This window comes from Pseudomonas sp. ZY71 (genome assembly GCF_036542145.1).
Taxonomy (GTDB): domain Bacteria; phylum Pseudomonadota; class Gammaproteobacteria; order Pseudomonadales; family Pseudomonadaceae; genus Aquipseudomonas; species Aquipseudomonas koreensis_A.
This window is the reverse complement of the sequence record NZ_CP144274.1, coordinates 1,718,569-1,776,239: the sequence shown is the minus strand read 5'-3', so window position 1 is coordinate 1,776,239 and position 57,671 is coordinate 1,718,569. Positions and strand designations below refer to the sequence as shown.

Annotated in this window: 53 protein-coding genes (2 of these 53 only partly in view); 23 read left to right on the top strand and 30 right to left on the bottom strand. The window is 59.4% G+C overall.

Translation table 11 applies throughout. The annotated features are described in order from the left end of the window. From VY732_RS07845 to VY732_RS07765, 17 genes are all read right to left on the bottom strand, one after another. Window positions 1-2,922, bottom strand: the 5' portion of a protein-coding gene (locus VY732_RS07845) for a glycosyltransferase family 2 protein (RefSeq protein ID WP_331695139.1). It extends 3 nt beyond the left edge of the window; only the first 2,922 of its 2,925 coding nucleotides appear in the window; the start codon lies at window positions 2,920-2,922; the stop codon falls past the left edge of the window. 50 nt (window positions 2,923-2,972) lie between these two features. Next, window positions 2,973-3,701, bottom strand: coding sequence for a cephalosporin hydroxylase family protein (locus VY732_RS07840; protein WP_077571639.1), 729 nt, complete (start codon window positions 3,699-3,701; stop codon window positions 2,973-2,975). Between the two features lie 29 nt (window positions 3,702-3,730). Beyond that, window positions 3,731-4,396, bottom strand: coding sequence for an acetyltransferase (locus VY732_RS07835; RefSeq protein ID WP_077571638.1), 666 nt, complete (start codon window positions 4,394-4,396; stop codon window positions 3,731-3,733). Beyond that, window positions 4,393-5,514: a DegT/DnrJ/EryC1/StrS family aminotransferase gene (locus VY732_RS07830; protein WP_331695138.1), complete on the bottom strand. Its 1,122-nt coding sequence runs from the start codon at window positions 5,512-5,514 to the stop codon at window positions 4,393-4,395. Before VY732_RS07830 ends, VY732_RS07835 begins: the two co-directional genes overlap by 4 nt. Next, a complete protein-coding gene (locus VY732_RS07825; protein ID WP_077571636.1) occupies window positions 5,511-6,737 on the bottom strand; it encodes a class I SAM-dependent methyltransferase in 1,227 nt (408 codons plus the stop codon). The genes VY732_RS07830 and VY732_RS07825 overlap by 4 nt, the downstream gene beginning before the upstream one ends. Further along, complete coding sequence (locus VY732_RS07820) at window positions 6,734-7,294, bottom strand: dTDP-4-dehydrorhamnose 3,5-epimerase family protein (RefSeq protein ID WP_116033117.1); 561 nt, start codon at window positions 7,292-7,294, stop codon at window positions 6,734-6,736. The genes VY732_RS07825 and VY732_RS07820 overlap by 4 nt, the downstream gene beginning before the upstream one ends. Further along, entirely contained in the window at window positions 7,291-8,373 is a 1,083-nt protein-coding gene (rfbG, locus tag VY732_RS07815) for a CDP-glucose 4,6-dehydratase (RefSeq protein ID WP_331695137.1), read from the bottom strand. Before rfbG ends, VY732_RS07820 begins: the two co-directional genes overlap by 4 nt. After that, entirely contained in the window at window positions 8,355-9,128 is a 774-nt protein-coding gene (rfbF, locus tag VY732_RS07810) for a glucose-1-phosphate cytidylyltransferase (RefSeq protein ID WP_077571633.1), read from the bottom strand. The genes rfbG and rfbF overlap by 19 nt, the downstream gene beginning before the upstream one ends. A 254-nt stretch (window positions 9,129-9,382) precedes the next feature. Beyond that, window positions 9,383-12,976 (bottom strand): glycosyltransferase, encoded by a 3,594-nt coding sequence (locus tag VY732_RS07805; protein ID WP_331695136.1) that lies wholly within the window; start codon window positions 12,974-12,976, stop codon window positions 9,383-9,385. A 108-nt stretch (window positions 12,977-13,084) separates the two neighbouring features. Then, window positions 13,085-14,653: a flagellar hook-associated protein 3 gene (locus VY732_RS07800; RefSeq protein WP_331695135.1), complete on the bottom strand. Its 1,569-nt coding sequence runs from the start codon at window positions 14,651-14,653 to the stop codon at window positions 13,085-13,087. Between the two features lie 13 nt (window positions 14,654-14,666). Further along, window positions 14,667-16,712 carry a flagellar hook-associated protein FlgK gene (gene flgK / locus VY732_RS07795; protein WP_331695134.1) on the bottom strand — a complete coding sequence of 682 codons (2,046 nt, stop codon included), beginning with the start codon at window positions 16,710-16,712 and terminating at the stop codon, window positions 14,667-14,669. Between the two features lie 24 nt (window positions 16,713-16,736). Next, complete coding sequence (gene flgJ / locus VY732_RS07790; protein ID WP_077571629.1) at window positions 16,737-18,029, bottom strand: flagellar assembly peptidoglycan hydrolase FlgJ; 1,293 nt, start codon at window positions 18,027-18,029, stop codon at window positions 16,737-16,739. A gap of 11 nt (window positions 18,030-18,040) precedes the next feature. Next, window positions 18,041-19,129, bottom strand: coding sequence for a flagellar basal body P-ring protein FlgI (locus VY732_RS07785; RefSeq protein ID WP_161986589.1), 1,089 nt, complete (start codon window positions 19,127-19,129; stop codon window positions 18,041-18,043). A 27-nt stretch (window positions 19,130-19,156) separates the two neighbouring features. Beyond that, window positions 19,157-19,852, bottom strand: a complete 696-nt coding sequence (gene flgH, locus VY732_RS07780) for a flagellar basal body L-ring protein FlgH (protein ID WP_034153262.1) — start codon at window positions 19,850-19,852, stop codon at window positions 19,157-19,159. Window positions 19,853-19,904: 52 nt separating this feature from the next. Beyond that, window positions 19,905-20,690, bottom strand: coding sequence for a flagellar basal-body rod protein FlgG (flgG, locus tag VY732_RS07775; protein WP_007920118.1), 786 nt, complete (start codon window positions 20,688-20,690; stop codon window positions 19,905-19,907). A 45-nt stretch (window positions 20,691-20,735) separates the two neighbouring features. After that, window positions 20,736-21,476, bottom strand: a complete 741-nt coding sequence (locus tag VY732_RS07770) for a flagellar basal body rod protein FlgF (protein WP_007920119.1) — start codon at window positions 21,474-21,476, stop codon at window positions 20,736-20,738. Between the two features lie 311 nt (window positions 21,477-21,787). Beyond that, window positions 21,788-23,347, bottom strand: coding sequence for a sigma-54-dependent transcriptional regulator (locus VY732_RS07765; RefSeq protein ID WP_077571627.1), 1,560 nt, complete (start codon window positions 23,345-23,347; stop codon window positions 21,788-21,790). Between the two features lie 374 nt (window positions 23,348-23,721). Here VY732_RS07765 and phhA point away from each other — a divergent pair, with 374 nt between their 5' ends. The 6 genes from phhA to VY732_RS07735 all read left to right on the top strand — a co-directional run bounded on the left by phhA (window position 23,722) and on the right by VY732_RS07735 (window position 28,139). Beyond that, complete coding sequence (gene phhA / locus VY732_RS07760; RefSeq protein WP_007920123.1) at window positions 23,722-24,513, top strand: phenylalanine 4-monooxygenase; 792 nt, start codon at window positions 23,722-23,724, stop codon at window positions 24,511-24,513. 117 nt (window positions 24,514-24,630) lie between these two features. Continuing rightward, window positions 24,631-24,987 (top strand): 4a-hydroxytetrahydrobiopterin dehydratase, encoded by a 357-nt coding sequence (locus VY732_RS07755; protein WP_003222798.1) that lies wholly within the window; start codon window positions 24,631-24,633, stop codon window positions 24,985-24,987. After that, on the top strand, window positions 24,987-26,180 hold the full coding sequence (locus tag VY732_RS07750) for an amino acid aminotransferase (RefSeq protein ID WP_331695133.1): 1,194 nt from the start codon (window positions 24,987-24,989) through the stop codon (window positions 26,178-26,180). The genes VY732_RS07755 and VY732_RS07750 overlap by 1 nt, the downstream gene beginning before the upstream one ends. A gap of 272 nt (window positions 26,181-26,452) precedes the next feature. Then, a complete protein-coding gene (locus VY732_RS07745) occupies window positions 26,453-26,584 on the top strand; it encodes a hypothetical protein (protein ID WP_016987951.1) in 132 nt (43 codons plus the stop codon). Window positions 26,585-26,654: 70 nt separating this feature from the next. Further along, window positions 26,655-26,837, top strand: coding sequence for a hypothetical protein (locus tag VY732_RS07740; RefSeq protein ID WP_025113527.1), 183 nt, complete (start codon window positions 26,655-26,657; stop codon window positions 26,835-26,837). Window positions 26,838-26,951: 114 nt separating this feature from the next. Further along, entirely contained in the window at window positions 26,952-28,139 is a 1,188-nt protein-coding gene (locus tag VY732_RS07735; protein WP_331695845.1) for an MFS transporter, read from the top strand. On the opposite strand, the gene arfB is transcribed toward VY732_RS07735, so the two are convergent. After that, window positions 28,136-28,549 (bottom strand): alternative ribosome rescue aminoacyl-tRNA hydrolase ArfB, encoded by a 414-nt coding sequence (gene arfB / locus VY732_RS07730; RefSeq protein WP_007920134.1) that lies wholly within the window; start codon window positions 28,547-28,549, stop codon window positions 28,136-28,138. The genes VY732_RS07735 and arfB overlap by 4 nt on opposite strands. 456 nt (window positions 28,550-29,005) lie before the next feature. Here arfB and VY732_RS07725 point away from each other — a divergent pair, with 456 nt between their 5' ends. From VY732_RS07725 to queC, 5 genes are all read left to right on the top strand, one after another. After that, a complete protein-coding gene (locus tag VY732_RS07725) occupies window positions 29,006-29,269 on the top strand; it encodes a PAAR domain-containing protein (protein ID WP_007918680.1) in 264 nt (87 codons plus the stop codon). Between the two features lie 115 nt (window positions 29,270-29,384). After that, window positions 29,385-33,962 (top strand): RHS repeat-associated core domain-containing protein, encoded by a 4,578-nt coding sequence (locus VY732_RS07720; RefSeq protein WP_331695132.1) that lies wholly within the window; start codon window positions 29,385-29,387, stop codon window positions 33,960-33,962. Continuing rightward, on the top strand, window positions 33,963-34,514 hold the full coding sequence (locus tag VY732_RS07715) for an Imm15 family immunity protein (RefSeq protein WP_331695131.1): 552 nt from the start codon (window positions 33,963-33,965) through the stop codon (window positions 34,512-34,514). It abuts the gene before it with no gap. A gap of 200 nt (window positions 34,515-34,714) precedes the next feature. Beyond that, entirely contained in the window at window positions 34,715-35,182 is a 468-nt protein-coding gene (locus VY732_RS07710) for an SUKH-3 domain-containing protein (protein WP_331695130.1), read from the top strand. A gap of 198 nt (window positions 35,183-35,380) precedes the next feature. Further along, on the top strand, window positions 35,381-36,079 hold the full coding sequence (gene queC / locus VY732_RS07705) for a 7-cyano-7-deazaguanine synthase QueC (protein WP_077571617.1): 699 nt from the start codon (window positions 35,381-35,383) through the stop codon (window positions 36,077-36,079). A gap of 53 nt (window positions 36,080-36,132) precedes the next feature. Here queC and VY732_RS07700 read toward each other — a convergent pair whose 3' ends face one another. Continuing rightward, window positions 36,133-37,011, bottom strand: coding sequence for a queuosine precursor transporter (locus VY732_RS07700; RefSeq protein WP_007919658.1), 879 nt, complete (start codon window positions 37,009-37,011; stop codon window positions 36,133-36,135). Further along, window positions 36,995-37,600 (bottom strand): helix-turn-helix transcriptional regulator, encoded by a 606-nt coding sequence (locus tag VY732_RS07695; RefSeq protein ID WP_077571669.1) that lies wholly within the window; start codon window positions 37,598-37,600, stop codon window positions 36,995-36,997. The genes VY732_RS07700 and VY732_RS07695 overlap by 17 nt, the downstream gene beginning before the upstream one ends. 532 nt (window positions 37,601-38,132) lie before the next feature. Here VY732_RS07695 and glyA point away from each other — a divergent pair. After that, window positions 38,133-39,482: a serine hydroxymethyltransferase gene (gene glyA, locus VY732_RS07690; RefSeq protein WP_331695129.1), complete on the top strand. Its 1,350-nt coding sequence runs from the start codon at window positions 38,133-38,135 to the stop codon at window positions 39,480-39,482. Window positions 39,483-39,550: 68 nt separating this feature from the next. Here the strand turns inward: glyA and VY732_RS07685 are convergent, their stop codons facing one another. Further along, window positions 39,551-40,969 carry an amino acid permease gene (locus tag VY732_RS07685; RefSeq protein WP_331695128.1) on the bottom strand — a complete coding sequence of 473 codons (1,419 nt, stop codon included), beginning with the start codon at window positions 40,967-40,969 and terminating at the stop codon, window positions 39,551-39,553. An 893-nt stretch (window positions 40,970-41,862) separates the two neighbouring features. On the opposite strand from VY732_RS07685, the gene VY732_RS07680 reads away from it, so the two are divergent. Continuing rightward, window positions 41,863-42,000: a hypothetical protein gene (locus VY732_RS07680; RefSeq protein WP_003222780.1), complete on the top strand. Its 138-nt coding sequence runs from the start codon at window positions 41,863-41,865 to the stop codon at window positions 41,998-42,000. Window positions 42,001-42,070: 70 nt separating this feature from the next. Next, window positions 42,071-43,036 carry a leucyl aminopeptidase gene (locus tag VY732_RS07675; protein ID WP_331695127.1) on the top strand — a complete coding sequence of 322 codons (966 nt, stop codon included), beginning with the start codon at window positions 42,071-42,073 and terminating at the stop codon, window positions 43,034-43,036. A gap of 206 nt (window positions 43,037-43,242) precedes the next feature. Here VY732_RS07675 and rluB read toward each other — a convergent pair whose 3' ends face one another. The 6 genes from rluB to VY732_RS07645 form a co-directional block, all read right to left on the bottom strand. Continuing rightward, window positions 43,243-44,460, bottom strand: a complete 1,218-nt coding sequence (gene rluB, locus VY732_RS07670) for a 23S rRNA pseudouridine(2605) synthase RluB (protein ID WP_077571613.1) — start codon at window positions 44,458-44,460, stop codon at window positions 43,243-43,245. 143 nt (window positions 44,461-44,603) lie between these two features. Next, complete coding sequence (locus VY732_RS07665) at window positions 44,604-44,795, bottom strand: DUF1289 domain-containing protein (RefSeq protein WP_095122762.1); 192 nt, start codon at window positions 44,793-44,795, stop codon at window positions 44,604-44,606. 143 nt (window positions 44,796-44,938) lie between these two features. Further along, a complete protein-coding gene (scpB, locus tag VY732_RS07660; protein WP_331695126.1) occupies window positions 44,939-45,934 on the bottom strand; it encodes an SMC-Scp complex subunit ScpB in 996 nt (331 codons plus the stop codon). Between the two features lie 11 nt (window positions 45,935-45,945). Beyond that, the gene (locus VY732_RS07655; RefSeq protein ID WP_172828192.1) at window positions 45,946-46,644 is read right to left on the bottom strand and encodes a segregation and condensation protein A; all 699 of its coding nucleotides are present in this window, start codon (window positions 46,642-46,644) and stop codon (window positions 45,946-45,948) included. A gap of 123 nt (window positions 46,645-46,767) precedes the next feature. Further along, entirely contained in the window at window positions 46,768-47,397 is a 630-nt protein-coding gene (locus tag VY732_RS07650) for an L-threonylcarbamoyladenylate synthase (RefSeq protein WP_034153313.1), read from the bottom strand. A 13-nt stretch (window positions 47,398-47,410) separates the two neighbouring features. Then, on the bottom strand, window positions 47,411-48,274 hold the full coding sequence (locus tag VY732_RS07645) for a PHP domain-containing protein (protein WP_116028922.1): 864 nt from the start codon (window positions 48,272-48,274) through the stop codon (window positions 47,411-47,413). Window positions 48,275-48,361: 87 nt separating this feature from the next. On the opposite strand from VY732_RS07645, the gene VY732_RS07640 reads away from it, so the two are divergent. The 6 genes from VY732_RS07640 to VY732_RS07615 all read left to right on the top strand — a co-directional run bounded on the left by VY732_RS07640 (window position 48,362) and on the right by VY732_RS07615 (window position 52,663). Beyond that, window positions 48,362-48,961, top strand: a complete 600-nt coding sequence (locus VY732_RS07640) for a septation protein A (RefSeq protein ID WP_007919675.1) — start codon at window positions 48,362-48,364, stop codon at window positions 48,959-48,961. 1 nt (window position 48,962) lies between these two features. Next, window positions 48,963-49,262 (top strand): YciI family protein, encoded by a 300-nt coding sequence (locus VY732_RS07635; protein WP_123594728.1) that lies wholly within the window; start codon window positions 48,963-48,965, stop codon window positions 49,260-49,262. A gap of 110 nt (window positions 49,263-49,372) precedes the next feature. Next, complete coding sequence (locus VY732_RS07630) at window positions 49,373-49,783, top strand: translation initiation factor 2 (protein ID WP_038363742.1); 411 nt, start codon at window positions 49,373-49,375, stop codon at window positions 49,781-49,783. A 7-nt stretch (window positions 49,784-49,790) separates the two neighbouring features. After that, window positions 49,791-50,468 carry a response regulator transcription factor gene (locus VY732_RS07625; protein ID WP_016987937.1) on the top strand — a complete coding sequence of 226 codons (678 nt, stop codon included), beginning with the start codon at window positions 49,791-49,793 and terminating at the stop codon, window positions 50,466-50,468. 229 nt (window positions 50,469-50,697) lie between these two features. After that, the gene (locus tag VY732_RS07620) at window positions 50,698-51,147 is read left to right on the top strand and encodes a Spy/CpxP family protein refolding chaperone (protein ID WP_016987938.1); all 450 of its coding nucleotides are present in this window, start codon (window positions 50,698-50,700) and stop codon (window positions 51,145-51,147) included. 175 nt (window positions 51,148-51,322) lie between these two features. Continuing rightward, on the top strand, window positions 51,323-52,663 hold the full coding sequence (locus tag VY732_RS07615; RefSeq protein WP_331695125.1) for a sensor histidine kinase: 1,341 nt from the start codon (window positions 51,323-51,325) through the stop codon (window positions 52,661-52,663). A 472-nt stretch (window positions 52,664-53,135) separates the two neighbouring features. Here the strand turns inward: VY732_RS07615 and VY732_RS07610 are convergent, their stop codons facing one another. Further along, window positions 53,136-53,702 (bottom strand): nitroreductase family protein, encoded by a 567-nt coding sequence (locus tag VY732_RS07610; protein WP_331695124.1) that lies wholly within the window; start codon window positions 53,700-53,702, stop codon window positions 53,136-53,138. A 121-nt stretch (window positions 53,703-53,823) separates the two neighbouring features. Here VY732_RS07610 and VY732_RS07605 point away from each other — a divergent pair, with 121 nt between their 5' ends. Next, window positions 53,824-55,278: a TrkH family potassium uptake protein gene (locus VY732_RS07605; protein WP_016984216.1), complete on the top strand. Its 1,455-nt coding sequence runs from the start codon at window positions 53,824-53,826 to the stop codon at window positions 55,276-55,278. Here VY732_RS07605 and VY732_RS07600 read toward each other — a convergent pair. Continuing rightward, complete coding sequence (locus tag VY732_RS07600; protein ID WP_331695123.1) at window positions 55,235-56,296, bottom strand: AraC family transcriptional regulator; 1,062 nt, start codon at window positions 56,294-56,296, stop codon at window positions 55,235-55,237. The two genes, VY732_RS07605 and VY732_RS07600, sit on opposite strands and share 44 nt — an antisense overlap. A 164-nt stretch (window positions 56,297-56,460) precedes the next feature. Here VY732_RS07600 and VY732_RS07595 point away from each other — a divergent pair, with 164 nt between their 5' ends. After that, window positions 56,461-56,772: a DUF962 domain-containing protein gene (locus tag VY732_RS07595; protein WP_331695122.1), complete on the top strand. Its 312-nt coding sequence runs from the start codon at window positions 56,461-56,463 to the stop codon at window positions 56,770-56,772. Between the two features lie 14 nt (window positions 56,773-56,786). Then, on the top strand, window positions 56,787-57,377 hold the full coding sequence (locus VY732_RS07590) for an HD domain-containing protein (RefSeq protein WP_116028918.1): 591 nt from the start codon (window positions 56,787-56,789) through the stop codon (window positions 57,375-57,377). 116 nt (window positions 57,378-57,493) lie between these two features. Here VY732_RS07590 and VY732_RS07585 read toward each other — a convergent pair whose 3' ends face one another. Beyond that, a protein-coding gene (locus VY732_RS07585; protein WP_025110572.1) for a UDP-2,3-diacylglucosamine diphosphatase crosses the window boundary here: on the bottom strand, window positions 57,494-57,671 show its 3' portion. Its footprint extends 638 nt past the window's final position; only the last 178 of its 816 coding nucleotides appear in the window; the start codon falls outside the window, past its right edge; its stop codon occupies window positions 57,494-57,496.

The window sequence follows — 57,671 nt, the reverse complement described above, 5'->3', positions numbered from 1 at the left end:
GCCGAGCAATTGCGCCCAATTGATCGGGGCACTTTCGCCCAGGGTAAAACCTTTGCCGGTCAGCGCCAGGTTGGCGTTGTACGCCGGATCCTGGGCAAAAGCCGCGCTCCACTTCTCACGCAATGCAGCCAATGCTTCAGGGGTTTGCGGCAACTCGCCGGTGTGCAACACCTGCACCAGCGGCGTCCACACGGTGAGGTAACCGGCCTGCCCGGCCTTGAGACACAGATCAACGTCACTGAAGCCGTCGGCGAAGGTCACTTCGTCCAGGCCACCCAGTGCGTTGAACAATTCTTTGCGCACCATCAGGCACACCCTCGACACCGCCGAATAGTTCTGCTCGACCGTCAGGCGCTGCATGTAACCCGCGTTAGTGTGTTTCTCGCCGATGAAGGCCGAAGCCACACCGTCGTTCAGCCCGAGAATCAAACCTGCCTGGGCGATCTTACCGTCGCGGTCCACCAGTTTGGCACCAACGATGCCGACCTCAGGACGCTGCGCGTGATTGAGCAACGACTCGATCCAGTTCGGGTTGACCACTTCACTGTCGGTGGCCAGCAGCACCAGATATTCGCCCTGCGCCTCTTGGCTGGCCGCGTTGTACAGCGCCACGGGGTCAAGCGGACGATCAGCATGCAGCACCCGCACTTTGGCGTTATGCAGCGTTCCCAGCCAGTCATTGATCTCGGCCGACTGATTCGGGTTGACCGCCACCAGCAACTCATAGCGGGTGTAACGGGTTCTGAGCAGCACGCCATCCAGGCAACGTTGCAATGCGCCAAGATCGTCGCCAGCGGGCACGATCACCGAGACCAGCGGCCGCTCGACATGGCGATAGTCGATCTGCCAGGTGCCAGGCTGCGTCGAGGTGACTTGAGCCTTGTAACCACGATTGCCCAAGTGCCGCAGCAGCGCCTGACGCTCGTGAGGATTTTCTGCCAGCTCCGGCGCCCGGGTAATCAGCAATGGTTCATCGAGATGGGCGAGGCCATCGAGGCCGCTCTGCTCGATGATGCGCAGCAGCACATCCAGTTCCAGCGCCTTGCTGAAATCGGCCTGATAACCGCCGAGCCCCGTCAGCACTTCACGACGAATCAACCAGTGCCGGGCCATCAGTGACGGAACGCTCTGCAGCAGATCGAGATTGAAGCCCGGGCGGAACATATCCACCAGCGCACCATTTTCCTGGCGCTGGATCTCATCCGTGGCAACCGCACGCACACCCGGCGCAGCCATCAGTTCGAGACTGGCCCGCAGCAGGCCGGCAGCCGTGAATTCTTCACCCGCCTCAGCCAGCAGCAACCAGTCGCTGGTCGACTGATTAACGCTCTGGTTGAGCTTGTCGACGAAGTTGCTTTGGGTCACGCGCACAAAGTGCAGGGTATTTTGTGCAGTGGTTGCCGCCGGCGGTTCGCCCGTGGTGAAGACCACAACCTTGAAGGCTTTGCTGTGACCTTCGAGCAAGCTGTCCAGGGTGATCTGCAACTTGTCGATGTCGTTATCCAGATCGAGCAGGAAAATGCCGAACTGCGGACCACCGGCATTGTCTGCCAGGTGACCGGCAATCGCCGCGGCCTGCTCGGTATCCGGCTCACGTGCAGCGAGCCACTCGAGCAGTCGGCCGGTGAGCATCCTGGCGAATGTCGGCTGATGACCTTCGAGCAACACCGTGTCCAGACGCGCGACCCAGTCGCGCAGGACGGGCACGTCGTCTTCCTCGTCCAGCGGTTGCAATTGCGCGATCAGTTGCTTGATCACCGCGCGATTGAACACGTTGGCGTCGTGTGCCTGCCACAAGCGGTCGAGCACGCTTTGCGGGGTGTCATTGTTGCGTGCCAGCATCAGGCTCTGCTGGCGAGCCCAGATACCTTCCAGTTCCTGGAGCTGAACGCGTCCGGCAGGCATCGCGTGCAACAGAAACTCGAATTGCGTCAGTTGATCGAAAAACACCTGATTGTAGAACGGCATTTCCACGTATTGCTTCGGACCGAACCGACGCTGCGGGTCCGTCGCGATATCGACCCAGGTCGACTCGAAAATCAACTCGGCGGTGAGTGCCCGATAGTTCTTCAGGCTGTCGGCCAGCGTGGCAAAACTCTTCAGAGCAAACTGTTTGCCCTGCTGTGGATCCTGATGCTGGAGCTGGGTCGGCAACCCTGCGAGGAATTCGGCAAACGCTTCACGTCCGGCCACGCTCTTGGCGTCCATATAGGCCAGCGTGTGATAAATCTCGGTGTTGTGATCGGACTGGCCATAGTTGATTTCGCGCACGACATAAGGAATCGGCAGAATCCGCACCTTGCCCCGGGCCAGCATGTAAAAGGTGTGACCGACTTCCTGCCACTGGAAGATCGTGTCTTGCGGCATGGCTGCGTACCAGTCGCGCAAGATCGCCGTACGCTGCACGGCATAGAACGGCGGCAGGTACTGATGCATGTAATCGAGCAGACGCTCCTCGGCCTGATCGGCGGAGTAGTCTTCGCAGACTTTCTTGTCCCGCCGGAAGTAATTGACGCTGTTGGCGAATGCCAGATACATCAGGCTGTAGCCGTGGCACAGGCTGTAATCGGGGTTGGCCTCCATGAATGCCACGGCTTCGTGCAGGGCATCATGCACCAGGAAGTCGTCGTCGGCGGCAAACACCATGTAAGGCGTTTGCAGCTGCTCGACACCGTAAGCCAGCTTGGCGCGAATCCCCCAGTAGCCGAACTGCGGCAAGTGCTGATAATCCACGTGGGTGAATTCGGCAGGGATGCCCGTCAGCGCCACCGCCGACGAATCCAGCACCAGAATCCTGCACGGCAAACTGCTGTAGAAGCGAATGGCTCTACGCAAAAACGCCGGGCGTTCGTGGGAGATCAGCACGACGGTCAACTGTTCGTTGAGTGCCAGATCGGTTCCTGAAGTGTTCTTGCCTTGCATATATTCCCCACAAACGGCGCGTCGCCGAAAACTCATCGTTGTTGTGTCGATTAACGCACGCGACGCAGATAACCATCCGGCGCGACTGTGATCAGCAATTTGCTGTGAATCGCCTGATCGATCTCGAAATCGCGATTCTCTTCCAGGTAAGCCCACACCGCGGTTTTCGGGTTGTCACCCTTGCCCCACGGACGATCCGGGAACGCATCGGCCGGCATGTCTTCGACCACGGTGTCCATGACCACGCAATAGCTGTCCACCGAAACCAAAGGTGCATACAGACGCAGTTCTTCGAGGACATGCTCGTGGGTGTGGTTGGAGTCCAGCACCACCAGCACTTTTTTGCCCTGCACGCGCTCGCGCACCTGATCGACGATGGCGTTATCGATGCTCGAACCCTGGATCATGCTGATGCGTTTGAACATCGGGTGCGCTTCGATGGCTTCGCGGTTGTGCTCGCGAATATCGATGTCGATGCCCAGTACTTCGCCATGCCCGATCAGTTCCAGGATCGAGGCGTAGAACACCAGCGAACCGCCGTGCGCGATACCCGTCTCGACGATCACGTCCGGACGCAGGTTCCAGATGATTTCCTGCATCGCGACCATGTCCTGCGGGAACTGAATGATCGGCCGGCCCATCCAGCTGAAGTTGTAGGTGTACTTGTGCTTGGCCGTGGTGCCGACCCAGTCCAGAGACTCGGTCTGCAAGGCCTTGTCTTTCTGCAGGCCTTCGATGTTGGCTTTTACTTCTTCGCGAAACTGTTCATGCGGATTCATTGCAACTCTCCAAAAATTCGGGAAACGGCCTACCTGAACACCCTGGCATCCGGGTAAGGCACTGCATTGGTCTTGATGATCCTGGCGGGATTGCCCACCACGACCGAAAAATCCGGAACATCTTTGGTCACTACCGCACCGGCACCGATGGTTACCCAGCGACCGATGCGCAGGCGCGGCAGGATCGTGGCGTTGGTGCCGATAAAGGTCCCGTCGCCGATTTCCACGCAACCGGCGATACACACACCCGGCGCCATGAACACCGAGTGGCCGATCCGCCCTTCATGCCCCACGACACTGCCGGCGCTGATGCTGGTGTTGTCGCCCAGTGTCACTTCAGCCTGCATCAGCACGCCTTCCTGCAGATAACTGCCCTGCCCCATGCGGATCATGCTCAGGTCGATACCCGGATGAACGAACTGACCAAGGCACGCACCGGCATCCACCAACTGACAGGTGGTTTCGTAGCGTAACCGGGTACTGCCAGTGATCAGATTGACGAAGCGCACGTCCTCGCCATTGAGCTCGCCGACAAGTTCGCAACCACCAAGCACCGGCACCCCATGAAACAGCGTGCCGTGCTTGCGCGGATCGTTGTCGAGGAAGGCGAATTCGACGTTCGGCGAGCTGCGCTTGACGGCGTGCAGCATGCGCACCGCTTCCGGGTTGGCGGCCCCCAGCAGATACAGCTTCACACTGTGTGCCCGCGAGCCAGCAGATCCAGCACCACTTGCACCACACGCTGCTGATCGGCGTCGGTCATGTCGTGATAGCTCGGCAGGTTGAAGGCACGCTCCGGCAAGGCAAACGCCAGCGGCGTGTCGACCGCGTATGCGCTGAGCATCGGCAGCGACGACAGCGGCCAGAAAAACACCCGCGCGTCGATGTCGGCGGCCTGGAAGGCGGCGATCATTTGCTCGCGATGGATACCGGTATCGGCATCGAACACCACGGTCGGCATCCAGTAGCCATTGCGGCCATGGGCCGGTTCGGGATTGAGCGACACACCCGCTACGCCTTCGAGCGCTCGCGCGTAGTGGGCAAAAATCGCCCGTTTGCGCTCGATCAACTCGTCGATTCGCTCGACCTGGGCACAACCGACCGCAGCCTGCAGGTTGCTCATCTTGTATTTGAAACCGACAAACTCCGGCCAGAACTGTTTGCTGCAACCCGCCACACGCCCATGGTTGGACAGGGTCAGAACCCGCTCATACAAGGCCTTGTCCGAGGTGACGAACATGCCGCCCTCACCGGTGGTCATGGTCTTGGTGCCATGAAACGAAAAAGCGCCAAAAGCCCCCAGCGAACCGGCAGCCTTGCCGCGCCATTGCGAGCCGATGGCTTCCGCCGCGTCTTCGATCACCGGGATGCCGAACTCGCGACCGATGGCGAGCAGCGCGTCCATGTCACACAGATTGCCGTACAGATGCACCGCAAGAATCGCCTTGGTGCGCGGAGTGATCGCCTTTCTGACAAGCTGCGGATCCAGGCACCAGCTGTCCGCCAGTACATCGACAAACACCGGCGTGGCGCCCAGGTAAGTGATCGGTGCCGCCGAGGCAATCCAGTTGGTGTTGGCCAGGATCACTTCGTCGCCAGCGCCGACACCCAGCGCGGCCATGCCCATGTGCAGCGCACCGGTGCAACTGGAAGTGGCGATGGCGTAGGTGGCGCCCAGATGCTCGGCAAAGCCGTGCTCGAAACGTGTCAGGTATTCGTAGCAACGTGCGCCCCAACCGTTCTGCACGGCGTCCAGGACGTACTGCGCTTCGAGTTCGCCAACGCTGGGTTTGGTGTAATGAATTCTGCTCATTGAATGCTCAACTCCGGAACGGCGACGACAAAACGTGCGCCCCATGCCTTGGCCGCAGACAGTTGCTGCGTCACTTCGCTCAACAGGTTCCACGGCAACACCAGAATGTAGTCCGGCTGCTCCTGGGCAATCCGCTCAGGCGCAACAATCGGGATGCGGCTGCCCGGCAGGAACTTGCCCTGCTTGTGCGGGTTGGCATCGGCCACCCAGGCCAGCAAATCCGCTTTGACCCCAGCGTAATTGAGCAAGGTGTTGCCCTTCGCGGCAGCGCCATAACCGACCACACGCTTGCCTTCAGCCTTGGCCTGTAACAGAAAGCGCAGCAATTGATGCTTGATGCTTTCTGCCGCAGGGGCGAGCGAGGCGTAGTACTCAGCGGTTTTCACCCCGGCAGCGAGTTCGGCCTGCAGTTGCTGCTGCACCGCCGCTTGCACCGGGCGACGCTGGCCGTCCTTGCGCTGCACGAACACCCGCAGCGAGCCGCCGTGCGTCGGTAGCTGGCTGACGTCGAACACTTCCAGACCATTGCGCTCGCACAGGGTCTGCACGGCCGTCAACGACAGGTAGGAATAGTGCTCGTGATAGAGCGTGTCGAACTGCGCGCCCGCCATCAGCGTCAGCAGTTGCGGGAATTCGAACGTGGCCACGCCGGTCGGCTTGAGCAGCGTCGCGAAACCGCCGAGGAAATCGTTGATGTCCGGCACATGCGCGAGCACGTTGTTGGCTGCCATCAGATCAGCGCCCCAGCCCTCGCTTTGCAACTGCGCGGCGGTGTCGCGACCGAAGAACAGCTCACGAATCTGCAGACCTTTTTCCCGCGCTGCCTGTGCGGTGCTGCGGGTCGGCTCGACACCCAGGCACGGGATGCCACGCGCGGCGACGTATTGCAGCAGGTAGCCGTCGTTGGCAGCGACTTCCACCACGCGGCTGTCGGCGCTCAGGCCGAAGCGCTCGACCATCTCGGCGACATAGCGCTCGGCATGGGCCAGCCACGTGCTGGAGAACGAACTGAAGTAAGCGTACTCGGCGTCGAACAGGCTGTCGGCGCGGGTGTAATCCTCGGTCTGTACCAGCCAGCATTGCTGGCACACCGCGACTTTCAGCGGCACCCACTGCTCGGCCTGCTCCAGGCGATCAGCGTGGACGTAGGCGTTGGACGGCGGCGAGGTGCCGAGGTCGATCAGCGGCAGACTCAGCGGTGCGGCGCACCCACGGCAGTTCATAGACGCACTCCAGCAAAGTGTTGATCAAGCGCGGGATGGCTGGAGTCACGCGCTGACAAATTATTGACAGGCAACGGCCAGGCAATCGCCAGCCGTGGATCATTCACCGACAGACCGCCCTCGTGCTCGGGTGCGTAATCGGCGCTGTGCAGGTAAAGCAATTCGGCATCTTCGGTGAGGGTCTGGAAACCGTGGGCGAACCCGGCCGGGATCAACAGGCTGCGACCATCGCCGGCCTTCAGGTGCTCGGCGTGCCAGTGCAAAAAGGTTTCGGAATCCGGACGCAAATCCACCGCCACGTCCCACACTTCACCGCGCAGGCAGGTGATCAGTTTCGCTTCCGGGGCGTTGCCATTCTGATAATGCAGGCCACGCACACTGCCCTTCTCGCGGGTGCAGGAATGGTTGATCTGGCGGATATGAAATTCACTGCCGAACGCACTCAGACTGCCCTCGCAGAACAGCCGGGCGAAGTGCCCGCGCTGATCTTCGAAGCGTTTGTGCTGAACGCTGAACAGTCCGGCCAGCGGCAACGCCTTCAGGGAAAACTCGCTCACAGCGCGCCTCGGTACAGGTTCAATTGGCCGAGGGTGACCTTGCGCATGTCATCGCCGTTCTGCCACGCCAGGTGCCAGTCGAGGGTTTGGGTCAGACAGGCCTGCAAGGTCCAGCGTGGCTGCCAGCCAAGCACTTGCCGCGCGCGACTGCTGTCCAGACGCAACAGGCCCGCTTCGTGCAGTTCGCTTTTCTCGATGCGCAGACCGCGCGCCTGCGGCCAGCGGCTGGCAAGCAGTTCGACCACTTCGCCAACGCTGCACATGTCCGCCTCGCCTGGGCCGAAGTTCCACGCCCCGGCGTACTCCGGGCCCTCTTCATAGAGGCCGGCGGCCAGTTGCAGATAACCGGCCAGCGGCTCCAGCGCGTGCTGCCACGGGCGCACGGCTTGCGGGTAGCGCAGGGTCACCGGCTCGTCGGCGGTCCAGGCTTTGAGCACGTCGGGAATCAGTCGCTCAGGGGCAAAATCGCCGCCGCCGAGGACGTTGCCGGCACGCGCGGTGGCCAGGGCCAGACCGTGTTCGGCGTACTTGTCCGCTGGGAAAAACGACGCGGCATAGGATTGTGCGAGCAGTTCACAGCAGGCCTTGCTGCTGCTGTAAGGATCGTGTCCACCGAGGGCTTCGTCTTCGCGGTACGGCCACAGCCATTCCTTGTTGGCGTAGACCTTGTCGGTAGTCACCAGCACGCAGGCGCGCACGCAACCGACCTGACGAATCGCTTCGAGCAGGTTCAGCGTGCCCATGACGTTGCTGGAGTAAGTGCCGAGCGGATCGCGATAGCCTTCGCGCACCAACGGCTGCGCGGCCAGGTGCAGAACGATCTCCGGCTCGGTGTCGGCGATGATTTCCAGCAAGGCGCCGAGATCTCGCAGATCGCCACGCTGATCGTTGATGCCTTCGTGCACGCGCGCCAGTTCGAACAGGCTCGGCTCGGTCGACGGATCCAGGGAAAAGCCGCTGACTTGCGCGCCGAGGCTTTGCAGCCACAGGGTCAGCCAGCTGCCTTTGAAACCGGTATGCCCGGTGACGAGAACGCGTTTGCCGCGCCAGAAATCCGCACTCAGTCCCATTGCTTCCATGGGGCCTCCCCGCTCTGCCACAGGGCTTCGAGGTGGTTCTTGTCGCGCAGGGTGTCCATGGGTTGCCAGAAACCGTCGTGCTGAAACGCCATCAGCTCACCGCGGGCGGCCAGGCCGTCCAGCGGACCGGATTCCCAAGAGGTCGAATCGCCTTCGATCAGTGGCAGGACCTTGGGCGACAGCACGAAAAAGCCGCCGTTGATCCAGCCTCCGTCGCCGCGTGGCTTCTCGGTGAAACCCAGCACCCGGTCGCCTTCGCGATCCAGCGCGCCGTAGCGACCCGGCGGTTGTACCGCGGTGACGGTGGCCAGTTTACCGTGAGTCAGGTGGAAGTCGACCAACGCGCTGATGTTCAAATCGGAAACGCCGTCGCCATAGGTGAAGCAGAAGGCTTCCTCATCTTCCAGATAGCGCGCGGCTCGCCCCAGGCGGCCACCGGTCATGGTTTCTTCACCGGTATCGATCAGCGTCACACGCCATGGCTCGCTGTAATTCTGATGAACGTCCATGCGGTTTTCGCGCATGTCGAAGGTCACATCGGAGGTGTGCAGGAAGTAGTTGGCGAAGAAATCCTTGATCGCGTACCCCTTGTAGCCCAGGCAAATCACGAAGTCGTGAATCCCGTGGGCGGAGTACTGCTTCATGATGTGCCAGAGAATTGGCTTGCCGCCAATCTCGATCATCGGCTTGGGCTTGAGGTGCGACTCTTCACTGATGCGCGTGCCCAGACCACCCGCCAAAATAACTGCCTTCATCCTCTCCCCTCTCGTTCGTCACAGCGCTGCGCGTCGCTTTCTTGAGCGTGCGGCCTTCTGGCTAAACCTTTCTGCCGTTTCGGGCGCAGGGGCAATGACCGCGAGCGCTCGTTTTATGGCGATTTGAGGGGGACTTGCAGGAAACGCGCCAGCTCGGTGCGCTACGTGTCGCAGGACGTGCAGCCATGAAAAAAGGGATGAATCCGTCACCGGACTCATCCCTTTCATCGAGCTGTTTCAACGATTGGAACCGGTCAGTCCGCCAGCCAGCCATTTTCCCAATAGCGCAGGTTATCGCCACGCAGCACGTAATCGCGCAACACCACCTCACGCAACTCGTCGCCCATGCGATAGCTGGCATCCGGATCGGCCAGGTGCATGCGGATCGCCTGCAGCCACTCATCGGTGGTGTTGGTCTTGACCCGCGTACACGGCAGGTAGCCGCGATAGGCTTCGGTGTCAGTGCAGATCACCGGGTAGCCGCAAGCGCCGTACTCCAGCAGCCGCAGGTTGCTCTTGCAGTCGTTGAAGATGTGGAACTCCAGCGGTGCGAGGGCCAGATCGAGGTTGAGGCTGGCCAGTTTCGCCGGATACACGTCAAGCGGGATCACCCCGTGGAATTCATGCATGTACGGACGCAGGTCATCCGGGCACATGCCGAAGAACACCCAGTCGACTTCATTGGCCAGTTCGCGAACCACCTCGGCGATCACGGCCAGGTCGCCGTGGTGGCTGGTGCCACCGCCCCAACCGACCCGTGGCTTTTTCGACGTACGCCGCTGGCTGCGCAGGTTGCTCCAGAGGTCTTTGGCGAGCATGTTCGGCACCACACGAATGTCGTGGTGCATGTCCGACAGCGCATTGGCCAGTGGCTGCGTCGACACCACCACCCGATCGCAGAGGCCGATCGCTCGACGCACCATGCGCTCCATGTCCTGCTTGTTCGGCATGTTGCGGATGTGGGCATTGCGATGAGGAACGTCGATGACATAGTCATCCAGTTCGAAAATACGCCGGGCGCTGAAATACTTCTTCAGGGGCGGGATTTCATCGATGGCGTGCTCCGAGTAGCGCCCCTGCAGCACAATCACGTCGGGCGCCTGACGCTCGATGTCGACGATCGACGGCAAGCCGTAGCAGATGCGCCCCTCGACCCGGTTGGCCGCCTCCAGCTCGATCATCGGCTGACTCATGCGGTAATGGCCGATGGCAGAAGCGTTGATCGGTACCACGAGCACGTTGGGCAGACTCGACTTGGAAAACGCACGCCAGCCGCTCAGCAGACCCGGTTCGAGACTGAAGTTGGTGGCCCCGATTCCCTGTAGCGCAAGGTTGACGTTGTAGGCCGGATCGCGCGCAATCAGCGGCAACCAGCGCTGGTAAAAAGTATCCTGCTCGCGCTCGTGCTGTTGTTGCTCTTCGCTCGTTGCCACGGCGCTCGGGCGTGTGCCCAGCGCCAGCCTGGCATGCGGATTCCACACCACCAGGTAACCTTCGCGGCCGATACGCAGGCACAGATCCACGACGTTGTACGCGATCTTCAAGTCCTGTTCGTCGAGCCCCGCGACCTCCTCGAAGACCGACTTGCGAACCATCAGGCAGTCACCGCCGACGGCGCTCAGATCCTGCACCGCCTGCAGTCGGAACATATAGCCCTCCGACTGCATCGGTTGCCCCAGGAACGGCAGCCCGGCCGGCCCCTGCAAACCGAGAATCAGGCCGGCATGCAAGATCCCGCCGTCCGGATCGAACAACTTGGCGCCGACCACTCCGACTTCCGGGCGCTGCGCATGATTGAGCAATTCGTCGAGCCAATCGGCTTGAGTGATCACCGCAAAAGCGTTGAGCAGCAACACATACTCGCCACGCGCCTGGCTCACGGCAAAGTTGTGAATGGCGGCAGGGTTGTTCTTTTGCAGGCAGCGCAACACACGAATCCGCTCACCGCCCAACTGTCCCATGCCGTCGAGCCAGGCCCGCGCCTCGGCGGTTTCGCTACCGCTATCGACGAGGAGAATTTCGTACTCGGTGTAAGCGGTTTTTTCCAGCAGCGTTTCGACACAACGCTGCAAGGCTGCCGTCTGATCCTGAGCGACGATGATCACCGAGACCAACGGGCGGCGGGCGTGACGATAGTCGACCCGATTGAGCAGCTCACGGCCCTCACGCCGGGTCGCATAGGCAATCCCCAAACGCTGCAGATGCGCATCGAGCAGCCGTGGATTCTGTTCCAGCACACCTGCATCGGTGAGCCATTGGGACAGATCGAATTTCGATTCGAGCAACACTTCGGCGATATGCCCGACCACCTGAGTGCCGTCGTTCTCGACCATCCGCCAGAGCAGGTCGTGAGGCGCCAGTTGGGCAAAGTCAGACGCCAGCCCTCCCAACTCCAGAACCCGCTCGCGCTTGAACGCCAGCGCCCGCCCGACGTAGGGGTAGCTGCGCATGAGGTCGAGGTTGAAATCCGGCTTGAACGCAGGCTCTGCCGACTCGCCATTGCGCAGACTGCCTTCGTCGCTGTACAGGCACGTGAAAGTCCGCGAATGCGCGATCCGATCAGCCATGATCAGCAACGCCGTAGCCACCGGGCGATCACCGGGTTGCAGCAGGTAGAACCAGTCGGCGCCTTCCAGTTGCGGCAGCAAGGTGTTGAGCTGCTCCAGCCCGTCGTCTTGCAACGGCAGTCGAAACACACGGCCATCCAGCTCCGCTTCGGAACAGGACGCGGACAGTACCAGCACCAGTTCCGCCGGGTAATCCTGATTGGCGAGGGCCTCCAGCGTACGCTCCACACCGGCGCGACTGCCTTTGTCGTCGATGATGACCGGCACGATTCGCGGCTGGTGCGACCAACCGGCGATGGTTTCCGGCAGCATCTTGCGCTGCCCTTCGGTCAGCACCCGGCACTCCAGCCATTGCGCATAGAGTTCGCCGAAACTCAGGCTATCCACCCCGACGCCACACTCCTGGCGGCTCTGCCGGGAACCCAGGGTGCGACTCAACGGCAGCTCATCCCAAACCCTTGGCGACTCATCAGCCTTTGCCAGCGGGATGTAACGCACCCAGCCTGGCGCCGGCGCCAACTCACCGTTGCGGACTTTGAGCATTTGCGAGAGCCACTCGCGCTCGACGTCCATCGCGTCCTTCATCGGTTGCTGCGCACTCAGCCGCTCCGGATAAAGGCGCTCGGCGCTCAGTACATTGTTCGACACCGCCAGGTTGCCGCGGCGCAGCAGGCAGATATACAAGGCGAAATCCAGGCTGGCGACGAAACAGCCGCCCTCCTCGGTCAATGCCGGCAGCAGCTCGGCGACGTCCGCGCGGCGAAACAGCGCGTTGCTGAATCCGCCGAGAACGTTGACCGGGAATTTTTCGAATATCGCCAGTAGATCGTCACCCTTGAACAGGCCACTGACCGGCGACAGCGAAGTGTTTTCCAGACGCGCAGGCAGGATGATGTCGTTCGCGTCCCAGAGCAGTCGCTGGGCCAGCACCAGACTGACCTCGGCACGGCGCATCTCGTGCGCCTGCTGCTCGATACAGGCGGAATAGAGCAGATCATCGTCACACAGAAACTTGATGAATTCGCCCTGCGCCTGATCCAGGCAGGCTTTCAGGTTGCCGACCAGTCCCAACGTGCGCGGGTTGCGTACATAACGCACGGCGACGCCGGTCTCCTCGCCGACATTCGAGACGATGGTTTCAATCTCGATGCCACGACTGTCATCGCAAACGATGATTTCCAGATGGCCATAGCCTTGGCCGACGGCGCTGCGCAACGCACGCTCGAAAAAGCGTGGATTGAAGGCGGGAATGACAAGGCTGACGAGAGGGAGTGAATTCACGGCGGGCTCACAGGCGGTACGAGCCCGCTCGGTAAAGCGAGCCCTTGAAACCGCAAAAAACATTACTTGAGGGATAGAGCAAACGGGCGCTCACACGCCCGTTAACCGTCAGATCTTGTTGAACAGACCCAACTGGCTGATCTTGCTGAACGCCAACTGCGCGGCTTGCAACATGGTCTGCTGCAGGGTCAGGCGGGTCATGACTTCGGCGGGATCCGAATCACGGATCGAGCCTTGGGTCGTGGTGTTCGCCGTGCTCAGGCTCTGGTTGGTCGCGGTTTGCATCTCCAGCGCCTGGCCACGGGCACCAATGGTGGTGACAGAAGCGCCAATCTGGTTGGTGGCGGCGTCGATGTTGCCGAGACCCGACTCCATGACCCCCTGAAACTTCTGCTTGGCAACATCATCACCGTCGATCGGCATATTCAACGCCGTAATCATCTGGCCCAGGGTGTCGAGCACGTTCTGGGTCTGGTGATTGTTCGGCTGGATCGAGAACTGATCGCCAGCGGCCGGCGTGTTGCCCAGCGCGAAAGTCACGCCCGCAGCGGTCGCGTTGCCGCCAGCCACGGTGCCGGACGACACGGGTTTGCTGTCCGCAGTGACTGGCGCCGCATACAGATCGAACGCCGTGGCGCTGGTGAACTTGAGCACCGCGCCGCCTTGCGGGAAGGCGTTTGTATAGGCCGACTGGTCGGTGATGGTCGAACCGGTAATCACCGCAGTAGACGGGTTACCCGGGCTGCGCGCGGTGGTGAACGAATCCGGCTGGGTCGACAACTGGAAGCTGTGTCCGGCAATGACCGCGTCCGGGTTGGTGTCACCCGCTTTCAGGTTGATGTTCAGCTTCAGGTCGACACCACGGAAACTGACCGTCTGGTTGGTGCCGGTGGTGTTGACGATCGCGCCATTCTGGCTGGCTTCGGCCGTCACGTCGTTACCCAGCGCGTCGGTAATTTGCAGCTGGGTGCTGCTGACGAAGCTGACGGTGTACGGCTGACCACCGGAGAACTTGGAGTTGTACGTGGCCACATTGCCAACGGTACCGCTGGACAGCACGACACGGCCGTCATCCACTGCCGGAGCCGTCATGTTGGTGCTGGTGCGGCCGGTGTTGATGGTCTGCTGAAAGGCATCCCAACCGGTGGTGTTCGTGCCGACCGTCATACCGTCGCCGATGCCCAGGTTGATGGTGGTCTGGTCACCGTTGTAGGTGTAAGTGCCGTCGGTATTCTGTGAGTACGGCGCGGTATCGGTCTTCGAACCGGAGAACATGTAGTTGCCGTTGGCATCCTTGGAGTTCATCAGGCCCAGCACTTGTTGCTGGATCTGACTCAGTTCCGCAGCGTAAGCCTGGCGATCCTTGTCGGTGCGCGTGCCGGTGTTGGCGGCCAGGGCGAGTTCCTTGGCGCGAGCCAGTGCGGTGGTGATGGAATCCAGCGTGGACTCCTGCACATTCAACGAATTTGTGGTGGTGTCGACGTTGGTCTTGTACTGATCCAGCATCGCCGCCTGTTGGCCCAGTTGCAGCAACCGACCGGCGCCGATCGGATCATCGGAGGCGTTGGTGATGCGCTGCAGACTGCTCGCCTCGCTGGCGGTAGCCACAGCCTTGTTGAAGTTACGTTGATAGTCCGACGCTTGCGTGCCGTAATACTGGGCGGTGGAAATGCGCATGAATTACGACTCCTTAAAGGCTGTTGATCAGCGTGGCGAAAGTTTCCTGCGCAGCTTTGATGATCTGCGAGGACGCTGTGTAGTACTGCTGGTATTTGACCAGGTTGCCGGTTTCTTCATCCAGGTTGACCCCGGACAGCGAGTCGCGCGCGCCTTTGGCGTTATCCAGAATCGCGGTGGTCGCGGTGCTGTCAGACTTGCCTTGAGCGGTCTTGGTGCCGACGTTGGTCACCAGCTTGTTGTAGGCGTCGGTCAGGCTGATGCCCTTGCTCGCCGAACCGGTATCGACGGTCTGCGCAGTTTGCAGGCCAACCAGCGCTTGCGCGTTGCGGTTGTCCGAAGACGCCGCACCGGTCAGGTTCATGGTGAAGGTTTCGCCCGGCTTCGGCGTGCCGCCAACGGTGGTCTGCACCGAGAAGGTTTTCTGCACGTTCGGCGTGACGCTGGTGTCGAGTACCGGGTTGCCGCTGGCATCGACGATGCCGACTTTCAGGTCCAGCGTGTTCGATTGACCGGGAACGATGGTGCCGCTGCTGATGAGGCCGCCCTTGGCATCCACAAAAGTGTAAGACTGGCTGCCCCCGGAGACCGCACCGAACACCAGTTTGACCGGCGTCGAGTTTTTCAGCGCCGCCTGCATGTCAGCCTGGGCAGTCGGGTTGTAGATATCGATTTTGGAGCTGAGTGTCGGCTGGGTGTAAGTCCCCAGGCCGGCAGCACTGGCGACACCGGTCAGCGGCGCGGCTGCAGCGATTTTCTTCGGATCGGTGAGCACCGTCTGGATGCTCGCGGCCGCATTGCGGGTCGGCGTCACTTTGAAGCTGTCACCGGCACTCAACGCCCCACCCTTGAGCGCAAGGGTGAAACCGTCGATCACTGGCGGCGGATTGGTGGTGGTGCTGAAGGTGCCCAGATCGGTACCATCGGAGCGCTTGACCGAGTAGTCGGTGGCGCTGGTGAACGTGACCTGATAATCGCTGGTGGTCAGCTTGCCGCTGTCCTTGATGGTCACATCGAGGTTGCCCGAACCTGCGCTGTTGCCATCCTTCGCGATGCTGCGCTGGCTGATCAGCGCGGCACTGTTGATGTTGTTGAAAATCGCGGCGCCGAAGTCACCGTTCTTGTCGATGCCCTGGGCTTGCTGGCTGTTGACCTGATCAGCGATCACCAGGGCCACACGGCCCAGCTCATTGAGCGATGGATCGAGAACTTCTTTGCGATAAGTCAGCAGACCACCGATTTCGCCACCGCTGATCACCGAGGTGATGTCGATGGTGCTCGAGCCGCGATCCATCTGGATGCCCATGCGCGATGGATCATCCTTGAGCGGCACAGTGCTCAGGGAGTTGGCGGAGTTGCCAATGACCAGTGGCTGGCCGCTGCCGACGTAGATGTCGAAGCTGGTGCCGCGCTCGACGACCTGTGCGCCGGTCAGCTCGGACAACTGGCGTACCGCTTCATTACGGCTGTCGAGCAAATCGTTCGGCGCACCACCGCTGGTGGAGATCTCACCGATCTTCTGGTTCAGGTTGGCAATCGAGGTGGCCAGCTTGTTCACCTGGGCCGTCATGTCGCCAAGGCTACCGTTGATGGTGGTGTTCTGGTCGTTGAGCTGTTTGGCGATGGAGTTGAAGCGGCTGGTCAGCGCTTGCGCACCGGTCAGCACCGATTGACGCGAGGTGTCATCGGTCGCAGACGTCGACACGCCCTGCATCGTCGTGAAGAACTTTTGCAGCACACCGGTCAGGCCGGTGTTGGTGTCGGACAACGTGGAGTCCAGCGGCGTCGCCTGCGCGAGGTACGACGCTGCTTCGCTGTTGAGCGAAGTTGCCGTGTGCAGCTGGGATTCCAGGTAAGAGTTGTAGACCCGGCGAACGTCAGCCAGGGTCGTGCCGGTGCCGATAAACACGGTGCCGTACTGCTGCGAGGATTTGGTGCCCTGCACGGTTTGCTGGCGTGAATAACCGGCGGTGTCGACGTTGGCAATGTTGTTGCCTGTCGTAGCCAAAGAGGACTGGCTGGCCGTCAGTCCCGACATCCCGATATTGAGCAAACTCATGGTTCAGACCTTATACCTTGTGCCTTATAAAGGCGTGGTGGAGACACCCGCCGCAGCGTAGTTTTGGAAACTGTTCATCTGCTTGGCAATCTGCGAAATCTTGCTTGCGTAGTTCGGGTCGGTTGCGTAACCGGCCTTTTGCAACTCGCGTACAAACTGTTCTGGGTTATCGGCAGACTTCACGACATCTTGATAGCGATTATTGGACTGCAGCAAAGTCACCAGATCGTGGAAGCTGTCCTTGTACGAGGCGTAGGAACGGAACTCGGCCGTCTCCTTGACCATCTCGCCATTGCGGAACTCGCTGGTGATCGCCCGGGCCGAATCGCCCTTCCAGTTGCTGCTCGCCTTGATGCCGAACAGGTTGTGGCTGCTACTGCCATCCTGGGCACGCATGACCGACTTGCCCCAACCGGTTTCCAGCGCCGCTTGCGCCACCAGATAACGCGGATCGACGCCGATACGGTCGGCCGCTTCCTTGGCCATCGGCAGCATGGTGTTGACGAATTCGTCGGCAGAACTGAAGGCTTTTTTCGCCGGTGCCAGCGGAATCTGCGCCATGGCGCGACCGTAGACCTGCATCTGTGCGCCAGAGGCTTTTTCGCCCTCGGCGCGCGCCAGCCAGTCGCCGTTGTACAACGGGCCGGCGCCGGTGGTGGCGGCGGTGGTCGCGCGCGGCGGCAACTGCGTGGCGGCTGCCGGCGTAGCTGAGGGCACCAGCCCGGCAAGCAAACGATCGGCCAGTTTCGGTGGCAAGGCCAGACGACGCTGGTTGATCATTTCCATGTCATTGCGATGAGCGAGTTGCGTGTTCGGCGCGTTCACCGAACGCGATGCCCACAACGGGCGCTCGCCATTGAGACGCGACAACGGGCCGTTGGTAGCAACGGTGCCAGCGGCAACCGGTGTGACCACGGCCGCAGCTTTCGCCTTGGCCTCTTCCTGCTTGGCAGCGGACGCGGCCGCAGCCTCACCCGGTGCCAGCGGTTTGTTCTTCGACATCTGCCGCATCAGCACGTCGGCCAGACCGATACCACCGCCCTCGCGGGACATGGAAACGGCCAGTTGCTGGTCGTACATTTCCTGGTACTGCTTGGCTGCCGGCGTGTTGAGCGGGTTGTCCTGGCCCAGCGCTTCGGTGGCGGAACGCATCGACTTGAGCATCTCGCCGAGGAACAGCGATTCGAATTCCTGCGCCACTTTGCGCAGGTTCGCATCGCTGTTCTTGTCGCCGACCTTGAGTTGGTTCAGGCGATTGAGGTCCGAGTAGGAACCCGAATCGCTGCTGCTGACCAGACCACTTTTGCGCATGTCCATAAGGGTCGGCCTCAGATCACGATCAGGTCGGCTTGCAACGCGCCGGCCTGCTTCAGAGCTTCAAGGATCGCCATCAAGTCACCCGGTGCCGCGCCGACCTGATTCACCGCACGGACGATCTCGTCGAGGGTGGTACCCGGGCCAAACTTGAACATCGGTTTGGCTTCCTGCTCGGCATTCACCCGCGAGCGCGGCACGACAGCCGTCTGACCATTGGACAGAGGGCCGGGCTGGCTGACGATCGGGTCTTCGGTGATGGTCACGGTCAGGCTGCCGTGGGTCACGGCGGCTGGCGACACTTTCACGTTCTGGCCGATGACGATGGTGCCGGTACGCGAGTTGATGATGACTTTCGCCACTGCCTGACCCGGATCGACTTCAAGGTTTTCCAGGATCGACAAGTAGTCGACGCGCTGGCTCGGATCGAGCGGCGCGGTAACGCGGATCGAACCGCCGTCGATGGCTTGCGCAACGCCAGGGCCGAGCATGTCGTTGATCTTGTCGACGATACGTTTGGCCGTGGTGAAGTCGGAACGGTTGAGGTTCAGCGTCAGGCTGTTGCCCTGATTGAAACCGCTCGGCACCGAACGCTCCACCGAAGCACCGCCAGGGATGCGACCGGCCGACGGAACGTTGACGGTGATCTTCGAACCGTCACGGCCCTCGGCGTCGAAACCGCCAACCACGAGGTTGCCCTGAGCGACCGCGTAGACGTTGCCGTCGATACCCTTGAGCGGGGTCAGCAGCAGTGTGCCGCCGCGCAGGCTCTTGGAGTTACCGATCGAGGACACCGTGATGTCGACCTGCTGACCAGGCTTGGCGAACGCCGGCAAGTCAGCACTGATCGACACTGCCGCGACGTTTTTCAACTGCACGTTGCCCGATCCCGGCGGCACCTTGATGCCGAACTGCGAGAGCATGTTGTTGAAGGTCTGCAGGGTGAACGGGGTTTGCGTCGTCTGGTCACCGGTGCCGTTAAGCCCGACCACCAGGCCGTAACCGATCAACTGGTTGGAACGCACGCCGGAAATGCTGGCGATATCTTTCAGCCGCTCGGCGTGGGCAGCAAAGGCTGCGGACATCAGCGCCGCAGCCAGCATGAGGCTCTTGAAATTCAAAGTCGCCACCTAGAAAGGGAACAGCGGGCTGAGGAAGAAACGGTCGAACCAGCCTGGCTGACTCGCATCGGCAAACGAACCGGTGCCCGAGTAGGTGATGCGCGCATCGGCGACACGAGTCGACGACACGGTGTTGTCAGTGGCGATGTCATCGGCACGCACTAAACCTGCAATCCGCACCAGCTCATCACCGGTGTTGAGAGTCATCCACTTCTCGCCGCGCACAGCAATGATGCCGTTGGGCAAGACGTCGGCCACAGTCACGGTGACCGAACCGGTCAGGGTGTTGCCCTGCGCGGCCTTGCTGTCGCCTTTGGTGGCGCGGTCGCCGCTGTAGCCCACATCAAGACTCAGGTCGTTGCCGCCCAACGGGTTGTTGGTGGTGCCACTACCGCCGAACAACGACGTCAGGCCGATACCGGTCTTGCTGTTCTTGGCCACTTGCGAGTTGGCGTTCTTGCTCGCCTGCGTTTTCTCGTTCAGGGTGATGGTGATGATGTCACCGACCCGGAACGCCTTGCGGTCGCTGTACAGGTTCTGCTCGAAGCCGGCCTGGTAGATCGAGCCGTTATTGGCCGCAGCCGGCAGCGGCGTGCGCGGCAACACCGGGGCGTAGTAAGGGTCATTGGGCTTGGGCGTCGGGGCGACGCAGCCCGCGAGCGAGACGACCCCACTCAATGCCAGAACAGATACAAAGCGATTCATGACCCTACCTCACGGTGTTGCAGGCGACCTCATGGCCGCCTCATAGACTTGATTACAGATTCTGCGTTACGAACGAGAGCATCTGGTCAGCGGTGGAGATCACCTTGGAGTTCATCTCGTAAGCGCGCTGAGTGGTGATCATGTTGACCATCTCTTCAACAGTGCTGACGTTGGAGGTTTCCAGGGTGTTCTGCAGGGTGGTACCGAAACCGGCCAGACCCGGGGTGCCGACTTGCGGCGCGCCGGAAGCGGCGGTTTCCAGGAACAGGTTGTTGCCCACGGCTTGCAGACCGGCCGGGTTGATGAAGTCGGCGGTTTGCAGGTTGCCGATCACCTGCGACGCGGCGTTGCCAGCGACAGTGATGGACACCGTGCCGTCACGGCCGACAGTGAAGGTCTGGGCATCGTTCGGAATGACGATGGCCGGTTCCAGAGCGAAACCGCTGGCGTTAACGATCTGGCCGTTGGAATCGAGGTGGAAGGTACCGTCACGGGTGTAGGACGTGGTGCCGTCCGGCTGCAGAATCTGGAAGAAACCGCGACCGTCGATGGCCATATCCAGCGGCTGCTCGGTGGTTTGCAGGCTGCCGGCGGTGAAGTTTTTCTGAGTGCCGACGATGCGCACACCAGTACCCAGTTGCAGACCCGACGGCAGTTCGCTGTCCTGGGTCGACTGAGCGCCTGGCTGACGCTTGATCTGATAGAGCAAGTCCTGGAACTCGGCGCGATCACGTTTGAAACCCGTGGTCGACACGTTTGCCAGGTTGTTGGAAATGGTGGTCAGGTTGGTGTCCTGGGCGGACAGACCGGTTTTGGCAACCCATAGAGCCGGAAGCATTCGATTCTCCTCGTGCGCCTGTTTTTCGGCGCGACGTTCTGATAATTAGCTGATCTGCAAGACCCGAGCCATGGCCTGGTCGTCGTCTTTGGCGGTGTTCATCATCTTGACGTGCAACTCGAACTGCTTGGCCAAGGCCAGCACCGAAGTCATCTCTTCGACGGCGTTGACGTTGCTCGACTCAAGGAAACCCGACACCAGTTTGACGTTGGCATCGGCCGGCGCCGGCTGGCCGTCCTTGGTGTAGATCGAGCCGTCGAGGCCCTTGTTCATGTTCTTGATGTCCGGGTTGACCAGTTTGATCCGGTCGACTTCCGCCATGACGCGCGGGCCTTCGCCCATCGCACGAATACTGATGGTGCCGTCTTCACCGACTTCGATCTGCTGCTCGGGCGGCACGGCGATCGGACCGCCATTGCCGATCACCGGCATGCCGTTGCCGGCGCGCAGAACGCCGAGGGCGTCAACGTTGAGGCTGCCGGTGCGCACGTAGCTTTCGCCGCCGTTCGGGTTCTGCACGGCAATGAAACCGTTGCCGGTTACCGCGACGTCGAGGTCACGACCGGTCTGCACCAGCGAGCCCGGGGTGAAGTCGGTGGCGGGCCGTTCGCTCATGGCAAACGCGCGCGCCGGAAAGCTGTCACCGAACACCGGCATCGAACGCGCCTGCTCCAGGTCGCGCTGAAAACCGTTGGTGGAGATGTTCGCCAGGTTGTTGGCATGAGCCTTCTGCGCCAGTGCGTTCTGGCTGGCGCCGGTCATTGCCACATAAAGGTACTTGTCCACACTCTTTCCTCTGCATGCCGGACGTTTGCCGCCCACCGCTGTACTGCTGAGCCATAAGCAATTTGCAGACCAACTTTTTTCTGGCGCACAAAGACCCGGTAAACAAAGGACTTGGAGGATGTTGCGGGGGAATTGGAAATGTATCGAAGTCGAAAAACCGGCGGTGTTATGCCGGTAGGTGGCAAAGTCTGGCGCTGGTGTTGCCTGGACTATCGCTTTCGCGAGCAGGCTCGCTCCCACAGGGGAATGCCTTTCAAATGTGGGAGCGAGCCTGCTCGCGAAGAGGCCATCACTACCCACACATGTTTGGGCTACGACTCGGTTTTGCCGACTTCATATTCACGCAGCTTGTTGGCAATGGTGGTGTGCGAAACCCCAAGTCGCTTACCCAACTGCCGACTGCTCGGATGCTCGGAATACAACCGCTCCAGCACCGCTTTCTCGAAGCGCCCGACAATTTCGTCCAAGCCACCTTCCAGCGAAAAATCGCCAAGCGGCTGACGCACGCCGTAATCCGGCAGCCGAATATGCTCAGCCTTCACCGTGCCGCCATCGCACAGGGAAACCGCCTGGAACAGCACGTTCTCCAGTTGCCGCACGTTGCCCGGCCAGTGGTAATGACTGAGCCGATCCATCGCTGCCGGTGCCAGTTTCGGCAGCGAGCAACCGATCTGCCGACTGGCCTGATCGAGAAAGTGCTCGACCAGCGGCGTCAGTCCGTCGAGGCATTCGCGCAACGGCGGGATATGCAGGGAGAGCACGTTCAAGCGGTGATACAAATCCTGGCGAAACTCGCCGCGTGCGCACAGTTCGGACAAGTCCACCTGGGTGGCGCAGATCACCCGCACATCCAGGTAAACCTCTTCATCACTGCCGACGCGACGGAAGCAACCGTCCTGTAGAAAGCGCAGCAACTTCACCTGCAAGCGCGGGCTCATTTCGCCAACACCATCGAGAAACAGCGTGCCGCCCGCCGTCAGCTCCAGCAGCCCGAGCTTGCCTTCAGCCCGCGCCCCTTCAAAAGCGCCGGGGCCGTAGCCGAACAGCTCGGTCTCGGCCATCGACTCAGGCAGGCCTGCGCAGTTGAGCGCCATCAGCGGCGACTGCCCGCGCGGGCTGGCGAGGTGGCAAGCACGCGCGAGCAATTCCTTGCCGGTGCCGGTTTCGCCTTCAATCAACAGCGGTGCATCGAGCGGGGCCATACGCCGCGCTTCACGAACCACGGCGGCCATGACTTTGGAGCTCTGGAAGATGCTGTCGAAGCCACGCAGCTCCTGCTTGCGCACGTTGTAGATGCGCTCGCCTACGCGGTCGGCGCGGTGCAAGGTCAATACCGCGCCGGCCATCGCTTCACTGTCGTCGTGCTCCGATTGCAGTGGCGCGATGTCAGCCAGAAAGATGTCGCCCTTGACCTTGACCCGCATGCCGTTGATTCGCGATTTGTTGGCGCGCACCAGCTCTGGCAAATCGAAATCTTCGGCGTAACGCGACAGCGGAATCCCCGGCACTTCATCGACCCGTACACCGAGCAACTGCGCCGCCGCGCGGTTGGCAGCGACGATCGAGCCGCCCATGTCGATCGACAGCACCGGAAACTCCAGCGCGCCGAGCAAGGCGTTCAGCTCCATGTGCCGTCGTTCGCTGGGCATCAGCCCTACCCGCTTGACGCCGAACACCCCAGCGATCGCCTCGAATTTCGGTCGCAGCGCCTGGAACTGGATATTGATCAGGTTCGGGCAGTGCAGGTAGATCGCATTGCCGTGCTCGCCACCGACCTCACCGCGCGCGACGTTGATGCCGTACGCCACCAACAGATTGAGGATGTCGCGCAGGATGCCGATGCGGTTCTGGCAGTGGACTTTGATGCGCATATAAATCGCCCGAATAAACGATGAGAAACCTGTAGGAGTGAGCCTGCTCGCGATGGCTTTGGGTCAGTTGATATTGATGCTGACTGATACACCGCTATCGCGAGCAGGCTCACTCCTACAGGGGGACCGCGCCAGACTTTTCTGTGGCGGCACGCAGATAATTGTCAAGATTATGTGACAGCCAACCGCCTTTTCAAACCCATGAATCACTGCAAACGCGAGATATCCGCCAAACCGTAACGATAACTTTACGAATTACAGAGAAATTTCCTACGCGCAGGCTATTCAACCTGCTGCACATCAATCCGCTCTCAGGTAATTCTGAATCCATCGCTGGACATAACAAGAACGAATTCCCCTAGCAGGAGAGCAGTATGAAGCAGACGCAATACGTGGCCCGCGAGCCCGATGCGCAAGGTTTTATCGACTACCCCGCCGAAGAACACGCGGTGTGGAACACGCTGATCACTCGCCAGTTGAAAGTGATTGAAGGGCGTGCCTGCCAGGAGTACCTGGACGGTATCGAAAAACTCGGTCTGCCCCACGACCGCATTCCGCAACTCGGCGAGATCAACAAGGTGCTCGGCGAGACCACCGGTTGGCAGGTCGCCCGCGTTCCGGCACTGATTCCCTTCCAGACCTTTTTTGAACTGCTGGCCAGCAAGCAATTTCCGGTCGCGACCTTTATTCGTACCCGCGAAGAGCTGGACTACCTGCAAGAGCCGGATATTTTCCACGAGATCTTCGGTCACTGCCCGCTGCTGACCAACCCGTACTTCGCCGAATTCACCCACACCTACGGCAAGCTCGGCCTACAGGCCACCAAGGAAGAACGCGTTTATCTGGCGCGTCTGTACTGGATGACCATCGAGTTCGGCCTGGTCGACACCCCGCAGGGCAAACGCATCTACGGTGGCGGCATCCTGTCCTCGCCGAAAGAAACCGTTTATTCGCTGTCGGACGAGCCTGAACATCAGGCCTTCGACCCGCTCGAAGCCATGCGCACGCCGTATCGCATCGACATCCTGCAACCGCTGTACTTTGTCCTGCCGAACCTCAAGCGTCTGTTCGACGTGGCCCATGAAGACATCATGGCCATGGTTCGCCAAGGCATGCAGCTGGGTCTGCACGCACCGAAATTTCCGCCGAAACCAAAAGCCGCGTGAACCGCGACTTTTGCTGACAATTGAGCCTGTCAGTCGCCGCCACTTTGGTTTAGCGTGACGGCATTGACGGCTCAAACGCTTTAATAAAAAAAACACACTCGATTTCAGGAATACACCATGTCCACTTTGAACCAAGCCCACTGCGAAGCCTGCCGCGCCGATGCGCCACAAGTCAGCGACGAAGAACTGCCGATCCTGATCAAGCAGATCCCTGACTGGAACATCGAAGTACGTGACAGCATCATGCAACTGGAGAAGGTCTTCCTGTTCAAGAACTTCAAGCACGCGCTGGCCTTCACCAACGCGGTCGGCGAGATCTCCGAGGCCGAAGGTCACCATCCGGGCCTGCTGACCGAGTGGGGCAAAGTCACCGTGACCTGGTGGAGCCACTCGATCAAAGGCCTGCACCGCAACGACTTCATCATGGCCGCGCGCACTGACGAAGTGGCCAAGACTGCAGAAGGACGCAAGTAATGCATTTCGACGCCATCGGCCGGGTACCCGGCGACCCGATCCTCGGCTTGATGGAGGCGTATGCGCAGGACAGCAACCCGCGCAAATTCGACCTGGGCGTTGGCGTCTACAAGGACGCCCAGGGCCTGACGCCGATCCCGGAAGCGGTGAAAATCGCCGAAGCGCGACTGGTCGAAAGCCAGGACACCAAGACTTACATCGGCGGCCACGGCAACCCGCTGTTTGGCAAAGTCATCAACGAGTTGGTGCTCGGCGCCGACTCGAAGCTGATCGCCGAACAACGTGCCGGCGCCACCCAGACCCCGGGCGGCACCGGTGCCCTGCGTCTGGCGGCTGACTTCATTGCTCAGTGCCTGCCGGGCAAAGGCGTGTGGCTGAGCAACCCGACCTGGCCGATCCACGAAACCATTTTCGCGACGGCCGGGGTCAAGGTCAGTCACTACCCATACGTGGGCAGTGACAACCGCCTCGACGTCGACGCCATGCTCGCCGTACTCAACGAAGTACCGAAAGGTGATGTGGTGCTGCTGCACGCGTGCTGCCACAACCCGACCGGTTTTGACTTGAGCCATGACGACTGGCAGCGCGTGCTCGATGTGGTGCGCGCGCGCAATCTGCTGCCGCTGATCGACTTTGCCTACCAGGGCTTTGGCGATGGTCTGGAGCAGGATGCATGGTCGACGCGTTTGTTCGCCGCGCAAGTGCCTGAGCTGCTGATCACCAGTTCCTGCTCGAAGAACTTCGGTCTGTACCGCGACCGCACCGGTGCGCTGATCGTCTGCGCGAAAACCGCCGACAAGCTCATCGACATCCGCAGCCAACTGGCCAACATCGCCCGCAACCTGTGGTCGACGCCGCCGGATCACGGTGCTGCGGTGGTCGCGACCATCCTCGCCGATCCAGAACTGAAAGCCCGCTGGGCCGATGAAGTGGAAGCCATGCGCCTGCGGATTGCGCAACTGCGCAGCGGCTTGGTCGAAGCGCTGGAACCGCATGGCCTGCGCGAGCGTTTTGCGCACATTGGTGTGCAGCGCGGCATGTTCTCTTACACCGGCCTGTCGCCGGAGCAAGTGAAGCAACTGCGCGAGCATCACAGCGTGTACATGGTCAGCTCGGGCCGGGCGAACGTCGCCGGTATCGACGCCACCCGCCTCGCGCTGCTGGCCGAAGCCATCGCCAGCGTCTGCAAATAGTCAAAGCACCGCAGTACCCCTGTAGGAGTGAGCCTGCTCGCGATAGCGGTGTATCAGCCAGCATCTTAGTTGACTGATACACCGCTATCGCGAGCAGGCTCACTCCTACATTTGTTTTGTGGTGACCTTTGGGTTTTGCCCTCCCTGCGGCCATCTGTCGCATTAATTTGAATTAAAAGTCTGATTGTCATTTTTCCTGCTGTATCCTGCGCAGGCTTTCAAGAAGCGCGGATCTACCAGATCTATCAACAGACTTAGCGAGGAGCGCAACCATGCACGAGATTCCTAATCTCCCCTTCCCAAGCCTGCACGTACCTGAGCAGACGACCACGCAACAAGCCGGCGCGGGGCAGCCCGAACCGAAAGAAGCCGTTGAGAGCCGCCCGGCCGACAACGAAGAGTAAGACCCGTCGTACAGACCGTGTGGAAAGCGCTAACATGCGCTTTCCACACTGCCTGAAACCCGAGCCCGCCATGACCGACGAATTCTCCGAAAGCCAAGCTGCCGTCCTGATCGGCGCCACCGAGAAAATGATCGAGATCTGGAACCGTCTCTCGCCCGAGAAACAAGCCGCCCTGCTCGCCCGTTTCGGCAGCGAAGAAAATGCCCTGGCGGCGCTGGTCACCACACAACTGGTTGCCCCGGCCAAATCCTGAAGTAGCCTCCCGGCAAATAGTTTTACTTTTCCCGCCCCAGATCCGTCCGCGCCGGTATCATAAGCAGCCTATCTAATCTGCCGCTCCCGTGGATCGTTACCCATGTCGTCCTCTATGCCAGAACCCCAGCGCCCCCTGGCGGTTACGCTGCAAGTCGTCTCCATCGTCCTCTTCACCTTTATCGGTTACCTGAACATCGGCATTCCGCTCGCGGTGTTGCCGGGTTATGTGCACAGTGACCTGGGCTTTGGTGCGGTGATCGCCGGTCTGGTGATCAGCGTGCAATACCTCGCCACCCTGCTCAGCCGCCCGTACGCCGGCAAGATCATCGACAACCAGGGCAGCAAACGCGCGGTGATGATTGGCCTCGCCGGGTGTGGTTTGAGCGGTGTGTTCATGTTGATTTCGGCGTGGACACCGAGCATGCCGATGCTCAGTTTGATCAGTCTATTGATCGGCCGTCTGGTACTGGGCAGCGCGGAAAGCCTTGTCGGCTCCGGCTCGATCGGCTGGGGCATTGGCCGGGTCGGCGCAGCAAACACCGCCAAGGTGATTTCCTGGAACGGCATCGCCAGTTACGGCGCACTGGCGGTCGGCGCCCCGTTCGGTGTGTGGCTGGTCGGCCAGTTGGGTCTGTGGAGCATGGGCGCCAGCATCATCTTGCTGGCGATTCTTGGTCTGGCGCTGGCCTGGCCGAAAACCGCCGCGCCGATTGTCGCCGGCGAACGCCTGCCGTTCATGCATGTGCTCGGCAAAGTGTTTCCCCACGGTTGTGGCTTGGCGCTGGGTTCGATCGGCTTCGGCACCATTGCCACCTTCATCACCCTGTATTACGCGACCCAGCATTGGGACAACGCCGTACTGTGCCTGAGCCTGTTCGGCGCCAGCTTCATCGGTGCGCGCCTGTTGTTCGGCAACCTGATCAACCGCCTCGGCGGCTTTCGTGTGGCGATTGCCTGTCTGTCGGTGGAAACCCTTGGTCTGCTGCTGTTGTGGCTGGCGCCGGACGCACATTGGGCGCTGGCCGGAGCGGCGTTGAGCGGGTTTGGTTTCTCGCTGGTGTTCCCGGCGCTGGGCGTGGAAGCGGTGAATCTGGTGCCCGCCTCCAGTCGCGGCGCAGCCGTCGGCGCTTACTCGCTGTTCATCGACTTGTCGCTGGGGATCACCGGGCCATTGGCCGGGGCGATTGCGGCAGGCTTTGGCTTTGCCTCGATCTTCCTCTTCGCTGCCCTCGCCTCGCTAAGCGGATTGGCACTGAGCGTGTATCTGTACAAGCACACCGCCAAGTATCGCGAAGACTAGAAATCCACTTTGCCGCGCCCGGCCTTGATACTGCCTCGCTTGGTTTTCGATTCGAGTCGGCGCTTCTTTGAGCCGAGGGTCGGTTTGGTCGGACGGCGTTTCTTTTCGACTTTGGTCGCGCTGAGAATCAGCTCGACCAGACGCTCCAGCGCGTCGGCACGGTTGGCTTCCTGCGTGCGGTATTGCTGCGCCTTGATGATCAACACGCCGTCGCTGGTGATGCGACTGTCACGCAGCGCCAGCAACCGCTCCTTGTAGAACTCGGGCAACGACGAGGCCGGTATGTCGAAGCGCAGGTGCATGGCGCTGGAGACCTTGTTGACGTTCTGCCCACCGGCGCCTTGCGCGCGGATGGCGGTCAGTTCGATCTCGGCATCCGGCAGATGCACGTTGTTGGAAATCACCAGCATGGAAAAACGTCCGTAATCAGAACGCGCAGGATACCGCGAAACAGACTTCGAACCTGCTGAAGATCCATTGCAGACCCTCGCCTGTTCACGCAAAGGTCAGTGCAATCGCCATCGATTTGACAGAAATCGATCAGCCGCCCAAGTGCGCAACTTCTTGCGCACCTGTCTTCGAAAAAAACGCCCGTCAATCGCCTGCAGCCCATGTCACACGGGCCCTGTAGCCGAGTGCGCAAGAAGTTGCACAGCACTGCGCAACTTCTTGCGCACTTTGAAGCTATTTCCCCAGAAAAAATCGATTTATCCCACAGGCATCCGGCGCAAACCCTTACTGCGTAGTGGCTATATGGTGGCTGGCACGGATTTTGATATCAAATCGGCACTAACGCGTGCTGAATGCAGGCAGGAACGACAGGGTTGCTCGCAGAGCCAGCCACCCTCGGTCAAAGGAATGACGCAATGAAAGACGCAATTCGCTTGGGCGACTCCACCACGCACGGTGGCAAAGTCCTCGAAGCCTTCTCCCAGACCGACCTAAACGGCAAGCCGATTGCCGGGGTCGGTCACAAGGTCAGTTGCCCATTGTGCAAAGGGATTTTCCCGATTGCCGAGGGCAGCAGCACCTACACCGTCGATGGCACCCCCATCGCACTGGACGGCATGAAAACCGCCTGCGGCGCCGCACTGATCGCCAGTGGCCCGAAAGGCGCTGTCGTCAGCTAATCCCGTTTTTGATTTTGATGCGTACCTCCGAGAGGCGGCTTGTTGTCGCCCGCTCGTTGAGGTCTTCAATTTTTGCCCGCAAAGCCCGGCCCTTGTTGGCGGGTGAGATGCCGTGATGACCACTGAAACTGCTGTCGCAAAACGTGAGCCCCAAGCTGCCATCGTTCCACTCAATGCCATCGACGTTCAGGACGTCGCCAGCAGTGCGGCGGCTTTCGATGCCTGGCTGCAATCCGCCACCGATGGTGTGGTTACGCTTGATCGAATCAAGAACTACGCCGGTTTCTTGCCGGTGGTCGGCAACATCATGGCACTGGTCGATGCACTGAGTGACATCGTCACCCTGTCGGACGCCAAGCAACGCGACTTGCTCACGTGGGCCAGCCTTGGCATCAACCTGATCGGCGTCTTGCCGTTGCCACCGTCGATGGCCGCAGCGCGCATGACCCTGCGGCCGACGCTGTTTCTGGTGCGTCAGGAGATGAGAGCCAGCAGCAAGTTGTTGCTCAGCACCTCCGTGATCGAGGTGCTGGTCGGTCACCTGAACGCCTCGATTATCGGCACCCTCGATGACTTTGTTGAGCAAGCCAAAGGCAAGTTGCCGGGGATTCTGGCGGACGCTGGCAAGCTCGGCGAACAAATCATCAACGAGATTGCCACCGGTATCGAAACAACGGCCCTCGGCCGGCTGGATGCCAAGGGCGATCTGGAGGAAGCCAGCGCAAGAGCCAGCGTCGGCCGCGGCCAACTGCTCAACGACCCCCTAGCGACGGCCGACAATTTTTTAGCGGCAGCCAACAGTGCCTTGAAAGCGGCAGGCAAAGGGATGGTCAACAGCGTCGCGCAGAACCTGCTGCCGAACAAGCTCCAGACACAGATCACTACCGAGACCGGCAAACTGCGCGCGATGGGCCCGGAACTGCGCACGCAGTTGAGCAAGCTCGACGATAAAAATGTGCAGAACTCCATCGGCTGGCTGCTGCAGATCCTCTCCAGCGCCGTGACCCTGTGGCGCAAGCGCAATGCCCATGGGCAGAACGCCGCGGTCCATACGGAGAAGACCGGTAAGGCCACCCACACGGCTGCGGAAGGCGAATTGGGCGCCAACAACAAGCAAGCCCCAGCGAAAAGCGCGCCCAATCCGGAGAAAGGTCCCTGTAAATGCGCCACTGAATTCAGTATCAATTTTGCCCTGGGTTCGGAAAGCCTCAGCCATACCGATTTCAGCCTGCCCGGCCCCTTCCCGATCGAATGGACGCGCACCTACAACTCACGCCTCGACGCCTACGATCAGAGCGAACTCGGTGCCCGCTGGATCAACGAGTTCACTACACGGTTTGACTGCGTGGACGATGGCCTGACGTTCTACGGCGCCGACGGCCGCGACCACAGCTATCCACTGCCAAAAGTCGGCCTGTTCCACTACGACGCCATCGAAGACATCACCCTGGTCCGCAACAGTGAAGATCAATTGTTGCTGTGCCGTGGTTTCGAACGCAAAGAAACCTACGTCCGCCGCGGCCAGCGTTTCGTGCTGAGCAACATTTCGCTACGCAACGGCGCCGGGATCATGCTGCATTACGAGCATCGACACGGCGAACACTCGCTGCTCTCCGACCTGATCACCTATCAGGAAAACGACTTCACCAAAGTGCACCTGCACCTCGGCACAATGATCGACGATCACGGCCGGTTTATCGGCCTCTGGCAGATCGTTGACGGCGAACCACTGCGCCAGCTCTGCGCCTACCAGTACGACGCCTATGGCGACCTGATTCAGGCGCAGGACGAGAACGGCGCCGTCTGGGCGTATCAGTTCGAGCATCACCTGATCACCCGCTACACCGACCGCACCGGGCGCGGCATGAACCTGCAGTGGGACGGTTCAAGCGCCAAGGCCAAAGCCGTGCGCGAATGGGCCGATGACGGTAGCTTCGACACGCGCCTGGAGTGGGACGAAAACATCCGTCTGACCTACGTCACCGATGCCCTCGGCAACGAGACCTGGCACTACTACGACATCCTTGGCTACACCTACCGCATCCGTTACGCCGACGAGCGTTCGGAATGGTTCTTCCGCGACGAGGCCAAAAACATCGTGCGCCGCGTCAATGCCGACGGCAGCACCGATCGCTACAGCTACGATGAACGCAGCAACCTGCTCGAGCACATTCGCGCCGATCACACGGTGATGCATTACGCCTACGATGATCAGGACCTGCTGATCAAGATCAGCGATGCCGAGGGCGGACAATGGCAGCGCGCCTATGACGACCAAGGCAATCTGGTCGAAGCGCTCGATCCGCTGGGCAACAAAACCGAATACGCCTACAACAAATCCGGCCAGCCGACCGCGATCAAGGACGCCAACGGCAACGAAAAAACCCTCGACTACAACGATGCCGGTCAATTGGTGGAGTACGTCGATTGCTCGGGCAAAACCAGCGCGTGGGAGTACAACGAACTGGGGCAAATGGTCTGCTTCACCGACGCCGCCGGCAACGCCACCGAATACGAATACAAGGCCGGCCAACCGGTGCTGATCAAGCACCCGGACAAGACCGAAGAGCGCTTTGATCGTGATGCCGAAGGTCGGCTGTTGGCGCACGTTGATGGACTCGATCGCTGCACCACCTGGAGCTACAGCGCTGCCGGTTTGATCGCCGAACGCATCGATGCCGCCGAGCAAACCCTGCGCTATCGCTGGGACCGTCTCGGACGGTTAACGGCGCTGGAAAACGAAAACGAACAACGCGCGCACTTCCACTACGACCCGGTCGGACGCCTGCTCGAAGAGCGCGGTTTCGATGGGCGCAGCACGCGTTATCAGTATGACCCACTCACCGGACGCCTCGCGCAATCGATCAATGGCCAACGCGTCATCTCGTTGAGCTTCGACCCGATGGGCCGTTTGACCGAACGTCGCGCCACCCTGGGCGATCAGTCGCAAAGCGAAACCTTTGCCTATGACGGCAACGGCAACCTGGTACTGGCCGACAACGCCGACAGCCGCCTGCAATGGTTCCACGACCCGGCCGGCAATCTGCTGCGCGAGCACCAGCATTACCTCGGACTGGAAAAACCCACCGTCGCGATCTGGCAGCACGAGTACGACGTGCTCAACCAGCGAGTTGCCAGCGTGCGCCCCGACGGCCACCGCGTCAGCTGGCTGACTTACGGCAGCGGCCACCTGCTCGGCCTGCGCCTCGATGAACACGAACTGATCGGCTACGAACGCGACGACCTGCACCGCGAAGTCGCCCGCCATCAAGGCAATCACCTACTGCAAACCCAAAGCTGGGACCCGGCCGGTCGCTTGCAGGAACAGCTGCTGGGACGCAGCGACGACAAATCCACGCTGCTCAAACGCGAGTACAGCTACGACGCCGCCGGCCAACTGACCGACATCAACGACAGCCGCCGCGGACCGCTCGCCTATCGCTACGATCCGGTCGGCCGACTGCTCAGCGCCACCACACGTCAAGGCGTGGAAACCTTCGCCTTCGACCCGGCCGGCAACCTGCTCGACGACAAAGCGACAGAAATTCGCCGCCCGCTCGACCTGACCCCACCGCGCAGCAAACTGGTCGACAACCTGCTGCGCGAATACGCCGGCACGCACTACGACTACGACGAACGCGGCAACCAGATACAGCGCTGGCACAATGGCCAACGCAGCGATCTGCGCTGGGATCTGTTTGATCGACTGGTGCATTTCGAAGACCCGCGCCTGAGCGTGGATTTCGCCTACGACGCACTGGGACGCCGCCTGCACAAGAACTCCCGCGCGCACTACAAACAGCGCCCGGAAGCAGGCTCTCTCTGGAACAGAAACGAACACGCGCGCAAACAGCGCGAGCTGGGTTGCGGCTTCACCTTGTACGGCTGGGATGGCGACAACCTCGCCTGGGAAAGCAGCCCAGCGCAAAGCGATGGCGAGCCCGGCCGCACGGTTCATTATGTCTACGAGCCAGACACCTTCGTCCCGATCGCTCAGGCTGTGCGGCATGCGCCAATCGATCTGATCGGTTTGCCGGATTACAGTGGTGAATACAGCCTTGATGAAGATCCGGTGTGGAATCACAAGGCAACGGCATTACCGTTTGATGCGTTGGCGTGGTACCAATGTGATCACCTCGGCACGCCGCAGGAATTGACGGACTCGCAAGGCAACCTTGCCTGGACCGCGCAGTACAAGGCGTGGGGACAGGTGACGGAGCAGCGCTCGGAGTGGGCACGGCAGCATGGCGTGATGAACCCGATACGATTCCAGGGGCAGTATCACGATCATGAGACAGGGCTGCATTACAACCGGTATCGTTATTACGATCCAAGCGTAGGTCGTTTTATCAGCCAAGACCCGATTGGCTACGCAGGAGGGTTGAACCTCTTCGAGTACGCTCCGAATCCTTCGAACTGGGTCGATCCATTAGGATTGGCTAAAAAAGGCTCTCAATCTGGAGGCACACCCAAACAGGCTCAATCAAAGGTTAGAAGAGGCCAAGCACCTGCGGAGATTACTCGAATTGACGAGCCTGAACAGAGTGTACCTAGCAGCCAATGGCATGCACACTGCAAGTGCGGGTCCGGATACAATCTTGATGGGTCAATACATGATAAAGGAAAAGGGGACGTGACTTTTTCCAAGAAAACAAAAGAATGGCTAAACGATCATGGATGGAGTATTCCTTAAATGAAGCTGGTTGAACTTTATAACAAAATCATAAGTAAAGAACCGTACAACAATATGAACGTATTCTTTGAAAGCTACGAAAGCTTCGAAGAGATACCGATCGTATCCAGATACAGCCGATTGGATTTTTTAAAAGAGGAAATGAATAACGATAAAGTTTCGGAGCTCCTAGTGAGCACCGCTATCTTTTTAATGAATTCTATAAAAATAATGGGGCCAACAGACAAGCCAGATTTCTACGCCATTACTTTCACCGATTTTGATGGACTGGATGTGGGCGATGTCATTATCCCAAATATTTTTGTTTATCCAGGGCCTGCTTCAAACGGGTTTGTGGATAAGATACGCGTAAAAAAAATAAAAGCAGTGTCACGAGAAATGAAAGAAGTAAAAAAGATCTTTGATATGTTAGGTTTTGAGACTGTTTTTGACTTTCATGAAAGCAGGTTTTATGACTCCGCATCCAAAGATGAAATTGTTAGGATTTTTGCCGTCCCAAAAATATCGAGCAGTAAAATTAAGGAGTCAAACTCTTTAAGCTCTGAGCATTAAGGTGTTACGCATGTGCAATATCAAACACCCAGATAAAAAATATTTTTTACATTCGAATTATGAAAGCCTGACGAATTCAAGTTAATGCTTAATGACCTATTTCATCTGAAAAATATAGACAATATAGAAATAACTCTTGAAACCAACTTCATCGGGGCGACCGTTAATGCAGAAACGCTGCCTAAGCCTGGACGCTCCCAATGCACCCGCTGATCGAACTTCCCGAGACTCTCCACCCACTCTTCCTGGCTGCCGGTTGGCCTGTCACCCATATCGAGCCATTGCCGGATTTCGTCCCGCGCGAGCATCCGGCCGCTGCTCTGCTCGAACAACTGGCCGGCCTGACCGTCGGCACCTGCGGCCCAGGCGAAGACTGCGCTACCAGCGATGTAGCGTTTCGCGCCTTTAAGCACCTGTATGGAGATGAAGACTTCTTGGCCTGGCAGCAACGCTTGGGCAGCACCTTGGTGAACATCGCCGAAATTCATCATGGCCACGCTGCACTGTTGATGGACGAAAAAGGTCGCTGCTACGCCTTGAGTTTCATTCATGACGGGTTCTGGCTGCAGGGCAGAACTTTTGTCGAGGCGATGGAAAAGCTAGTGTTTGGGCACAAGTGCGGTCAGCAAGTGGCGCTGGCCACACCGGGCGCCGTGCCAGTTGTTTAGATCCCTCTGCTTTTTGCACCGATCTAAAAACGGTTCCAATTTAACATGCCTATTATTCAGGGATTGAAGCCTCACTCCATCTTAAGATAGCCGCTCACGGACTCACGAGCGCCTCTGGACTCTGCACCGAACTCCATCTCCATTTCGAGTATCATCTCCCCCCTTTGCCCTAAAGACCTCAATGCAGGAAGCATAACCATGACCAACAAAGCAGTTATCGTATTCAGCGGCGGGCAGGACTCCACCACGTGCTTGATCCACGCCCTGACCCACTACGATGAAGTCCACTGCATCACGTTTGACTATGGTCAGCGTCATCATGCGGAAATTGAAGTGGCGCAGCAGCTGTCGAAAAAGCTCGGTGTGACCGTGCATAAAACGCTGGATGTGTCCTTGCTCAATGAGCTGGCCATCAGCAGCCTGACTCGCGATAACATTCCGGTCCCGACCGTTAACAGTTCCGGCGAGAGCCTGCCAAGCACCTTTGTTCCGGGGCGGAACATTCTGTTTCTGACCCTGGCTTCTATCTATGCCTATCAAGTCCAGGCCAAAACGGTCATTACCGGTGTTTGTGAAACCGACTTCTCGGGCTATCCCGATTGCCGGGATGAGTTCGTCAAGGCCTTGAATAAAGCCCTTGAGTTAGGCATGGATTACAAGCTGCAACTGGATACACCATTGATGTGGCTGAACAAGGCAGAAACCTGGGCCTTGGCTGATTACCACCATCAACTGGATCTGGTTCGCGAAGAAACACTGACTTGCTACAACGGCATCAAAGGCACTGGATGTTCCGATTGCGATGCCTGTAATCTTCGTGCCAAAGGCTTGAATGAGTTCCTGAACAATAAAGTGCAGGTAACTCAACGCTTGAAAGAGAAACTTGGCTTAAATTAATACTGCAACAACAAGCGCTCACTCAAGCATGCCGAGTGAGCGCCCTCCCCTCTTTATTGCGTCTGCGCACCCGTCAGGTATTTCTTGAACAATGATCTTGCACCGTAGGCTGGCAAGATATTAAAGAAGGCAAAACCTACCTTGATTGCGATCTGAACGTAGATCATGCCCAGTATCGCGCTATTTTCCATCGTTCCGTAAAACGCGATATAGCAGAACAGAAAACTGTCGATGATCACGGCAAACAATGTGCTTAAAAACACTCGCAAGAACAGAAATCTGGAATTGGTCAGCTCTTTAATCTTGCACAACAGGTACGAGTTTATGTTCTCGGAAACCAGAAACGATATAGAAGACGCTACCAGAACTGCTGACAACTGACTGATAACATCATTGTAAGCGCCATCGAGTTTCCAACCCGGCAGTCCCGGAAGATGGGTCGTAATGGCCAGCAGAATGATAATCGCGGCGTTGCTGATGAACGCGAACAGAATCGCTTTTCGCGCGAGCCGCAGGCCAAACGTTTCGTTAAGCAAGTCGACGATCAGGAATGTCAGCGGATAGAGGAAGGTGCCCGGCGTTACGACAATATCGAAATACTCGAGGTAGATCGGTTTTGTCGCTGCAATACTGGTAAAAATATAAAGCGTGAACAGCATCAGGTTCAGGATGATGTAGATCATCCAGGAACTCTCATGACGGTCATTTATTTCGTAAGCGGTGAGTGCGCCGCCCTGGGAGTAAAACTTCTTATAGAGGTTTTTCACTTCGATTTTATTCAGATTATCCATAATCTCACTATTCAACACTTCACTTAGCTTTATTTTAATTATTTTGCCTGTCGCGATGACCATGATGACGGCCAGGCTTTTTCCATTTTCGAATCCCAGCAACTTGTACTTGCTGTTTTCCAATTCAACACTGCAGTCCATTAAATCGTTCCTCGATTACATCTCCGATCACGCATACACGATCCGTATCAAAGCTGCCTTCATGGCTTATAGATAACTTCGCTGTGATTTTGTCATACACCAGCTTTTCCCTGTCGCTGGTCGATGCTCCTTTCTGCACGATCAATAGATCGCCGGGTTCATTCATGCCGCTGATTTCGTTTTCCAGCAACACGCCGATCAGGTTAAAGGACGCGCCAAAATAGTAAGTCAGTGGATGAATCGTGGCCAACTCACCAATTCTTTTATCCAGACTTTGCAGCAGCATACTTTCCTTGATAACAGGCACCGCCGCCGGATTCATGTTCCCCTGTGGCGAAATACTGCTTTCGATGATTTCCTTTTCTTCAAAATCTATCGTCTCGATTTCTTCGTAAGACACGCCGAAGAAATCAGAAATCTTGCGCACAGTGGACTGCTGGACATTGACCACCTTGCCTTCAAGGATGTTGTAGATGGTCGTTCGGGTCAAACCACTGGAGTTGCACAAGGACAGCTGCGTCTCCCCGCGACTCTTTATCAGGTATTTGATGTTGTTCTTCAGATTCTCCGATCTTTCTCTTCTGTGCATCACATGCTTATCATCCATTTTTAACTGCAATCAATGTCACGTCCCGAATGATCATTCCGGACATACACAAGTGAGGTAGGAAATTGCAGTTATATCCCTGTCAGTGCCGCGCAGGATCATAGCATTCTCCCTCCCTGGGTTCGGTATAAAAAGTCAGCTTTCACAGGCGGCTTCCGCCAACATGCGGGGCTATTTCAGCCTCGCTAATGACTCGTCAGTTCCTGTCGACTTCCACCCCTGGCCTGAAAATCGGCCCCGGGCAGTGCTCGTTTTACACCCGACGTGACCACAAAAAGAATCATTTTCTTTGAAGAATGTTCATTTTTTTGATTAATTCTGTGGCGTTCCTCACTGAAAAATCTATGATGCGTCAATCCGGCGTCGCATTCTCAAGAGTGAAAGAACGAAAAACCGGGAGGCCTGTACAGGGTTTAGTTTTGCACGCACAGCGGTCAAAACACGGATTCGCCTGTACAGATCTGGCAAGCAAGGACATGCGCAAATCACGCAAAACCAGGGAAGGAATAAAGCAATGGCAGTCATTACTGAACCGCTCAAGAACCAGGCTGACTTGCTGCGACGCGGCCTGGCGGATCTTCGCGCAGAAGACGCCGAACTGGCGGCGATTCTCGACGTTGAAGTCACGCGTCAACAGCACACGCTTTCACTGGTCTCCTCCTCCTGCGCAGTCCAGCCGCGAACCTTGGCGGCCTCCGCCTCCGTGCTGGTCAACGTGACCGCAGAAGGCATGTCCGGCAAACGCCACAGCGCAGGGTGCGAGAACGTCGAGTTGGTCGAATCGCTGGCCATCCGCCGGGCGCGGCAACTGTTCGGCGCGCAATACGCCAACGTGCAGCCACACTCAGCGTCGAACGCCGTTTACCAAGTGCTCACGGCCTTGCTTGAGCCCGGCGACACCTTGCTGGGCATGGCGGTGGAACACGGCGGTCATCTGACGCATGGCAGCCTCGCCGCGTTTTCCGGCGCCTACTACAAGGCGATCCAGTACGGCACGACAGCAGACGGCCTGATCGATTACGACAAGGTACGCCTGCTCGCACTCGCCCATCGCCCACGCGTCATCCTCTGCGGCGCCAGCGCCTATTCGCGCGAAGTGGACTTCAAGCGGTTTCGCGAAATTGCCGATGAAGCCGGGGCCATCCTGCTCGCCGACATTTCGCATATCGGCGGGCTGGTCGCCACCGGGCGCCATCCAAGTCCGATCGACGCCGCCCATGTCACAGTCACCTGCACGCACAAGCAACTCGCCGGGCCTCGCGGTGGCGTGATTCTCAGCGGTGCTGATGCGAACACCAAGATTCCCGGTTTGCGGACCACCTTCAGTCGCCTGCTTGATCAAGCCGTTTACCCGCGAATGCAAGGCGCACCTGCTGCCAACATGATCGCTGCGAAGGCTGCCGCGCTGGGTTATGCAATGTCCGCAGAATTCGATGCCTGCATGGCGCAGATCCGCAGCACGGCGGATGAAATGGCCAAAGCGTTTCAGGCCAAGGATTATGAGGTGGTTGGCGGCTGCAGTGAAAACCACACGGTGCTGGTTCGCTTGCGTGGCGGCATTACCGGCGCCATCGCGGAGGCGGCGCTGGGGCACTGCGGGATCATCGTCAGCAAATATCGCGTACCCGACGATCCCCGTTCGGCACTTGTCACCAGCGGGCTGCGAATCGGCACGGCTGCTCTGGCGCAACGCCGGGTCGATGTCCACGGCAGCCGCCAGATCGTCGATTTGATCGTGCGGATTCTGAATACCGTAGCGCCGCTCGGCGAACAGGACTACACCCTGGAACCGCTGCTACTCGCGCAGTTTCGCTCAGAGGTCGAAACCCTGTGCAGGGACTATCCTTTCGCCGACTATCAATAGCGTTCCAACATTTGCAGCCATAAAAAAACCCGGCGCTCAGGCCGGGTTTTGTGTTTCTGCGTCAGCGCTTACTTGGCAGCACCTGCCGCGTGCACGGCCTGCTGCGCACCGCGCTTGTTCTTGATCACGTAGCAAACCCACATGAACACCACCCACAGCGGAATCGCGTACACCGAGATCTGAATGCCCGGGATCAGCAGCATCACACCAAGGATGAACGCAACAAACGCCAGGCAGATGTAGTTGCCGTACGGGTACCACAGCGCCTTGAACAGCGGCGTCTGCCGGGTCTTGTTCATGTGCTGACGGAACTTGAAGTGCGAGAAGCTGATCATCGCCCAGTTGATCACCAGCGTTGCAACCACCAGCGACATCAGCAGTTCCAGCGCGTGTTGCGGGATCAGGTAGTTGAGCAGCACCGCAACCAGTGTCACTGCAGCCGAAGCCAGGATCGACCGCACCGGCACGCCGCGCTTGTCGATCTTCGCCAGACCTTTCGGCGCATCACCCTGCTCGGCCATGCCCAGCAGCATACGGCTGTTGCAGTAGGTGCCGCTGTTATACACCGACAACGCTGCGGTCAGGACCACAAAGTTGAGGATGTGCGCGGCGGTGTTGCTGCCGAGCATCGAGAACACTTGCACGAACGGGCTGCCGCTGTACGAATCGCCGGACGCGTTGAGGGTTTCCAGCAGGCTGTCCCACGGCGTCAGCGACAGCAGGATCACCAGTGCACCGATGTAGAAAATCAGGATCCGGTAGATCACCTGGTTGATCGCTTTCGGGATCACGGTTTTCGGCTTGTCGGCTTCAGCGGCGGTGAAACCGAGCATTTCCAGACCGCCGAAGGAGAACATGATGATCGCCATGGCCATCACCAGACCGCTCACCCCGTTCGGGAAGAACCCGCCGTGCGACCACAGGTTAGTGACCGACGCTTGCGGGCCGCCGTTGCCGCTGACCAGCAGGTAGCTGCCGAGCGCAATCATGCCGACGATCGCCACGACCTTGATGATCGCGAACCAGAACTCGGCTTCACCGAAGACTTTGACGTTGGCCAAGTTGATCGCGTTGATCAGCACGAAGAAGACTGCCGCAGAGACCCAGGTCGGGATGTCCGGGGCCCAGTAGTGGATGTATTTGCCGACCGCAGTCAGCTCCGACATGCCCACCAGAATGTACAGAATCCAGCAGTTCCAGCCCGACAGGAAGCCGGCAAAGCCGCCCCAGTACTTGTGCGCGAAATGGCTGAAGGAACCGGCCACCGGCTCTTCGACGATCATCTCGCCGAGCTGGCGCATGATCATGAAGGCGATGAAGCCGCAGATGGCGTAGCCGAGAATCATCGACGGGCCGGCGGATTTCAGTACCCCGGCCGAGCCGAGGAACAATCCGGTACCGATCGCGCCACCGAGGGCGATCAGTTGAATGTGGCGATTTTTCAGGCCGCGTTTCAGCTTGCCTGATTGCGAGGGTTGTCCACTCATGAAAAAGGTCTCACGCAAGGTTTGATGGTGTTCAGTAGACGTTGCTGCAAGGTTGCGATTTCAGGCAGCCCCGATCAAACCCCAGCGCAGGCACCAGGAGTTCAGCTTGTTTACAACGGTCATGCGTCACCTGTTTGTTTTTATCTGTGACGAAATCGAACCCGAAACGCTTGTGGCGCCACGGAGTGAACAAGGCGGATAGCCTTGAGATTTGCGCGATTACGCAGAGGGTCACAGTTAAAACGCGGCGCATTGTACACCGCTAACCCCCTGCTGCCAGACCCCGCTGGATCAGCGTGTCGGTTGCCGGGATTGCGTGTGTCCGCCTCGAGACACTCGAGCGGCTGCAAAAATTGAGTCAGGCCTTTGCAGGCCATCGGCGTGGACGAGGAAAAAACCGTCCCACGGAGAGAGGTGGAGATCAGTCACGGCGTTCATTGCGCCTCCTTCTTGTTATGCACCTGCACGACAGGCATGGGGCGCATCTCACCCTGCAAACGGCGCTGAAACAAGCGTGCCAGAGCCCTGCCCGGCCCGCGGCGGAGCAGGCTTCGGCAGCTTTTCCTTACAGCGGGCATGACGGGTTGGTTTCAGTCGGTTTTATCGGGTTTTTCGTAAATATTTCTTTACGATGCGTAACGCAGAGTTTCCATTTCAGAAATATCTGTCAGACGTCTGCAAATTGACGGTCGCTAGCTTGCTAATGAAAAACACGACTTAGTTTTTTGTTTTCAAATAAGAAAAACCCAGTGAAAAAACAGAATAAAAAGTCTATTTAAAAATTAAATGAATAATTTTTTGCATTACAAAAATCCGTGAACTAGGTTCTTCACGTCTTGCCGGCCACCTCGACCGGCCAGTCACAACCGTGAAAGTCATCTAGGAGATCGACCATGCAAGCACTGGAAAAAGACTTGGATACCGAACTGCAACTGGACGAATGGTTTGAAGCACCGACCCACGAGGCAGCAGTAGAAATGATGCAAGCCGACGCGGTAGTTCCGTTCGGCACGGCGATGTGGCCTCTGTAAGACATCCCGGGCAGGCACGATCCGGCCGGTCGTGCCTGCCGCTTTCTTCACGGTCAGTCAGGGAGGACTCATGGATAAGCCCCGCGCGATCTCGCATTTCCTTTACTACCTCGAACACCACCCTGCCCTTGCCGGCCTCGACTCGGCGAAGGTACTGCTCGGCCACACGGCTGATTATGAAGCGCTGACCGGCGCCATCGCCGAACAGGCTGGCGATCATCCTCGTTTCCAGTTCAGCGCCCGACGTCTGGACCTGGAAAGCACCGCAACGCTGACCTCGGCGATTACCGACAGCGATCTGTACATTTTCTTCTACGACTCTTCCACCCTGCCCAACCCACGCCCCGACGGCCCGGAATTCGTCCGCGCGCTGCAAGGCGTGATGGCAGAAAACTGGAAGAAGTCGCTGCTGTTCAAGGATTACGGCGATTATTTCTACGACACCTTCAGCGTCACCCCGCAGCGGATTGCCGGGCTCAACAGTCACCTGATTCAGCGCATGTCCCAAGCGACCACGCTGAGTTTCAAGGACGATGACGGCTCATGGTTTGAAACACCGCTGAGCAGCATCAAGAAGTGGACCGACATCAACGGCGTGGGCAACTTTGACTTGGCGCCCGGTGAGATCGCCACGCACAGCGAAGCCATCAACGGCCATGTGAAATTCAAGGGCACGTTCCTCAGCACCATCCCGTTTGCGCGCAAATATGGCGTGCTGGAATCACCGCTGGAACTGTGGATCGAGAACTCGACCATCAGCCGCATCGCCACCGAGGTGCCGGGGCTGGAGCATGATTTCAACAAGTACCTGGATGCGAATCCGTCGAACCGGCGGATTGAGGAGTTGGGGATTGGTACCAATGAAGGTGTGAAGGATCTGTATGCGCGCAATGCCGGGTTTGAGGAGCGGCATTGTGGGTTACACCTTGGGTTGGGTGGTGGCGCCAAGGGTAGTCATCATCTGGATCTGATCTTTTCTGGCGGGGTGTTGGCGCTGGATGACAAGCCGGTGTTTGATGGACGGTTTGTGTTCTGACTTTAAGCTTTGTGTTGATGCCACCGACGTCATCGCGAGCAGGCTCACTCCTACAGGGGAACGCATTTCAAATGTAGGAGTGAGCCTGCTCGCGATAGCAATCTCTCAACCACCACAACTCTTTCGCCAGACGAAAAAAAACGCCAACCCTGAGGTTGGCGTTTCTGCTTTGGCTTGAAGCTTGCCGCTAGAAGCTCACAGCTGCCTTATTCCGGTTTCTTGCGACCAAAACCCGGACGCTGGCCGGAACCGGCCGGCGCGCCGCGACGCTTGCCCGATGGCTTGTCGTCGGCCAGTTTGATCCCCGGACGCTTCGGCGCAGGCTTGGCCGGGCGCTTGTTGGTGGTGTCCGCTGGACGATCCGCCACTGGCGTACCACGACCGGCAGGCGCGCCACGCTCGCCACGTTCAGTACGACCGTTGGCTGGACGCGGAGCGCGCTCGCCATCACGGGCAACCGGCTTGCGACCTGGACGCTCGCCTTCGATCTGCGGCTCACGGCTTGGGCGTGGGCCGGTCGGCGCGCCAGCGGCTGGACGCAGCGTACGTACGCGCTCGGTCTTGCCCATCGGACGCGACGATTTACGCTGCATACGCTCAAGCTTGTCTTTGCTCTTGGCGTTCAGCTGCGGCATGGCAACCGGCGTCAGGCCGACTTCAGCACTGAGGATGTCGACTTCGTACTGGCTCATTTCGCGCCAGCGACCCATCGGCAGGTCGGAGTTGAGGAACACCGGACCGAAACGCACGCGCTTCAGACGGCTGACCACCAGACCTTGCGATTCCCACAGACGACGAACCTCACGGTTACGGCCTTCCATCACCACGCAGTGATACCAGTGGTTGAAGCCTTCGCCACCTGGTGCCTGCTTGATGTCGGTGAACTTGGCCGGGCCGTCTTCCAGCACCACGCCGGCCTTCAGACGCTCGATCATTTCGTCGTCGACTTCACCGCGTACGCGCACGGCGTACTCACGGTCCATCTCGTAGGACGGGTGCATCAGGCGGTTGGCCAGCTCACCGTCGGTGGTGAACATCAGCAGACCGGTGGTGTTGATGTCGAGACGACCGATGTTGATCCAGCGGCCTTCTTTCGGACGCGGCAGCTTGTCGAACACGGTCGGACGGCCTTCCGGGTCGTCACGGGTGCAAATCTCGCCATCGGGCTTGTTGTACATGATCACGCGGCGTACCGATTCGGCCGCCTCTTCGCGCTTGATCACCTTGCCATCAATGGTGATGGCGTCGTGCATGTCGACGCGCAGACCGAGGGTGGCGTCTTTGCCATTGACCTTGATCCGGCCCTGGCTGATCCAGGATTCCACGTCACGGCGCGAGCCGACGCCGATACGGGCGAGGACTTTCTGCAGCTTTTCGCCTGCTGGGCCGATTTCCTGGTCGTCTTTCTGAATGATGTCGCTCATCTGGGCACCTCCCGGTGTGGTCTGTTCAGGCGGCGCCTGAAGCATTGAAATCTGGGTACTCAGCCGAAGGGATCGGCGAAGGGTCGCGAATCATACGCGGATGTGCGCCGTCGCGCATCAGAGACTAGCTGATCGATCGACAGTTATTTGTTTTTCCGCCGACCGGCGTTGCCGAGTTTGATCAGGCGCAGCGCGGCTTCGGCCAGCACGGTGCGCTTGTCGTCCTTGTCGAGTTTCTTCCAGGCTTTGATTTCGCGCTTGCTGCGGCCGCAGCCGAGGCAGATGTCGTCGCTGAATTTGCAGAGGCTGATGCACGGGTCTTTGGTGGAACTCATCGCAGTCTCCAGAAACACACAAATCCCTGTAGGAGTGAGCCTGCTCGCGATAGCGGTGTGTCAGTCAACATCTTCTTGGCAGATACACCGCTATCGCGAGCAGGCTCACTCCTACAGGGGATCGCGGTGGTTTTGAGGGCGGGTCAGTCTTCGAATTCGCGGCGTTCGGCTTCGATGGCTTCGGCCAGCGCGCGGGCTTCGGCTTCTTCTTCGCTCAGCTCCGGCTCGGGCGCTGGCGCCGGTTGTTCGAGGGCGGCGACGGCGGCCAACAGCTTTTCGCGGGCTTCGGCGACGCCAAGAATGTCCTCTTCCGGTTCGGCTTCTGGCTCAGCTTCAAGTTCAACTTCGATGGTTGGCTCGGCGATCTGTGGCTCAGTCTCAGTCTCGGTTTCTGCATCAACCGTCGGCGCTTCACCGTCCGCCGCATCCCGCAGTAAATCGTCGAAGTCGGTCTTGATCCCCTCTTCCATGCTGTCCAGTTCCAGTAGCAGCGTATGGAAACTGGTCTCTTCCTTCTCCTCCTCCGGCTCGGCGCTGGCATCGGCCAGTTCCTGTAAGCCTTGCGGCACCGGCGCGTCGTCGAAATCGAGCACCGGGTCGGTTTCCATTTCGCGCAGTTCGGCCAGCGGCGGCAGGTCTTCGAGGTTCTTCAGATTGAAGTGATCGAGAAACATCTTGGTGGTGGCAAACATCGCCGGCTTGCCCGGTACATCGCGGTAACCGACGACGCGGATCCACTCACGCTCCAGCAAGGTTTTGACGATGTTGCTGTTCACCGCCACGCCACGCACGTCTTCGATCTCGCCACGGGTGATCGGCTGGCGATAGGCGATCAGCGCGATGGTTTCCAGCAAAGCACGGGAGTAACGCTGCGGGCGTTCTTCCCAGAGTCGGCCGACCCATGGCGAAAACTTCTCGCGGATCTGCAAGCGATAGCCCGACGAGACTTCCTTGAGCTCGAACGCGCGGCCCTCGCAGGATTTGCCCAGCAGGGTCAGGGCTTTCTTGAAGACCGCAGGCTCGGGCCGCTCGCCCTCTTCAAACAGTTCAAACAGGCGCTCAAGGGATTGCGGCTTTCCCGAGGCCAACAGAAAGGCTTCAAGCAGGGGGGCCAGCTCGCGGGGTTCAGTCAGGTTCATGTTTCGACTCGTTATTCGGCTCGGGCTCGCACGTGGATCGCAGCGAACGGCTCATTCTGCACCAGCTCGACCAAGGATTCCTTGACCAGTTCAAGGATCGCCATAAAGGTCACCACCACACCCAACCTGCCCTCTTCGGCGGTGAACAGCTCGACAAACGGCACGAAACCCCCGCCCTTGAGCCGTTCCAGCACATCGCTCATGCGCTCGCGGGTGGACAGCGCCTCACGGCTGACCTGGTGGCTTTCAAACATATCGCCACGGCGCAGCACTTCGGCCATGCACATCAAAATCTCTTCCAGCGCGACATCCGGCAACAGCTTGCGCGCCCGGGCTTCCGGGGCGTCGAGCTTGGGCACGATCACGTCGCGGCCAACCCGGCTCAAGCCGTCGATGCCTTCAGCGGCAGCCTTGAAGCGCTCGTATTCCTGCAAGCGGCGGATCAGTTCGGCGCGCGGATCGTCTTCTTCGTCTTCGACGGTTTCGGCGCGTGGCAGGAGCATGCGCGACTTGATCTCGGCGAGCATCGCGGCCATCACCAGATACTCGGCGGCGAGTTCCAAGCGCACCGACTGCATCAACTCGACATAGCCCATGTACTGACGGGTGATTTCCGCCACCGGGATGTCGAGGATGTTGATGTTCTGTTTGCGAATCAGGTACAGGAGCAGGTCGAGCGGGCCTTCAAAGGCTTCAAGAAAGACTTCCAGCGCATCCGGCGGGATGTACAGATCCAGCGGCATTTCCATGACCGCCTGGCCATAGACCATGGCAAACGGCAGCTCTTGCTGAGCGCCGGCCTGGGGGTCGACAACGGTTTCCACTGCGGACATTCAGGCCTCGACCATGAACGGCGTCGGATCGCCGCAACCGACGCGGACCACCTCCGGGTCGTCGCCGGTCAAGTCGATCACGGTGGAGGCCTTGATGCCGCCGAAACCGCCGTCGACGATCAAGTCCACTTGGTGCTCGAGCAACTGGCGCATTTCGTACGGATCGCTCAGCGGATCTTCATCGCCAGGCATGATCAGGGTCACGCTCATCAGCGGCTCGCCGAGTTCGGCCAGCAGCGCCAGCGCGATCGGATGGCTCGGCACACGCAGGCCGATGGTGCGCTTCTTCGGATGCAGCAGCAGACGCGGCACTTCGCGGGTGGCGTTGAGAATGAAGGTGTACGGCCCCGGCAGATGCGCTTTGAGAATGCGGAAGGTGCCGGTGTCGATCTTGGCGTAGTTGCCCAGTTGCGACAGGTCGCTGCAGATCAGCGCGAAGTTGTGCTTTTCATCGAGCTGACGCAGGCGACGCACGCGCTCGATCGCGGTTTTATCGCCGATTTGGCAACCGATCGCGTAGGAGGAGTCCGTGGGATAAATCACCACCCCGCCCTTGCGGATGATCTCGACCGCCTGTTTTATCAGGCGCGCTTGCGGGTTTTCCGGATGTATCTGGAAAAATTGACTCACATTCTCTACCTGTTCAGACGGCGGCAATATCTGTGTCATGTTTGAACCGACACCACAGGGGTGGAAGGTCCTCGGGAACCGGCCGGTACTGGCCGATCTCGGACCAGCCGCCAGGGCCATGGAAGTCACTGCCGGCGCTGACCAGCAGACCGAACTCACGGGCAAGGATTGCCAGGCTGCCGACCTGTTCCGCAGGCTGATGGCCATTGACCACCTCGATTGCATGCCCGCCTGCTTGAATATAGTCGGCAATCAGCTTTCGGCGCTTGCTGCGGGTGAAATCGTAGTGCCACGGATGCGCCAGGCTGACCCAGGCATTGGCGGCGCGCAGCGTGCCGACGGTGTCTTCCAGCGTCGGCCAGTGCAACTTGACGTCACCCAGCTTGCCGGCGCCAAGCCATTTGCGGAATGCCTCGGCGCGATCCTTTACAAACCCTTCACGCACCATCCAGTCGGCGAAATGCGGACGGGCCGGCGCATTGCCGCTGTCGCCCAGTTCCTGCTGGATTTTCCGCGCGCCGTCGAGGGCACCGGGCATGCCTTTAAGGGCGAGCTTGCGGCTTATTTCTTCCGACCGCAGCCAGCGACCATCGTGCAATTTGGCAATCGCCTCGACCAACGGTGCCGCATTGACGTCGAAGCCGTAGCCCAACACATGAATGGTCGCGCCGCCCCAGGTACAGGACAATTCGACGCCGTTGACCAGTTGCATGCCCAACTCGGTCGCGGCCGCGCGCGCTTCGGCGAGGCCTTCGAGGGTGTCGTGGTCGGTCAACGCCAGGACTCGCACGCCGTTCTCGAACGCACGCGCAACCAGAACCGCAGGCGCCAGGGCGCCATCGGAGGCCGTGCTATGGCAGTGCAAATCAACATTCACGGGGAGTTGTAACCTCAAATCAGCTGGCGCTATCGCGCGCCCATATGTTTGTTATTATGCCGCCACATCCAGCTTCTGGCTCTCACTGTGAAACAATTCATCGATTTCATCCCGCTTCTGCTGTTCTTCATCGTTTACAAACTTGATCCACGGGTCGTCGACATCGCTGGCCATGAAGTGACTGTAGGCGGTATTTACAGCGCCACGGCGATGCTGATCATCAGTTCCCTGGTGGTGTACGGCGCGTTGTTCATCAAACAGCGCAAGCTGGAAAAGAGCCAATGGCTGACCCTGATCGCCTGCCTGGTGTTCGGCAGCCTGACACTGGCCTTCCACAGCGAGACCTTCCTGAAGTGGAAAGCGCCGGTGGTCAACTGGCTGTTCGCCGTGGCCTTCATCGGCAGTCACTTCATCGGTGACCGTCTGCTGATCAAACGCATCATGGGCCACGCGCTGACCCTGCCGGATCCGGTCTGGACCCGCCTGAACATCGCCTGGATCGCCTTTTTCCTGTTCTGCGGCGCTGCCAACCTGTTCGTCGCCTTTACCTTCCAGAGTTACTGGGTGGATTTCAAGGTGTTCGGCAGCCTGGGCATGACCCTGGTATTCCTGGTCGCACAGGGCATTTACCTGTCGCGCCACCTGCACGATGCCGATACCACAACAACACCAAAAACCGAGGACTGACATGCTCTACGCAATCATTGCCACCGACGTCGCCAACTCGCTGGAAGCACGCCAGGCCGCGCGCCCTGCGCATCTGGAACGCCTGCAAGCGCTCAAGGGCGAAGGCCGCATCGTATTGGCCGGCCCGCACCCGGCCGTCGACAGCAATGATCCGGGCGCAGCGGGTTTCACCGGCAGCCTGATCGTTGCCGAATTCGATTCGCTGAGTGCTGCGCAAGCATGGGCCGATGCCGATCCGTACATTGCCGCTGGCGTCTACGCCAATGTGATCGTCAAGCCGTTCAAGCAAGTCCTGCCGTAACGCTATCCCCACGCGATGAACCTTCTCGGTTCATCGCGTTCTCAATCGCTCATTATTCTCGTTTGCCTGCCGACAACCTGCCCAATATCCATTTGGAAACAGGTGTCGCGATGCGCAAGGGTCCGTTGTGTCTGATGTTGGTCACGTTGTCGATCATGGCGCCCGCCCATGGTGAGGAAACCACCGAAGGCGGCAGCTCCACGCCATTGTCGTTAAGCGCCGGCAGCCAGATCACCGAGTTGCAGCAGCGCCTCAAGGCCAGCGAGCAGCAACGGGAAGAACTGAGCAAACAACTGCAAAATGCCGACAATACCCGCGAAAGCGCCCAGCTTGCCCGGTTGCGCCAGGAGAACCAGCGTCTCAAGCTGCAACTCAAGGAAGCCCAGGCCAGCCCGCTGCCGCGTCTGTTGACTGATCAGCAGCAGTGGTTCGTCACGGGCGCCGGAGTAGCGCTATTGGCGCTGCTCTGCGGTATCTTTGCCAGTGGAGCAAGCCGAAAACGTCGGCAATGGCTAAATTGAGTGAGTCATGAGCGAGCTGTTACTGATTGATGATGACCAGGAGTTGTGCGAACTCCTGAGTAGTTGGCTGAGCCAGGAAGGCTTCCATGTGCGCGCCTGCCACGATGGCCAGAGCGCGCGTAAAGCGCTGGCCGAAACCGCCCCGGCGGCGGTGGTGCTGGACGTGATGCTGCCCGATGGCAGTGGTCTGGAACTGCTCAAGCAATTGCGCAACGACCACGCCGACCTGCCGGTGCTGATGCTCTCGGCCCGTGGCGAGCCGCTGGATCGCATCCTCGGCCTGGAACTGGGTGCCGACGATTACCTGGCCAAACCGTGCGACCCACGGGAACTGACTGCGCGCCTGCGCGCCGTATTGCGTCGCAGCCATCCGGCGGCAGTCTCGACGCAACTCGAACTGGGCGACCTCAGTTTCAGCCCGGTGCGCGGCGTGGTCAGCATCGACGAGAAAGAACTGACCCTCACCGTTTCCGAAAGCCGCCTGCTCGAAGCGCTGCTCAAACAGCCGGGCGAGCCGCTGGACAAACAGGAACTGGCGCAGCTCGCCCTCGGTCGCAAGCTGACCCTGTACGACCGCAGCCTCGACATGCACGTCAGCAATCTGCGCAAAAAGATCGGCCCGCACCCGGACGGCCGTCCACGCATCGTTGCCCTGCGTAGCCGCGGTTACTTCTATAGCCTCTGAACCTCCCACCTGTAGGAGTGAGCCTGCTCGCGATAGCAGTGTGTCAGTCGAGATGTTCTTGCCAGATACACCGCTATCGCGAGCAGGCTCACTCCTACAAGGTGTGTTTGTCAGGTCAGCACTCGAGTGTCTTTACCGAAGCTTTACGCAGTGCTGACCGCCGCTGACCTTGATCTCCGTAATCTGTACTCATCCGGAACGTACCGGGAACGAGACAAGGAGATACACCATGCGCAAGACTCTTATCGCTCTGATGTTCGCTGCCGCTCTGCCAACCGTCGCCATGGCCATGCCGCAAGACGGCGGCCCGATGGGTGGTCCGCTCGACGGCCCACGCCACGGCGGTCAGATGCACGGCATGCACGGCAAAGGCCCGTACAGCCAACTCGACCTGTCCCGCGAACAGCGCGAGCAGATCCGCAAGATCATGGGCGAGCAGATGCACGAGCGTAAGCAAGTGGTCGACAAGTATCTGGAAAAACTCTCGCCGGCTGACCAGAAAGCCATGAAAGACGAGATGGCGGCCAACCACAAGAAAGCCGAAACCGACGTGCGCGCCGTGTTGAAACCGGATCAACAGAAGAAATTCGACGAGATCCAGAAGAAACAGGCCGAGCGTCGCGCCGAATGGGCCGAGTTCAAGGCGTGGAAAGCGCAACAGGCGCAAAAGGCGCAATAATGTTCTGCCCCCGGACCCGACGGCTAAACACCGCCGGGTCTTTTTCCACCGATCCAATGTAGGAGTGAGCCTGCTCGCGATAGCGGTGTGTCAGTCAACGAATACTTGTCTGACTCACCGCTATCGCGAGCAGGCTCACTCCTACAGGGATTTGCGTTTGTTCTGAGGATTTTCTGTGCGTTCATTGTTCTGGCGTATTCTTGCGAGCTTCTGGCTGGCCATCGCGCTGGTGGCCGGGTTGTCCATTCTGCTCGGGCACATGCTTAACCAGGACGCGTGGATCCTCAGCCGCCATCCGGGCCTCAACAGCCTCGCCGGCGAATGGACACAAACCTATGAAGCGCAGGGCGAAGAAGCCGCCCAGGACATCCTCGAACAGCGCAAACGCCAATATCACATCGATGTTCAGGTGCTCAACGAATCCGGCGACCCGGTGGTGCGCGGCACCTTCCCGCGTCGCGCCGCCGCCTTCGAAGCGCGGCAGAACAACGATGACCGACGCCTGCCATGGCGACGTCTGACCGACGAATTCACCAGTGAAAAAACCGGTGACACCTACCTGTTCATCTACCGCATCCCGCACCCGGAACTCGACGCCTGGCACCGCGAAAGCCTGCTCTGGCCGCTGAGTGCACTGGGCATCGCGTTGGTGGTGCTGACCTTGTTCAGCCTGCTGGTGACCTTCTCCATCACCCGCCCGCTCAGCCGTTTGCGCGGCGCGGTGCATGACCTCGGGCAGACTACCTATCAGCAAAACAGCCTGGCGAAACTGGCCAACCGTCGCGATGAGTTCGGCGTACTGGCCAATGACTTCAATCGCATGGGCGCGCGCTTGCAAAGCCTGATTGGCAGCCAGCGGCAGTTGCTGCGTGATGTCTCCCACGAGTTGCGTTCACCACTGGCGCGGTTGCGCATTGCGCTGGCGCTGGCGGAACGGGCCAACCCCGAGGAGCGCGAGAAACTCTGGCCACGCCTGACCCGCGAGTGCGATCGGCTGGAAGCGTTGATCAGCGAAATTCTGGTGCTGGCGCGCGTCGATGCCGACAACGCCAGCGCTGAAGACGTGGATTTGAATGCGTTGCTCGGCACGTTGCAGAAGGATGCGAAGCTTGGATCGCCCGAGCAGATTGTCCGACTTGATGCCGAACCGCAGCTGAATATGAAGGGTTGGCCGACCATGATCGAGCGCGCCGTCGATAACCTGTTGCGCAATGCCCAGCGCTTCAACCCGGAAGGTCAGTCGATTGAAATGCAGGCTTCACGTCAGGGTGAAAAAATCATCGTCAGCGTGCGCGACCATGGGCCGGGGGTGCAGGCTGAACATTTGAGTCAGTTGGGCGAGCCGTTTTACCGGGCACCGGGGCAGACGGCGGCAGGGCATGGTTTGGGGCTGGCGATTGCACGGCGGGCGGCGGAACGGCATGGCGGGAGTTTGACGCTGGCCAATCATCCGCAGGGCGGGTTTGTTGCGAGTCTGGAATTGCCGCTTGTACCTGGAGCGGTGGTGCAACTCTAAGAGCCTAAAAGCTACCCTCACCCCAGCCCTCTCCCGGAGGGAGAGGGGGCCGACCGCGGTGTCTTGCGTCATACATCGACCTGAAGAACCGAGTTGATTATGCGCCCGGAAGGCACGTGAATCGTCGCCGACTCTGGGTTCGAAATGCATCGGAACCGTTATCGACTCCGAGCTCGAAATGCATCGGAACCGTTATCGACTCCGAGTTCGAAATGCATCGGAACCGTTATCGACTCCGAGCTCGAAATGCATCGGAACCGTTATCGACTCCGAGCTCGAAATGCATCGGAACCGTTATCGACTCCGAGCTCGAAATGCATCGGAACCGTTATCGACTCCGAGCTCGAAATGCACTGGAGCCGTTATCCACTCTGGATTCAGCTGAGCACTTTCAGGTCGGCGTTCCTCTACAGCATCCCCCAATCAGTCCCCTCTCCCTCTGGGAGAGGGCTAGGGTGAGGGGCTCTTCGCTTTACGCCTTACCGGGCCAAGCGCTGACGAACTCAGCCAGATCAACCTTCTCCGCCACACGCGGTTCTTTCTGCGGCGTGCCGAGGTAAAGGAACGCAATCACCTCTTCACCCTCCGCCAACCCCAAACCTTTGGCCACATGCTCGGAATAAGCCAAATCCCCCGTACGCCAAACCGCACCAATCCCCTGCGCATACGCCGCCAACAAAATCCCGTGCGCCGCACACCCCGCCGCCAGCAACTGCTCGGCTTTCGGATATTTAACGTGCTCCTGCAATTTAGCGATCACCACAACCACCAGCGGTGCACGCAGCGGGCCGTTGCGCGCCTTGTCGATCATCGCTTCGGTGACTTCGCCTTCCTGCATTTGCGCCGCTTCGGCCAGCAACTCGCCCATCTGCTCGCGCGCGGTGCCTTCGACGGTCAGAAAACGATACGGCTGCAAATGCCCGTGATCCGGCGCGCGCAATGCGGCGCCAAACAGAGCTTCGCGCTGCTCGGCAGTGGGGGCCGGTTCGACCAGACGTGGAACGGAAACACGGTTGAGCAACGCGTCAAGAGCCTGCATCGGCCACCTCCTGAAAAATATGTGCGGCTATTCTAGCGGTATCTGCCAACAGGATGCCGGTTTACATGCCCTGCCCCACGGGTAGAATGGCGCCCTTCTCACATCAGCCCGAGCGGACTTCATGGCGTTGCCGACCTTACGGATCATTGGTTTCATCATCGGCATCTTCCTGATCACCCTGGCCGTGGCCATGGTCGTGCCCATGGCCACCCTGGTGATTTTCGAACGCACCAGCGACCTGCCGTCGTTCCTCTGGGCGAGCATGATCACCTTCGTCGCCGGCCTCGCGCTGGTGATTCCCGGCAGGCCCGAACACATTCATCTGCGCCCGCGCGACATGTACCTGCTGACGGTCAGCAGTTGGCTGGTGGTGTGCATTTTCGCCGCGCTGCCGTTTCTGCTGACCCAGCACATCAGCTACACCGACTCGTTTTTCGAAAGCATGTCCGGCATCACCGCGACCGGCTCGACCGTGCTCAATCATCTCGACGACATGTCCCCGGGCATCCTGATGTGGCGCTCGTTGCTGCACTGGATCGGCGGCATCGGCTTTATCGGTATGGCGGTAGCGATTCTGCCGCTGCTGCGCATCGGTGGCATGCGCCTGTTCCAGACCGAATCCTCGGACCGTTCGGAAAAGGTCATGCCGCGCTCGCACATGGTGGCGCGGCTGATCGTCGCGGCTTATGTCGGCATCACCATTCTTGGCAGCCTGGCGTTCTGGTGGGCCGGGATGAGCCCGTTCGATGCGATCAACCACGCGATGTCGGCGATCTCCACCGGCGGGTTCTCGACCTCCGATCAGTCGCTGGCGAAGTGGACGCAACCGGCGGTGCACTGGGTTGCGGTGGTCATCATGATTCTCGGCAGCCTGCCGTTCACCCTGTACGTGGCGACGTTGCGCGGCAACCGCAAGGCGCTGATCAAGGATCAGCAGGTGCAGGGTTTGCTCGGCATGTTGCTGGTGACCTGGCTGGTGCTCGGCACCTGGTACTGGTGGACGACCAACCTGCATTGGCTGGACGCCCTGCGCCACGTGGCACTGAACGTGACCTCGGTGGTCACCACCACCGGTTTTGCCCTCGGCGACTACAGCCTGTGGGGCAACTTCTCGCTGATGCTGTTTTTCTATCTGGGTTTTGTCGGTGGCTGTTCCGGTTCGACGGCGGGCGGGATCAAGATCTTCCGTTTCCAGGTCGCCTATATCCTGCTCAAGGCCAACCTTAATCAGCTGATTCACCCGCGCGCGGTGATCAAACAGAAGTACAACGGTCACCGCCTCGACGAAGAGATCGTCCGTTCGATTCTGACGTTTTCGTTCTTCTTCGCCATTACCATCTGCGTGATTGCGCTGCTGCTGTCGCTGCTCGGCGTCGACTGGATGACCGCACTGACCGGTGCCGCCAGCACTGTGTCCGGCGTCGGCCCGGGCCTGGGCGAAACCATCGGCCCGGCGGGTAACTTCGCCACCCTGCCGGACGCGGCCAAGTGGATCCTGTCGTTCGGCATGCTGCTCGGCCGACTGGAGATCATTACGGTGTTTGTACTGTGTATTCCGGCCTTTTGGCGTCACTGACCGCACCCGGCGCCTGCAACAACCGCGTCCGGTAGTCACCGGGCGTGGTGTCGAACCAGCGGCGGAACGCGCGAAAGAAGTTGCTCGGGTCGGCAAAACCCAACAGGTAAGCGATTTCCAGCAAGGTCATGCTCGGTTGCGCCAGATACTGCTCGGCCAGTTCGCGGCGGGTGTCATCGAGCAACTGCTGAAAGCTCGTGCCCTCCTCCTGCAAGCGGCGCTGCAAAGTACGCTGCGACAAATGCAGGGTCTGCGCCACGGTATCGCGCTTCGGCTCACCTTGCGGCAGCAACCGGCACAGCACCTGTCGCGCCTTGTGGGTCACGCGGCTTTCGGAAAACCGTGCCAGATATTCTCCGGCAAAGCGGTCATGCAACAGCGCCATGGCTTCGTTGGCGGTGGGCAGCGGCGCTTCCATGTCGGCGCGTTCGAAGATCAGCGCATCGTACGGTGCGTTGAACATCAGCGGTGCGTGAAAAGCTTGTTTATAGGGTTCCAGATCATCCGGCTCAGCGCCCTGCACCAAGACTTTGACCGGATGCAGCGTGCGCCCGCTCAACCAGCCACACAGGCCCAATGCACAGGCCAACGAGGCTTCGGCACTTTGCCGGGTCGGCGGCAGATGATCGCCGTGCACGGTCAGAATCAGCGCATAACCTTCATCGAGCAAGCGGAAACTCAGGTCGGCGCTCTCGGCGATGATGCGCTGATAACGCACCAGCCGCTGGAAGCCTTCGGCCAGCGTATTGCTCGACATCAGTGCATAGCCGGCGACATGAAACGACGCCGGTCGCACCACCTTGCCCATGTTCAGGCCAATCGCCGGGTTGCCGGACAGTTCGACCGCCCGTTGCCAGAGACGGGTCATGGAATCTTGCGGGAAGCGCGCATCCGGATCATCCAGAGCCGTGTAATCAAGCCCCAGCTGCTTGAACAGAACCCGGCAATCCAGGCCGTCCATCTCCAATGCTTTGACAATCCCCATAGCCCAGCTTGCAGAAGTCGTTCGTTCGCTCATGGCGTTTTTCTTTTACATGAGGGGCCGCATGTTACGGCCTGATTTGCGAAGGATACTAAAGTGGCGCCGATTGTCACTGGCCCACGCCAATGATCACTCTAGACTCAAATAAGCTACCCGCAGAACAACTCGTCGCCAGAACAATAACCACAGAGAACGCGGTCGTGGAAAACATCAAGCATTTCAACAGCTTCGCTGAGTTCTATCCGTATTACCTCCGCGAACACAGCAACAGCACCTGCCGGCGCCTGCATTTCATCGGCACCACGCTGGTGATTTTCATTCTGGCGATGACCATCGCCAAGGGCGCCTGGCTGCTGTTATTCGCGGTGCCGCTGGCCGGTTACAGCTTCGCTTGGGTCGGACATTTCTTCTTTGAAAAGAACCGACCGGCGACTTTCCAGCATCCGCTGTACAGCCTGCTCGGCGACTTCGTCATGTACCGCGACATGATCCTGGGTCGCGTGGCGTTCTGAATGAGGGTCAGCCAATGAATGCCAATGCCCGTTTCAAGCATATGAAAGACGGCACCCAAGAAGACTGGGCGATCATCGCCGCCGACTTCAGTGCCTACGCCAAACAGTTGCCCTCACGGATCCTGGCGCACCTGAAATTGCTCGAAGGCGATTTCGGCGGTTTCCCGGTGGATCGCCTGACCCACTCGCTGCAAACCGCGACCCGCGCCTTTCGCGACGGACGCGACGAGGAATATGTGGTTTGCGCGTTGCTGCATGACATTGGTGACACGCTCGGTTCGTATAACCATCCGGACATTGCTGCGGCGATTCTCAAGCCGTTCGTCAGTGCCGAGAATCTGTGGATGGTCGAGAAGCACGGGGTGTTTCAGGGCTACTACTTCTTTCATCATCTGGGCATGGATCGGCATCTGCGCGAGCAGTTCGCCGGTCATCCGCAGTATCAAGCGACCGCCGAGTTCTGTGCCAAATACGATGCGGCGGCGTTTGATCCGGGCTATGACACATTGCCGTTGAGTTTCTTTGAGCCGATGATGGAACGGTTGTTTGCGCAGCCGAAGAACTCGATTTACAAAGCGGCGATGGAGGAACACTCGCCAGCGTAATCATCCTCGGGCACCGCTGCGCGGTTCATCGCGAGCAGGCTCACTCCTACAGTTGAAATGCGTACCCCTGTAGGAGTGAGCCTGCTCGCGATGAGGCCCTCTCAATCACCAGAGCATTATGCGATTTCAGCGACTTTGGCAGCCTTGAGCTCCGCCTCGCGCGCCTGCGCATCCGCCAGCCGATACAACTCGATCGTGCCGTCCCAATGCTCGATCAGCGCCGTGCACGACTCCACCCAATCACCGCAATTGAGGTAATCCACCTCGCCCACCTTGCGGATCTCGGCATGGTGA

Excerpts from the sequence above, each read along its gene's own strand:
- VY732_RS07840 (WP_077571639.1), bottom strand. The coding sequence starts at position 3,701 with ATGAATCCGCATGAACAGTTTCGCGAAGAAGTAAAAGCCAACATCGAA.
- VY732_RS07830 (WP_331695138.1), bottom strand. The coding sequence starts at position 5,514 with ATGAGCAGAATTCATTACACCAAACCCAGCGTTGGCGAACTCGAAGCG.
- VY732_RS07825 (WP_077571636.1), bottom strand. The coding sequence starts at position 6,737 with ATGAACTGCCGTGGGTGCGCCGCACCGCTGAGTCTGCCGCTGATCGAC.
- rfbG (WP_331695137.1), bottom strand. The coding sequence starts at position 8,373 with ATGGAAGCAATGGGACTGAGTGCGGATTTCTGGCGCGGCAAACGCGTT.
- rfbF (WP_077571633.1), bottom strand. The coding sequence starts at position 9,128 with ATGAAGGCAGTTATTTTGGCGGGTGGTCTGGGCACGCGCATCAGTGAA.
- VY732_RS07800 (WP_331695135.1), bottom strand. The coding sequence starts at position 14,653 with ATGCGCATTTCCACCGCCCAGTATTACGGCACGCAAGCGTCGGACTAT.
- flgK (WP_331695134.1), bottom strand. The coding sequence starts at position 16,712 with ATGAGTTTGCTCAATATCGGGATGTCGGGACTGACGGCCAGCCAGTCC.
- flgJ (WP_077571629.1), bottom strand. The coding sequence starts at position 18,029 with ATGGACATGCGCAAAAGTGGTCTGGTCAGCAGCAGCGATTCGGGTTCC.
- VY732_RS07785 (WP_161986589.1), bottom strand. The coding sequence starts at position 19,129 with ATGCTGGCTGCGGCGCTGATGTCCGCAGCCTTTGCTGCCCACGCCGAG.
- flgH (WP_034153262.1), bottom strand. The coding sequence starts at position 19,852 with ATGAATCGCTTTGTATCTGTTCTGGCATTGAGTGGGGTCGTCTCGCTC.
- flgG (WP_007920118.1), bottom strand. The coding sequence starts at position 20,690 with ATGCTTCCGGCTCTATGGGTTGCCAAAACCGGTCTGTCCGCCCAGGAC.
- VY732_RS07765 (WP_077571627.1), bottom strand. The coding sequence starts at position 23,347 with ATGCGCATCAAAGTCCACTGCCAGAACCGCATCGGCATCCTGCGCGAC.
- phhA (WP_007920123.1), top strand. The coding sequence starts at position 23,722 with ATGAAGCAGACGCAATACGTGGCCCGCGAGCCCGATGCGCAAGGTTTT.
- VY732_RS07755 (WP_003222798.1), top strand. The coding sequence starts at position 24,631 with ATGTCCACTTTGAACCAAGCCCACTGCGAAGCCTGCCGCGCCGATGCG.
- VY732_RS07750 (WP_331695133.1), top strand. The coding sequence starts at position 24,987 with ATGCATTTCGACGCCATCGGCCGGGTACCCGGCGACCCGATCCTCGGC.
- VY732_RS07745 (WP_016987951.1), top strand. The coding sequence starts at position 26,453 with ATGCACGAGATTCCTAATCTCCCCTTCCCAAGCCTGCACGTACCTGAG.
- VY732_RS07740 (WP_025113527.1), top strand. The coding sequence starts at position 26,655 with ATGACCGACGAATTCTCCGAAAGCCAAGCTGCCGTCCTGATCGGCGCC.
- VY732_RS07735 (WP_331695845.1), top strand. The coding sequence starts at position 26,952 with ATGCCAGAACCCCAGCGCCCCCTGGCGGTTACGCTGCAAGTCGTCTCC.
- arfB (WP_007920134.1), bottom strand. The coding sequence starts at position 28,549 with ATGCTGGTGATTTCCAACAACGTGCATCTGCCGGATGCCGAGATCGAA.
- VY732_RS07725 (WP_007918680.1), top strand. The coding sequence starts at position 29,006 with ATGAAAGACGCAATTCGCTTGGGCGACTCCACCACGCACGGTGGCAAA.
- VY732_RS07720 (WP_331695132.1), top strand. The coding sequence starts at position 29,385 with ATGACCACTGAAACTGCTGTCGCAAAACGTGAGCCCCAAGCTGCCATC.
- VY732_RS07715 (WP_331695131.1), top strand. The coding sequence starts at position 33,963 with ATGAAGCTGGTTGAACTTTATAACAAAATCATAAGTAAAGAACCGTAC.
- VY732_RS07710 (WP_331695130.1), top strand. The coding sequence starts at position 34,715 with ATGCACCCGCTGATCGAACTTCCCGAGACTCTCCACCCACTCTTCCTG.
- queC (WP_077571617.1), top strand. The coding sequence starts at position 35,381 with ATGACCAACAAAGCAGTTATCGTATTCAGCGGCGGGCAGGACTCCACC.
- VY732_RS07700 (WP_007919658.1), bottom strand. The coding sequence starts at position 37,011 with ATGGACTGCAGTGTTGAATTGGAAAACAGCAAGTACAAGTTGCTGGGA.
- VY732_RS07695 (WP_077571669.1), bottom strand. The coding sequence starts at position 37,600 with ATGCACAGAAGAGAAAGATCGGAGAATCTGAAGAACAACATCAAATAC.
- glyA (WP_331695129.1), top strand. The coding sequence starts at position 38,133 with ATGGCAGTCATTACTGAACCGCTCAAGAACCAGGCTGACTTGCTGCGA.
- VY732_RS07685 (WP_331695128.1), bottom strand. The coding sequence starts at position 40,969 with ATGAGTGGACAACCCTCGCAATCAGGCAAGCTGAAACGCGGCCTGAAA.
- VY732_RS07680 (WP_003222780.1), top strand. The coding sequence starts at position 41,863 with ATGCAAGCACTGGAAAAAGACTTGGATACCGAACTGCAACTGGACGAA.
- VY732_RS07675 (WP_331695127.1), top strand. The coding sequence starts at position 42,071 with ATGGATAAGCCCCGCGCGATCTCGCATTTCCTTTACTACCTCGAACAC.
- rluB (WP_077571613.1), bottom strand. The coding sequence starts at position 44,460 with ATGAGCGACATCATTCAGAAAGACGACCAGGAAATCGGCCCAGCAGGC.
- VY732_RS07665 (WP_095122762.1), bottom strand. The coding sequence starts at position 44,795 with ATGAGTTCCACCAAAGACCCGTGCATCAGCCTCTGCAAATTCAGCGAC.
- scpB (WP_331695126.1), bottom strand. The coding sequence starts at position 45,934 with ATGAACCTGACTGAACCCCGCGAGCTGGCCCCCCTGCTTGAAGCCTTT.
- VY732_RS07635 (WP_123594728.1), top strand. The coding sequence starts at position 48,963 with ATGCTCTACGCAATCATTGCCACCGACGTCGCCAACTCGCTGGAAGCA.
- VY732_RS07630 (WP_038363742.1), top strand. The coding sequence starts at position 49,373 with ATGCGCAAGGGTCCGTTGTGTCTGATGTTGGTCACGTTGTCGATCATG.
- VY732_RS07625 (WP_016987937.1), top strand. The coding sequence starts at position 49,791 with ATGAGCGAGCTGTTACTGATTGATGATGACCAGGAGTTGTGCGAACTC.
- VY732_RS07620 (WP_016987938.1), top strand. The coding sequence starts at position 50,698 with ATGCGCAAGACTCTTATCGCTCTGATGTTCGCTGCCGCTCTGCCAACC.
- VY732_RS07610 (WP_331695124.1), bottom strand. The coding sequence starts at position 53,702 with ATGCAGGCTCTTGACGCGTTGCTCAACCGTGTTTCCGTTCCACGTCTG.
- VY732_RS07605 (WP_016984216.1), top strand. The coding sequence starts at position 53,824 with ATGGCGTTGCCGACCTTACGGATCATTGGTTTCATCATCGGCATCTTC.
- VY732_RS07600 (WP_331695123.1), bottom strand. The coding sequence starts at position 56,296 with ATGAGCGAACGAACGACTTCTGCAAGCTGGGCTATGGGGATTGTCAAA.
- VY732_RS07590 (WP_116028918.1), top strand. The coding sequence starts at position 56,787 with ATGAATGCCAATGCCCGTTTCAAGCATATGAAAGACGGCACCCAAGAA.